Origin of the sequence: Breoghania sp. L-A4 (assembly GCF_003432385.1) — a bacterium.
GTDB lineage: Bacteria > Pseudomonadota > Alphaproteobacteria > Rhizobiales > Stappiaceae > Breoghania.
This window is the reverse complement of the sequence record NZ_CP031841.1, coordinates 4811234-4868904: the sequence shown is the minus strand read 5'-3', so window position 1 is coordinate 4868904 and position 57671 is coordinate 4811234. Positions and strand designations below refer to the sequence as shown.

Here is a 57671-nt window from a genome sequence, read left to right as displayed (position 1 = left end):
TGGGGTTACCCCGAAGATGGTGACAGATTTCACCCCGAAGCCGAGTCCGGCGATATAGGCGCCGCGGCTGAGAAGCGACCCCTCCGACGGCCCAAGGAAGATGTCGCCGACCTGCGCCTTCGGGCGTCTGTGTCCGGCGTCGAGCGCTGCGACGGCGTCGGGCCAGGTCACGAGGGAGGCGGCCTGCTCATGAGTGATCATGCGGGGGTGTTCATCGCGTGCTCCTGAATGGTATCGCGCTTGCTCGTGATTGAGGACACCCGGTCAGGGCAGGTTTTTCATCGCTCATTGTCCCTCACCGCCGCGGCCGTGGCGCGCGAGGAAGCGGTCGAGCTCCCGTCGTTCCGGCGCCGTTCCCGTGAAAATTTCCACATACTCCGGGATGCGTTTCATCCGGATGGAGACGTCTTCCTCCGTCTGCATCGAGATATAGCCGATTTGCGTCAGATAAATCGTGCGCGCGCGGACATCGGCGCGGGCCTCGTCCTGGCCGAACCGCACCAGCATCCGGGTGAGGGCGTCAAGCCGCTCACGGTCAGCCCTTCGCACTTCAGCCAGTGTGCCGGGCGACTGAAGGCCCAGCTTCGCACCGCGAACTCGAACCTTGAATCGAAAAGCGCCGTATCCAGCCAGCAGTCGATGACGTTGAGCATCGCTTCGGCGATGGTCTCGGCATAGGCCTCCGATCGCAGGATCAGATTGCCCGTGTTCTTCTCGCGCCAGCGCGTGAGGAGCGCGCCGAGCAATTCTTCGCGGTCCTTGAAGAACCAATAGAAACTCGTCCGCGACAGTTTGAGCTTTCTCGCCAGCGGCATGATCTTGACGGAATCGACGCCGGATTCCAGCAGGGAGTCATAGGCCGCGCCCAACCAGAGCTCGGGGAACCGCGCCAGCCGCTGTCATTCACAACCTGTTCCATGGGTTTCCCGTGTCACAGTTGTACATCAGTGTCAAGTTTATCGGCTTTTTCGTCCATTAACTTGACACTGATGAACATTTTGTCCAAGGATTCTCCTGCCCCTGACCGGAGTCTGGATAATGACCAAAGATCCCCTTCTCCAGCCCTATCAGCTCAAGCATCTCACGTTCCGCAACCGCGTCATCATGACCGCGCATGAACCGGCTTATCCGGACGACGGCATGCCCAAGGAACGCTATCGCGCCTATCATGTCGAGCGCGCCAGGGGCGGGGTCGCCATGACGATGACGGCCGGTTCCGCGGCCGTCTCAAAGGACAGCCCGCCGGTCTTCAACAATCTTCTCGTTTACAAGGACGAGGTGGTGCCGTGGGTGAAGGATCTGACGGACGCCGTGCATGAGCAGGGCGCCGCGGTGATGATTCAGCTCACCCACCTTGGCCGCCGGACGCGCTGGGACAAGGGGTTCTGGCTGCCGGTCGTCTCCTCGTCCCATCGCAGGGAGGCTGCTCACCGCGCGTTCCCCAAGAAGGTGGAAGACTGGGACATCGAGCGGATCATCAAGGATTACGGCGATGCGGCCGAGCGCATGAAGGCGGGCGGCATGGACGGGATCGAGCTGCAGGCCTATGGCCATCTGATGGACCAGTTCTGGTCGCCGCTGACAAACGAGCTTGACGGGCCTTATGGCGGCTCAATGGACAACAGGCTGCGTTTCACGTTCGATGTCTTGAGGGAAATCCGAAAGCGCGTCGGCGCCGACTTTGTCGTCGGCGTCCGCTATACGGGCGACGAGATGCTGGAAGGGGGGCTGGCCAGGGAGGATGGGCTGGAAATCTCCAGGCGCCTCAAGGACAGCGGCATGGTTGACTTCCTGAATGTCGTCAGGGGCATATCGATACCGACGCCGGCCTGACCGACGTGATCCCGATCCAGGGCATGGCCAGTTCGCCGCATCTTGATTTTGCTGGAGAGATTCGCGCGGCCACCAACTTCCCGACCTTCCATGCGGCGAAGATTCCGGACGTCGCGACAGCACGTCACGCCATCGCTGCGGGCAAGCTCGACATGGTCGGCATGACGCGCGCCCACATGACCGATCCGCATATCGTGCGGAAGATTATCGAGAAACGCGAGGACGATATTCGGCCCTGCGTTGGCGCGAACTACTGCCTCGACCGCATCTATCAAGGTGGGGCCGCCTATTGCATCCACAACGCGGCGACCGGGCGTGAGCTCACGATGCCGCAGACAATCGCGCCGGCGGAGGTTCGCAAGAAGATCGTTGTCGTCGGCGCGGGTCCGGCCGGTCTGGAGGCGGCGCGGGTCGCCGGAGAGCGCGGCCACGAGGTGGTTGTCTTCGAGGCGGCGAACGATCCCGGCGGCCAGATTCGCCTGACCGCCCGCAGCGAGCGCCGCAAGGACATGATCGGCATCATCGACTGGCGCATGGCGCAATGCGCGAAGCGCGGCGTCGTCTTCCACTTCAACACCTGGGCGGACGCCGGCACGGTCAAGGCGCAAGATCCCGACGTCGTCATCATCGCGACGGGCGGCATGCCGCATACCGAGGTCCTGGCGAAGGGCAACGAACTCGTGGTGTCGGCCTGGGACATCATCGCTGGCGATGTGAAGCCCGGTGCCGATGTCCTGGTGTTCGACGACGCGGGCGATCATGCCGGGTTGCAGGCCGCGGAACGCCTCGCCAATGCCGGGGCAAGGGTCGAAATCATGACGCCCGACCGGTCGTTCGCGCCCGAAGTCATGGCGATGAATCTGACCCCTTACATGCGTGCGCTTCAAAGCAAGGACGTCACCTTCACGGTGACCTACCGTCTGGAGACGGTCGAAAGGGACGGCAATCGGCTGATTGCCACCGTCGGCAGCGACTACGGCGGGGTCCGAAAGCAGCGCATGTTCGACCAGATTGTGGTCAATCATGGCACCATCCCCCTCGATGAGCTTTATTTCGGCCTCAAGCCCTTGTCGACAAACCTCGGCGAAATATCGCACGAACAGCTGGTCGCCGGAATTCCGCAGTCGGTCGCGCGCAATGACAAGGGCGCCTTCCAGCTTTTCCGGATCGGCGACGCGGTTTCCGCGCGCAACACACATGCGGCGATCTACGACGCGCTCCGTCTTCTCAAGGACATCTAGGGCGGACCCGGGACAAGGGGAAACCGCGCGGCCGTCACACGTCTTCCGCCGCTGCCATGGCCGCACCGGCCTGGGGCGCGGGCGACGGTTGGCTCAACGACTGTGTGTTGAGCATCTGCCAATAGCGCCCCCGCCGGGCGAGCAGCTCCGCGTGGGTTCCCTGTTCGGCGATCCTGGCCCGGTCAATGACGACAATATGGTCGGCGTCGCGGATGGTGGCCAGCCGATGGGCGATCACCAGGGTCGTGCGGCCGTGCGAGAGTTCCGAAAGGGCTTTCTGGATTTCCCGCTCGGTCTGGGAATCAAGAGCCGATGTCGCCTCGTCGAGAATCAGGATCGGCGGGTTCTTCAGGAAAATCCGGGCGATCGCCAGGCGCTGCTTCTGGCCGCCCGAGAGCTTCACGCCGCGTTCGCCGATCAGCGTGTCCAGACCGTCGGGCAGGGCCGCGAGAACGTCATCGAGATGCGCGCGCCGTGCCGCTTCACGGATCTCCGCGTCGCTCGCTCCCAGGCGTCCGTAGCCGATGTTGTCGCGGATCGTCCCGCCGAAGAGAAAGACGTCCTGCTGCACGATGCCGATCTGGCCCCGAAGCGAGGCCAGCGTCATGTCGCGGATGTCGATTCCGTCGATGGTGATGGAGCCGTCCTGAACGTCGTAGAAGCGTGGAAGCAGCGAGCAGATGGTTGTCTTGCCGCCGCCGGACGGGCCGACGAAGGCCACCGTCTGGCCGGCGGTGATCGACAGATCGACCGCATCGATGACCCGGCGGCCTGTTTCGTAGCCGAAGGTGACGGCGTTGTAGCGGATGTCGCCGCGCAAGGCCGGTGCGGGCACGGCGCCGGGTCGGTCGGCGATGTCCGGTTCGGTATCCAGAAGCTCCACATAGCGGCGAAAGCCCGCGACGCCCTTGGGATAGGTTTCGATCACCGCGTTGATCTTCTCGATGGGCCGGAAGAAGACGGTGACGAGCAGCAGAAAGCCGACAAAGCCGCCGTAGCTCAGATGCTCGGTCAAAACCAGATAGCTGCCGGCCAGCATGACCGCGAGCTGGACCAGCCGCATGCTCATGTAGCTGAGCGAGGTGGAGGCGGCCATGATCTTGTAGGCTTCGAGCTTGGTGCGCCGATAGCCGGCGTTGTCCTTTTCGAACAGGGCGCGTTCGTGCTGTTCGTTGGCAAACGCCTGCACCACGCGCATGCCGCCGACGTTTTCCTCGATCCGCACGTTGAAATCGCCCACGCGCCCGTAGAGCGCGCGCCAATTGCGCGTCATGCGGCCGCCGTAGCGGCTCGTGAACCAGGCCACGACCGGAACGATGACCGCGGTCATCAGGGCCAGCGGCACGTTGACCGTCAGCATCAGGGCGAAGGCGCCGATGAACGTCATGACCGCGATGAACAGGTCCTCGGGGCCGTGATGGGCGACCTCGCCGATCTCCTCCAGGTCCTTGGTGACCCGGCCCACGAGGTAGCCGGTCTTGTTGTTGTCGTAGAAGCGGAAGGACAGCTTTTGCAGATGGTCGAACGCCTTGCGGCGCATGTCCGTCTCGATGTTGATTCCCAGCATATGCCCCCAATAGACGACGACAGCGGTCAGCCCGGTGTTGGCGACATAGAGCAGCAACAGCGCAAGCGCCGCCACCACGACAAGCCACAGGTTCTGGCCGGGCAGCAGGTCGTCAACGAACAGCTTGACCGCCATGGGGAAGGCGAGCTCGAGCACGCCCGCCAGAATGGCGCAGCCGAAGTCCAGCAGGAACAGGCGTTTGTAGGGCGCGTAGTAGGAGAAAAAGCGTGCGAGCATGGCGTCCATCGGCCGCGGCGTGCGGCAAAGCGGGTTCGAAACATTCCTCATCGAGGGCGGCGCGTTGCCAGCTCGCTTCCCTAGCACGATCGCCATTGTAATCGGGCGTCAACTGGCCGTGGCTTGGCGTTTTTCACAATGCATGGCTTTTTCGTCGCGCGCGGGAAGCGGCCCGGGGGACTAGGCTTGCGTGGCCCGGTACCCGGCCATCCTCCGGTTTCAAGCCGCGACTTGGCGAGCCGTATCCGCGAAGACCCTTAGTACGCGTCCGGGACCCGCGTGTGCCGGTCCCGGACGTTCGTGATGCAATGACGCGCCGAAGCCTACCAGGTCAGATGCGCCGTGAGCTTCATGGTCCGCCCTCGCCATAAGCGCACGAGAGAGACGTCTGGCAACTTGCCACATAGACCTTGTCGAGCAGGTTGTTGACGTTGAAGTCCATCCCCCAGTTGTCCCGGGAATAGCCGAGATGGGCGTCGAACAGTGTTGCCTCGGGAACCCTCAAGGTATTCTCGTTGTCGGCCCAGCTTGCGCCGATGTAGCGAACGCCGCCGCCGATCGAGAGGCCCTTGACCGCGGACGCGGCGCCGAAGGTGTAGTCCAGCCATAGCGAGGCCTGTGTTTCCGGCACCACATAAGGCGTCTTTCCGACGATCGCGCCATCCGCGTCCTTGGTGGTCTCGATATCCATCGCGGTGAAGGCCGCGGTGACACGCCAGTTCTTGTTGATGTTGGCCTTTGCCTCCACCTCGATGCCGCGGGAGCGTACTTCGCCGATCTGCGACATGCCGATGACCGAGTTTCCCGTGACGACGTTCTGCTTGGTGAGATCAAACAGGGCGACGGTGAACAGCCCGTCGACGAAGCTCGGCCTGTATTTCAAGCCGACCTCGTATTGCTGGCCGGTCTCCGGCGCGAACAGGTTGCCGGCAGCGTCGGTGTCGAAGACGGGATTGAAAAAGGTGGCGACGCTGGCATAGGGCGTCATGCCATTGGCAAATTTGTAGGCGACACCGGCGCGACCGGAAAACGCACCCTCCTGGCTGTCGGTTGAGTCATCCGGCGTCAGCAGGTTCTCCACGTCCGTCCACACGCGGTCGTAACGGCCGTTCAAGGTGACCAGCCAGCCGTCGCCGAATCGCAGTTGGTCCTGAGCGTAGAATCCGAGCTGATTCTGGGTGAGCTCCTGATTGAGGTAGACTGCCGGGTCGCTTTGCGCCGTACCGTAATCGGGATCGGTGACGTCGATGCGGGTCCCGGCAGAACCTTTCTGCACCTGATCCAGGTAGAACAGCTTGTAGTCGATTCCGAATAGCAACGAGTGATTGATCGGACCCGAATCCACCTTGCCTTCAAGCTGGTTGTCCGCCGTCAGCGTCGACACATTGGTTTCGTGCTCGAAGTTGATGCGTTCCAGACTTTTGTCCGGGGCCACCGGCTCATTCGCGTAGCCGGTGTAGCCGTAAGGATAGAGCAATTGCTCGTGCAGGTCGGAATAGGCGAAACGCACGTTCTGGCGCACCGTCCAATCATTGTCCAAGAGATGCTCGAATTCGTAACCAATCGAATATTGCTCACGCTCATAGGTATCGAGATCGGGCTCGGTGAAGTTCGCATCGCGATCGATGCGGCCGAAGTGTGCTGGCAGCACGGTTCCATGATACGGCAGGAAGGCGCCGCCATTGTGCCGCTCGTCGATCCGCGTGGCGTTCGCCAGGATCGTCAGATCGGTGGCGTCGTTGAGCTTCCAGTGCAGCGCCGGCGAGATCGATCCCCGCCAGCCGTCGGCGAAATCGGAAGCGCCCGATCCTCCACCCAGGCGGCCGCTGAAGCGGTAGTCGAATGCCTCGTTGATCCGGTCGCCGATGTCGAAGCCGAGATAGGCGCTGCCCGATTCCGACAGTTCAAAATCCAGCTCGCGAATGCGCTCGCCGGTCGGTCGCTTGCTCACGTAGTTGACGATGCCGCCGGGATTGGAGCCGCCGTAGAGCACCGAGGCCGCGCCTTTCAGCACCTCGATCCGCTCAAGGTTGTTGCTGTCGACGAAGAAGGCGCCGAAACCGTAGCCGTAGAGCTGCAGGCCGTCCATGTAGGCGCCGAACTGGGTCGCGGAGAAGCCGCGGATGTACATCCAGTTGGTGTCGCTGTCGTAGCCGAAGGGCTGGGCAAAAACGCCGGCGGTGTAGCGCAACGCCTCGTCCGCCTTCTGGGCGCCGCGATCGTCCATCTCGTCGCGTCCGATAACGGAGACGGCTTGTGGAATTTCCTCGATCGGCGTCGCCGTCTTGGCGCCTGTTGCCGTTGCCTCAGTGACATAGCCGTCGACGGGCCCGGTTGCGGCATCGCCTCCGTCCGTCTCGACCACAACGGTGTCCAGTTGAATGGTCTGTCCGGTTTGCTGAGCCGCCGCGTGCTGGGACATCAGCGCGCCTATTGCGACGCCGGCGAGAAGAATGTGTCGTGACGTGACCGAAATACGCATGAACTCAATTACCCCCAAGCCATGGCCGCCGTTCGATCGATGCGGTCCAATAACTTGATTTTTTAACTCATGTTAGAATTTTCGGATTGAACGTTCCTTCGGCGTCTTGAAGGAATTTTCGGCGAGCTTGCGTTCTCCACCGGCAAACCCAGGCTCACGTCCTGCGTTCGCGCAGCCATGCCGCCGGCGTCGTCCCCACCACGCCGCGAAAAACCCGCGTAAGATGCGCCTGATCCGCGAAACCCGTCGCCGCTGCGACTTCCGTGAGCGTGGTGGCCTGGGTGGTTTCCAGCATTCGCTGCGCGTGCTCCACCCGGCGGATGAGCTGCCAGCGATGCGGTGGCAGACCCGTGGACGCCTTGAAGGCTTGCGAGAAGTAGGACGGCGACAGATCCGCCACCGCCGCGAGTTCGCCAAGACTGACGTTGCGGGCGGAGTTTTCTTCCATAAAGTCGGTCACGCGCTTCAGTTGGCGCGCTCCAAGCCCCCGCGCCCCGATTGCGGGGTCGGCGAGACGTTGCCGATCAGCGTGAGGAGGGCGGAAACCAGGCTCTCGCCATACAGTTCGTGGATCGGACTCGGGTTTTGGCATTCAAGTGCGATCAGCCGCGCGAGCGGCAATAGCCGCTCATCGGAGAACATCAGTCGCGGCCTTTCCAGCGCGGCCACATCGAAGCGGTCGACGAAGCGCGCCGCGATCACATCCAGATCCAGATGAAGATCCATGTGCTTGAGCCGCCCCGGTCCCTCCAGCGAGGACCAGATCGGCATGCCCGCCGGAATGAAGCAGAGCGGCGCCTCGACGCGCAGCGATGCCCGTGATCCTGCGACCGGCGACGCCATGACGTCGATGGCGGCCTTTTCGTCGCTTTCCAGCAGCACGAAGAGACGCGGTGCCTGGGAGACATACTCACCGCCCGCATGCCTGTCGCATTCTACGTCCCAAACGTCCGCGATCAGCCCGGGCCACGACCGCGACCGGAGATCGCCCAGGATCGTAACGCCATGGAAGTCGCTCTTCATATGGGGGTGAAACGTCATTGGCGTGACTGTGCTCGGGAGGTGAGGAAGCAGGAACACATACAAAATATGAATATTAAAATCAAGTTTTTGATTTTTACAATTCCGCGGTGCCGCCGCTTGCCGTTCCCGGCATCCGAGGTCGCCGGCGGATGGTCCGTCGCCAGATCACGGTGCCGGGCTCGCGGCAAGCGCGGCGGGCTCATTGGAGCGTGCGGTCGTGGCGCGTACAAGGAGATCGGTGTCCGGCGAGAACCGCGCCTCGAGCGGCAGCATGGCGGCGCCGAGGACGCGGGCCATGGGACCGATGGATCCGGTCGTCACCGTCGCGGGCGTCAGGCCCGAGCGGTTGAAGCGCGGCAGTGCCTCCGCGAGGCGGCTGGTGATCCGCTGCCGCCAGGCCGGCGGCAGAAGACCGTCGACGACGACGCTCTGGAAGTCGATGACGCTCAGGGCGCAGACCACGGCCCGGGAGAGATCGCCGATTGCGGCATCGGCCCATGCGTCAAAGATCGCGTCGCATTCGGGGGACCCTCTCCGGCGAGCGCGCGTGCGTGGTCCATGCCGGCCGCCTCGAGCGCGCGCTCGAGCTGGATCACCGATGCGCTGTGGATCAGTTGTCCGGGGCGGCCGTCGGGGCCGGGCTGATCGATCGGCATGGAGCCGATGGCGCCCGCGTTGAACTGCTCCCCCGGTAGAGCTTTCCGTCGAGCACCACGCCGCCGCCGATGAAGGTGCCCAGATAGATATAAAGCGCGCTGCGGCTGGTGATGGCGTCGCCGGCGATCATTTCCGCGGCGCAGGCAGCGGTCGCGTCATTGTGCAGCGATGTCGGCAGGCCCGTGGCCTTGGCCAGCGCGTCGGCCACATCGGCGTCGCGCCAGCCATCGAGTGCGCCCGGCGCCAGGTCCAGCTCGCTCGCCCATTCCTGCAACTCGCCCGGCATGGCGATGCCGATGCCGACAACGCGGCGGCGCGCGGCCGCATCCAGTTGCGAAAGCAGTTCGCTGGTCTGGGCGATGGCGGTGGCGATGGTGTGAGCCGGAAAGGGGGCGGCGTATCGCTCGCCGCGCGTGTCGACGACGTCACCATGAAGGTTGACCAGGATAGCCTCGATGCTGCGGCGGCCGATTTTGACGCCCAGCGAGAACGCGCCCTGGGAATTGGGTGCGATCGGCGTGGACGGCTGGCCGACCTGTCCGCGCACCTTGTCGAGCTTCACCGCCAGGCCGTCGTCGACCAGCCGGCTGACAATGACCGAGGCCGCCTGGCCGCTCAATCCGGTCTCGCGCGCGATCTCCGCTTTCGACAGAGCGCCCGCACGGCGCAGGGCGCTCATGATCAGGCGTTCGTTGTAGGCGCGCAATCCGGTTGTGTCTCCGCCCCGCATGCTTTGGCTGTTCTCCCGACTGCCGATGCTTATCGTGATCGGAGTCTAGGCAAAAGATAATTGAAAAATCAATATGATTTAATTATTGACAAGCCATATCCATTATGGCCCGCTAGCATGCACGGCCGGGTGGTCTTTCCTAGAGCATATTGCGCGGAAAATGAACCCGATGGCACTGAGGATATTGATTGCAGGGATGTTTGAGCGAATTCCTTCGGGGCGCACGGAAAATCTCTCTTGGGAAGACAGTTCGAGCAGGCAAGCAACCATTGAAGGCCGAAACCATGACGTCTGCCATTCGGGCGCCACCGGAGCTGTCCGTCGTCCGCGTGACCGCGTGCCCGTGGACCGCCCTGTCACGGCGGTGCTGTGATGTTTCTGGTGTGCGGCGAAGCCCTGTGGGATCTGTTTGCTGTCGATGGCGCGGGCGGATTGTCGTTTGACGCGCGCATCGGCGGCTCGCCGTTCAATGTGGCTGTCGGCCTCGCCCGTCTCGGCCAACCCTCGGCATTGTTCACCGGACTTTCGACCGACCGTCTCGGTGAACGGCTGGCCGCCGCGCTGGATGGCGAGGCAGTCGTCACGCGTTTTCTCGTGCGCTCCGGCCGCCCGAGCACATTGAGCGTCGTCGACGTGGCGGCCGACGGGTCGCCGATTTACGTTTTTTACGGTCAGGGCGCGGCGGACCGGTCCATCGAGGTGCCGGATCTGCCTGATCTCGGGCCGGAGGTCTGGGGCCTGCACGCTGGATCCTTCTCGCTGGTCGCCGAGCCCGTCGGCTCGACCCTGCTGGCATTCTTTGAGCGCGAAGCCGGAAAGAGACTCCTGACGCTTGACCCGAATGTGCGGCTCAATGTGGAGCCGGACACCGAGCTCTGGCGTCATCGGATCGATGCGTTCGTGCGTTACAGCGATGTTGTGAAGGTGAGCGTGGAAGATCTCGATCTGTTGTATCCCGGCATCAAACCCTCCGATATCGTGGCGCGGTGGACGGATGCGGGGCGGGACTGGTGGTGGTCACCCATGGCGCCAAGGGCGCCGAGGCCTTCGGTCCGGCCGGACATGTCCGTGTCCCGGGCCGGGCTGTCGATGTCGTTGATACGGTGGGCGCAGGCGACAGCTTTCAGGCGGCGCTCGTGGCCGGTCTCGCCGAGCGCGGCATCTCGAGCCGCGCCCGGCTCAATGCGCTGACCCAGGAAGATGCCGCTTCGATCGTGACGGTTGCGATTCACGCCTCCTCTCTCACCTGTTCGCGCCGCGGCGCCGATCTGCCGCGGCTTGACGAACTTTCCGATTCCGCCACGGAGACCCTTTGATGGCCGCCAGTGTTGTTCCCGTGGATCCGTTCGATCTGGTGGTTGTGGGCGCGACAGGGGATCTCGCGCGCCGCAAGCTCATTCCGGCGCTGTATCACCGCCTGCGTGACGGCCAGATGCCGGACAGCGCCCGTATTGTCGGCGTGGCGCGCGAGGACATGGATGCGGACGGCTTCCGGCGGATGGCCGGGACGGCGCTCGATGAGTTCGCGGGGTCCGATGCCATGGACGCGGCGCTCAAGCACCGGTTTCTGTCCACCATCGATTATGTGCCGATGGATGTGTCCGACGCCAGCGGCTGGACGCGCCTTGGTGAGGCGCTGTCCGATGATGAGGCGCGATTGCGCGCCTTCTATCTCTCCGTCGCGCCGCGGTTTTTTGGCATGATTGCCGAAGGGGTACATGGCGCGGGCCTCTCGCGGCCCAATTCGCGCATCGTGGTGGAAAAGCCGCTGGGTCATGACCTCGCTTCGGCGCGGGCGCTCAACGGCTGTTTCGCCGGTCATTTCGACGAGCACCAGATCTACCGGATCGATCACTATCTCGGCAAGGAGACGGTGCAGAACCTTATGGCGCTACGCTTCGCCAATGCCTTTTTCGAGCCGCTGTGGAACGCGCGCTACATCGACCATGTGCAGATCACCGTTGCCGAGAGCGTCGGCGTCGAGGGGCGGGGGCCCTATTACGACGGGGTCGGCGCGATGCGCGACATGGTGCAGAACCATCTGCTGCAGCTGCTGTGCCTGATCGCCATGGAACCGCCGGCGCGGTTTGAACCCGATGCGGTGCGCGACGAAAAGCTGAAGGTGCTGCGCGCGCTGGCTCCAGTGACCAATGCCGAGGACGTGGTGCGCGGACAATATGCCTCTTCCCCCGGCATAGCGTCCTACGCGCAGGACGCGGCCGCCGCGACGAGCCATACGGAAAGTTTCGTGGCGCTGAAGACCGAAGTCGCCAACTGGCGCTGGTCGGGGGTGCCGTTCTACCTGCGCACGGGTAAACGGCTGCGGGCGCGGGTGTCCGAGGTTGCGATTGTCTTCAAGGCCGCGCCGCATGCCATTTTCCCCTCGGCCAGCGGCCGTTCGACGCAGAACGTTCTGGCAATCCGGCTGCAGCCTGACGAGGGCATCACCATGGGCATGACCATCAAGGAGCCGGGCCCCGGCGGCATGCGGCTGGCGCCGGCGGTCCTCGACATGACCTTCGCCAAGACCCTGGGTACGGCCGACATGCGCATGCCCGATGCCTATGAGCGGCTCGTGATGGACGTGATCCGAGGCGATCAGACCCTGTTCATGCGCGGCGACGAAGTGGAGGCTGCCTGGGAATGGGTCGATCCGATCACCAGGGCCTGGGAAGAGCGCGGCGACAGGCCGGCGCTCTATGATCCCGGCTCGTCGGGGCCCGATGACGCGCTCATGCTGATGCACCGCGACGGGCGCCGCTGGCGGGAGATTTCCGCATGACCCCGAAGATCATCGAATATTCTTCCCGCGTTGCGCTTGCCGCGGGCCTCGCGGATCTCCTGGCCAGGCGGCTCGCTGATCTTGTCGGGACGCGCGGGACCGCGCGGATCGCCGTTCCGGGCGGCACCACGCCGGCCGCGATGCTGACCTTGCTCGGGCAGGCGGATCTCGACTGGTCGCACGTGACGGTGACGCTGACGGACGAGCGGTGGGTGCCGTCGTCCTCGCCGCGGTCCAATCAGCGGCTTCTCGCCGAAACCCTGTTTGCGGGCGGAGCGGCTGCGGCGACCTTCGTGCCCCTGTATTCGGGCGCCGCTGAGCCGACCGGCGCCCTTGCAGCCGTTGCCGAGGGGGTGGAGCAGACCGCGTTGCCTTTGGACATCGCGGTGCTCGGAATGGGCGTGGACATGCATACCGCGTCGCTGTTTCCAGGCGCGGTGGGTCTGGCGGCGGCGCTCGCGCCGGATGCGCCCGCCGTTGTCGCGATCAAGGCCGCCGGCGCGGAGGAGCCTCGGGTCACACTGACCGCGCGGGTCCTCAAGGCGGCGGGTGAGCGACATATCATGATCGCTGGCGCGGACAAGCGCGCCGCCCTGGCCCGGGCGCTCGCGATGGAAGAGACCAGCGACGCGCCGATCCGCGCCGTCTTGAGCGGCGCGACGGTTCACTATTCCCTCTAGTTTCCGTCCGAAAGCGCGGTCCGGCTGCGGAATTGCATGCGTTCGGAGGCCTTGGTCGTTTAATTCAAAATCAGTGTGATTTATTAATAGACAAGACGCCGGCCTTGCGGCATATTCGTACAAACGCCGACAGGTGGCCTTGGGAGGGGCGCGAAGGCGAGGGGTGATCCCTCAGGTGGGCGGGGACCCGGCGCGTGCCCGATATTGCGGGTGCGGGCGACGGCGGTCAGACGCAATCGATAACCGGCTCATTCAGGCCGGAGTTCGTGTTTGCCTGCCACTCGTCCGGCGCTGCGTTCCGATTTCAAAGCTGTCTTAGAAATCGTTCCGCGTTGCGGAGCCTGATTTTTCGAAACCGCGCGGCATCAGACCGCAGACTGGGAGGACACCATGAAACATACACCCTTGAAATATGCGTCGTGGATACTCGGCGCGACCTCGGCGCTCGCCCTGAGCCTGGCGGCGCATGCGGAAACGATCACCATCGCCACCGTCAACAACGGCGACATGATCCGCATGCAGAAGCTCACCGATGATTTCACCAAGGATCACCCCGACATCCAGCTCGAGTGGGTAACGCTCGAGGAAAACGTGCTGCGTCAGCGCGTGACGACGGACATCGCCACCAAGGGCGGCCAGTACGACGTGATGACCATCGGCACCTACGAGGCGCCGATCTGGGGCAAGCAGGGCTGGCTGGTGCCGCTTGAGGGTCTCGGCGACGACTATGACGTTGATGATCTGCTGCCGGCGATCCGTGACGGGCTGACCATCGACGGCAAGCTCTATGCCGCGCCGTTCTACGGCGAAAGCTCGATGGTCATGTACCGCAAGGATCTGTTTGAGGCCGCGGGCCTGGAGATGCCCGACGCGCCGTCGTGGGACTTCATCGCGGACGCCGCGCGCAAGGTGACCGACAAGGAAAAGGAAATCTACGGCATCTGCCTGCGCGGCAAGGCGGGCTGGGGCGAGAACATGGCATTTCTGAGCGCCATGGCGAATTCCTTTGGCGCGCGCTGGTTCGACATGGACTGGAAGCCGCAGTTCGACACCCAGGCGTGGAAGGACACGCTGACCACCTATCTGGACCTGATGAAGGACGCCGGCCCTCCGGGAGCCTCGTCGAACGGCTTCAACGAGAACCTGGCGCTGTTCCAGACCGGCAAGTGCGGCATGTGGATCGACGCGACCGTCGCGGCGTCCTTCGTGACCAATCCCGAGGACAGCCAGGTTGCGGACAAGGTCGGCTTCGCGCTCGCTCCCGACAAGGGGCTCGGCAAGCGCTCCAACTGGCTGTGGGCCTGGACGCTGGCCATCCCGGCCGGAACCCAGAAAGCCGAGGCCGCCAAGGAATTCATCGCCTGGGCAACCTCCAAGGACTACCTCGAGCTGGTGGCGGAGAAGGAAGGCTGGGCCAACGTGCCTCCCGGAACCCGTGTGTCTCTCTATGAGAACCCCAAGTATCAGGAAGCCGCGCCCTTTGCCGAGATGACGCTGCAGTCCATCAAGGCGGCCGACCCGATCCATCCGACGGTTGAGCCTGTGCCCTATACCGGCGTGCAATACGCGGCGATCCCCGAGTTCCAGGGAATCGGCACTGCGGTGGGGCAGATGTTCTCCGCCGCGCTCGCCGGCAGCATGACCGCCGATCAGGCGCTGCAGAGCGCGCAAAGCCTGACAATGCGCGAGATGACCAAGGCCGGCTACATCAAGTAGCTCAGCCGCATCGGGCGCCGTCCGAGGATGGCGCCCGATGCCACCGTCTCCCGTGCGACCGGTTCATCCATCCGCCTCTTCGTGGAGTGTCAGACCATGGCCACCGCTCATTCGCGTATCGCGGCGCGGCTGATGATCTCGCCCGCAGTGCTCCTGCTGCTCGGCTGGATGATCATCCCCCTGTCGATGACGGTCTATTTCTCGTTCCTGCATTACAACCTGCTGATTCCCGGCGACCACCCGTTCATCGGCTTCGCCAACTACAGCTACTTTCTGACCGACCCGGCCTTCTTCGCGGCGCTTGCCAACACGCTGCTGCTGGTGGGCGGGGTCCTGGTGATCACGATTGTCGGCGGCGTGCTGCTGGCAATCCTGCTCGATCAGCCGATGTGGGGGCAGGGCATCGTCCGGGTCCTGGTCATCGCACCGTTCTTCGTGATGCCAACCGTCTCCGCGCTGGTGTGGAAGAACATGTTCATGAACCCGGTCAACGGGCTCTTCGCCAATATGGCGAAGGGGCTGGGGCTGCAGCCGTTCGACTTTCTCGCCCACGCGCCGCTGGCGTCGATCATCCTCATCGTCGCCTGGCAATGGCTGCCTTTCGCGACGCTCATTCTTCTCACCGCGCTGCAATCGCTTGACCGTGAGCAGCTCGAGGCGGCGGAGATGGATGGCGCCGGCGCGATCTCCAGCTTCTTCCACATCATGCTGCCGCACCTGGCCCGCGCGATCACGGTCGTGGTGCTGATTCAGACGATCTTCCTTCTGTCGGTCTTCGCCGAGATCCTGGTTACCACCAACGGCGGCCCGGGTTACGCGACCACCAACATCACCTATCTGGTCTACACCCAGTCGCTGCTGCAGTTCGATGTGGGCGGCGGTTCCGCTGGCGGCATCGTCGCCGTCATTCTCGCCAATATTGTCGCGATCTTCCTGATGCGGATGATCGGCAAGAACCTGGACATCTGAGCCATGGCGCGCGCAGTCACCAACCAACGCAAGACGGTCATGACGGCCCTCGCATGGGCGATCGGCCTCCTGATCTTCTTCCCGATTCTCTGGACCGTTCTGACGAGCTTTAAGACCGAGGCCGAGGCCATCGCCTCGCCGCCGTCCTTCATCGCCTTCGACTGGACGCTGGAGAACTACGTGGAGGTCCAGGAACGCTCCAATTACTTCCGGCATTTCTGGAATTCCGTCGTCATCTCGCTGGGCTCGACCGTGCTGGGGCTGGCTATCGCCATCCCCGCGGCCTGGTCCATGGCCTTTGTTCCGGGCAAGCGGACCAAGGACGTCCTGATGTGGATGCTGTCGACCAAGATGCTGCCGCCGGTCGGCGTGCTGATCCCGATCTACCTGATCTTCCGCGACACGGGTCTGCTCGACAGCCTTCCGGGACTGGTGATCGTGCTGATGCTGATCAATCTGCCGATCATCATCTGGATGCTGTTCACCTACTTCCGCGAGATTCCGGGCGAGATCCTGGAAGCCGCGCGGATGGACGGCGCGGGGCTGAAGGCCGAGATTCTCTACGTGCTGACGCCGATGGCGGTGCCGGGCATCGCCTCGACGATGCTGCTCAACATCATCCTGGCGTGGAACGAGGCGTTCTGGACCCTCAATCTGACCGCGGCGAAGGCGGCGCCCCTGACCGCGTTCATCGCGAGCTACTCAAGCCCCGAAGGGCTGTTTTACGCCAAGCTTTCGGCCGCCTCGACCATGGCGATCGCGCCGATACTCATCCTGGGCTGGTTCAGCCAGAAGCAGCTCGTGCGCGGGCTGACCTTCGGCGCTGTGAAATAGGAGGCGGACATGGGCGACATCGTGCTCAACCAGATCACCAAGAGCTTCGGTCACGTGCAGGTCATCCCGCCGCTCGACCTTACTATCAACGACGGCGAATTCGTCGTCTTCGTCGGCCCGTCGGGCTGCGGCAAGTCCACGCTGCTCAGGCTGATCGCCGGGCTTGAGGACGTCAGTTCCGGGGAGATCCAGATCGACGGCCGCAACGCCACGGAGGTGCCGCCCGCCAGGCGCGGCCTCGCCATGGTGTTCCAGTCCTACGCGCTCTATCCGCACATGTCGGTGCGCAAGAACATCGCCTTTCCGCTGAAGATGGCGGGGATGAGCAAGGCCGATATCGACGCCAAGGTCGAGGGCGCGGCGCAGGTCTTGAACCTTACCGATTATCTCGACAGGCGGCCGGGGCAATTGTCCGGCGGCCAGCGCCAGCGCGTCGCCATTGGCCGCGCCATCGTGCGCGAGCCCTCGGCCTTTTTGTTCGACGAGCCGCTGTCGAACCTCGACGCGGCGCTCAGGGTCAACATGCGGCTGGAAATTTCCGAGCTGCACAACAGCCTCAAGACGACGATGATCTACGTCACCCACGACCAGGTCGAGGCCATGACCATGGCGGACCGGATCGTGGTGCTGCACGCCGGTCGCATCGAGCAGGTCGGTACGCCCCTGGAACTCTACAGCCAGCCGCGCAACGTCTTCGTCGCGGGCTTCATCGGCTCGCCGAAGATGAACCTCATTGAGGGCGCGACAGCCAAGGCGCATGGCGCGGCGACGCTGGGGATTCGCCCCGAGCATCTCGCGGTGTCGACCGAGAGCGGCTCCTGGGAGGGCAAGGTCAGCATCTCCGAGCATCTCGGCTCGGATACCTTCCTGCATGTCCAGACCAGGGATCTCGGCACCTTGACCGCCCGCGTGGACGGCGAGTTTCCGGTTCGCCACGGCGATACGGTCTGGCTGACGCCGCAAGGCGACAAGCTGCACCACTTCGGCGCAGACGGGCTGGCGATGTCCTGACGTCATGTCCTGCGGACGGCCAGCCGCAAGGCGACACGTGAGCGATTGCGGAGCGCGGTGCCGGTGATGATCGGAGCCGCACTCGCGCCCGTTACTGAACATTGGAATGAAATCGCAGCCGAACCCAGGGACCGAACCCGGCTTCGTGCGGCAGTTGACGGCCGACAAGGACCATCATGACGACACGGCTTTCCATGGCAACGCTTCCCGCACTGGCCTCCCGTGTGGACGTGCCGACATACGATCGTGCGGCGCTCACCGCCGGGATTCTGCATTTCGGCGTCGGCAACTTTCATCGCGCGCACCAGGCGGTCTATCTCGACGCGCTGTTCCGCTCCGGTCGGGACCGCGACTGGGCGATCCTCGGCGCCGGCGTGATGCCGGGCGACGCGCGCATGCGCGCGGCGCTCGAGGGCCAGGACTGGCTGACGACGGTGGTCGAACAGTCAGCGGACAACAGTGTGGCGCATGTGACCGGCGCGATGACCGGCATGCTGCCGGTCGGGGACACGGATGCAATTCTCGACGCGCTGAGCGATCCGGCCATCCGCATCGTCAGCCTGAGCGTCACCGAGGGCGGCTATTTCGTCGACGCGGAAGGCCGTTTCGATCCCACCCATCCGGCGATCGTCGCAGATGGCGCGGCGCCGGACGCGCCGAAAACAGTGTTCGGGCTGATCGCGGCGGGGCTTGCGCGCAGGCGGACCGCGGGAGCCGAACCTTTTACCGTCATGTCGTGCGACAACATTCCGCACAACGGCGTCGTCGCGCGCAACGCCGTGGCGGGCACGGCGCGGCTGTCCGATCCCGGTCTCGCAGGCTGGATCACTGAGAGCGTCGCCTTTCCCAACGGCATGGTGGACCGCATCACGCCCGCCACCGGCGAGCGCGAACGCCAGAGCATGCGGGACGATTTCGGCGTCGAGGATGCCTGGCCCGTGTTCTGCGAGGATTTCAAGCAATGGGTGCTTGAGGATCGCTTTCCAGCGGGACGCCCCGCGCTGGAAGAGGTCGGCGTGCAGTTCGTCGACGACGTCACCCCGTTCGAGATCATGAAGATCCGGATTCTCAACGGCGGCCACGCGGTCATCGCCTACCCGGCGGGGCTGCTGGACATTCGCTTCGTGCACGAGGCGATGGAACATCCGCTCATCGCAGGCTTTCTGGAGAAGATCGAGCGCGACGAGATCATGCCCGCCGTGCCACCCGTGCCCGACACGGACCTCGACTGGTATTTCGGCGAGGTGAAGCGGCGCTTCGCCAATCCGAAGATCGGCGACACGATCCGCCGCCTGTGCCTGGACGGCTCCAACCGGCAGCCGAAATTCATCGTGCCGACGATTGCCGACAGGCTGGCCGCGGTGGGCGATGTCACCGGGCTTGCTCTGGAATCCGCCCTGTGGTGCCGCTACTGTTTCGGCGAGAGCGAAAGTGGAGCGGTGATCGAGCCGAACGATCCGAACTGGGACGACCTCGTCGCCACGGCCCGCCGGGCCAAGGACGATCCCGACGCCTGGCTGGCGATGGAGGCGGTCTATGGGGATGTCGCGAAGAACGAGATCTTCCGCGCCGCCTTCGCACACGCGCTGCGCGGCCTTTGGGAGCATGGCACCGAAGCTGTGCTCAAGCGCTACATCGACGGCGCCCTCTGACGTCTGAACGGGCACAGCATGTATCTCGGCCTCGATCTCGGGACATCCGGCCTCAAGGCCCTGCTGATGGACGGCGATCAGCGCGTGATCGGCACGGCCACGGCGCCGCTCGCCGTCTCGCGCCCGCATCCCGGCTGGTCGGAGCAGGACCCGGCCGCATGGATATCGGCGTTGGAACAGACGCTCGACACGCTGGCGCGCGACCATCGTTCTGCCCTCGCCGCGGTGCGCGGCATCGGGCTTTCCGGCCAGATGCATGGTGCAACCCTGCTGGACGCGGCCGACCGGGTGCTGCGGCCGTGCATCCTGTGGAACGACACGCGCAGCGCGGCCCAGGCCGCGCGGCTGGATTCTGATCCGCGCTTTCGCCGCATCTCCGGCAACATCGTGTTCCCCGGATTCACCGCGCCGAAACTCGTCTGGGTCGCGGAACAGGCGCCGGATCTCTTCGCGCGCATTGCCAAGGTGCTGCTGCCGAAGGACTATCTGCGCCTGTGGCTGACGGGCGAGCATGTCTCGGATATGTCGGACGCGGCGGGGACCAGTTGGCTCGACACGGGCGCGCGCGACTGGTCCGATGATCTGCTGGAGGCGACGGGACTGGGCCGCGACCAGATGCCCCGGCTTGTCGAGGGCACAGAGGTCTCGGGCAAGCTGCGCGGCGCGCTCGCCGATCGTTGGGGCATGGGTGGCTCCGTCGTCGTGGCCGGTGGCGGCGGCGACAACGCGGTCTCCGCCGTCGGCGCGGGCACGATCGCTCCGGGCTCCGCCTTCGTCTCGCTGGGCACCTCGGGCGTGCTGTTCGCCGCCATCGAGCGGTATCTGCCCGCGCCCGAAAGCGCTGTGCACGCCTTCTGCCACGCCCTGCCGGGTCTGTGGCACCAGATGGGGGTGATCCTGTCGGCAAGTTCCGCGCTCGACTGGTTCGCGCGCATCTCCCGCAGCACGGCCGCCGAGCTGCTGGCGGAGTTCGGCGAGGGGCCGCAGGCGCCCGGTGGCGTCACGTTCCTGCCCTATCTGTCAGGCGAGCGCACGCCGCACAATGACGCGGATATCCGCGGGGCCTTCGTCGGTCTCGCGCACGAGGACGATCGCGCGGCGCTGACGCGCGCCGTGCTCGACGGCGTGGCGTTTGCCCTGCGTGACAACCTCGAGGCGCTGCGGGCCGCGGGCACGGATATCTCGCGGGTTACGGCGGTGGGCGGCGGCTCGCGCGCGCACCGCTGGATCGAGGCGATCGCGAATGCGCTCGATCTGTCCGTCGACCTGCCGGCCAAGGGCGAGTCCGGGGCCGCGTTCGGCGCGGCGCGGCTGGGTCTGATCGCGGCGACGGGCGCAGATCCGCGCACCGTCTGCACGCCGCCTCCGATCGAGTGCACGATCGAGCCGGCCCGCGCCTTGCGCGGCGCGTATGAAGACGCCTATCGCCGTTACCGGGCGCTCTATCCCGCGCTGGCGGCGGTGCGTTAGCTGTCGAGCCTATCTGTCGGACGCACGCCAGCGCGGGTTGATCCAGGGCTCTGCGTTGTCGGCGGGAAGCGGCGTGCGCCCCAAAATGTGATCCGACGCCTTCTCGCCCACCATGATCGACGGCGCGTTGAGGTTGCCGTTGGTGATCCGCGGGAAGATCGAGCTGTCGGCGACCCGAAGCCCGTCGACGCCGATCACCCGGCATTCGGAATCCACGACAGCATGGGGATCGTCCGCGCGGCCCATGCGGCAGGTGCCGCAGGGGTGGTAGGCGCTTTCCGCGTGCTCGCGGATATGGTCGTCGAGTTCGTCATCCGTTTGCAGGCCGCTTCCGGGCAGGATCTCCGCGCCGCGATAAGGATCGAACGCGGATTGCGCGAAGATCTCGCGGGTGGTGCGGATGCAGTGGCGGAAATCCGCCCAGTCGCTGCCCTCGGACATGTAGTTGAACAAGATGCGCGGATCCTCCTTCGGATCGGCGGAGCGCAGCGAGACCGCGCCGCGCGAGGCGGAGCGCATCGGCCCCACGTGCGCCTGGAACCCGTGCCCCTCGGCCGCCGCCCGGCCGTCGTAGCGCACGGCGATGGGCAGGAAATGGAACTGGATGTCCGGATAGTCGATGCCGGCGCGCGAGCGGATGAAGCCGGCGCTTTCGAACTGGTTCGACGCCCCGAGCCCGTTCTTGAACAGCAGCCATTGCGCGCCCGCGAGCGCCTTTCCGAACAGGTTCCAGTGCTTGTAGAGCGTGATCGGCTGGGTGCAGGCCTGCTGGATGTAGAGCTCGAGGTGATCCTGCAGGTTCTGCCCGACGCCAGGCCGGTCGGCATGCACCGCGATGCCGTGTTCGGCCAGATGCGCGGCCGGGCCGACGCCCGACAGCATGAGGATCTTGGGCGAGTTGATCGACGAGGCGGCGACGATTACCTCGCGGTTGGCTTTGACGACCTCGGTGCGGCCGCGGCGCTCGATCTCCACGCCGGTCGCCCGGCCGTTCTCGATCACCACCTTGCGGGCGAAGCAGCGGATCAACTGCAGGTTCGCGCGCGTCAAGGCCGGCTTGAGATAGGCGTTGGCGGTGGACCAGCGGCGGCCGCGCCACACCGTCTGCTCCATCGGGCCGAAGCCCTCCTGCTTTTCGCCATTGTAGTCGTCGGTCAGTTCGAATCCGGCTTGCGCGCCCGCCTGCACGAAGGTCTTTATCAGCGGATGCTCGCGCGGCCCTCGCGTGACATGCAGCGGACCGTTTTTTCCGCGCCATTCGGGATCGCCGCCGTGGCCGCCGTCGTGCCAGTTCTCCATGCGTTTGAAGTAGGGCAGCACGTCGGCATAGCCCCAGCCTGTGGCGCCGCTCTCTGACCAGTGGTCGTAGTCGTGCGCGTGACCGCGCACATAGACCATGCCGTTGATGGAGGACGAGCCGCCCACCACCTTGCCGCGCGGGCACACGAGCTGCCGCCCGCCGAGGCCCGGTTCCGGCTCGGACAGGAAGCCCCAGTCGTAGCGGCGCATGTTCATCGGGTAGCTGAGCGCCGCCGGCATCTGGATGAAGGGGCCGAAATCGGTGCCGCCGAATTCCAGCACGATGACCGAATGGCGGCCGTCCTCGCTGAGCCGGGCGGCCATGGCCGCGCCGGCCGAGCCGGATCCGATGATGACAAAATCTGCCTGCACGCGCTTGTTCCTCGCCGGCCCGGCACACGGGCCGTGCTGTTGGGCCTTGCTGTCAGATACCGGTGCAGCGTTGCCGGAGGGTCCGGGGCTGCATCCTCTCCTGTGCCGGCGGCCTGACGGCCGCCCGCTCGTCAGTAGGCGGCTTCCACGTCGCCCATGGCGACATAGACGGTCTTGATCTGCGAGTAGTGGTCGAGCGCCGCGCGCGCGTTTTCGCGCCCCACGCCGGAGCCCTTGACGCCGCCGAAGGGAATCTCGACGGGCGTCAGGTTGTAGGTGTTGATCCAGCAGGTGCCGGCCTCGAGCGCGGCGACGACGCGGTGCGCGCGCGTCAGATCGCGGGTGAAGACGCCGGCGGCGAGGCCGAATTCCGTCGCATTGGCGCGGGCGATCACCTCAGCCTCGTCGGAAAACGCAAGCACCGACAGTACAGGGCCGAATATCTCCTCGCGCGCGATGGCCATGTCGTCGGTGACGCCGTCGAAGACCGTCGGCTCGATGTAGAAGCCGGCGTCCTTTTGGGTCTCGGGAATGCCGCCGCCGATCAGCAACGCGGCGCCTTCCGCCTTGCCTTTTTCGACGTAGCCCAGGACCTTGTCGCGCTGGGCCTTGGAGACAAGCGGTCCGACCTGGGTTTCCGGATCCATCGGATCGCCAATGATCGCGGTGCGCGTGCGTGCGACCAGCCGTTCCAGGAACTGTGCCTTGACGCCTTCATGAACGAAGACGCGGGTGCCGTTGGAGCAGATCTGGCCGGTTGAATAGAAGTTGCCGTTGATCGCGGCGCTGACAGCGTTCTCGATGTGGGCGTCGTCGAAGATGATCAGTGGCGACTTGCCGCCAAGTTCCATCGTGACGTGCCGGATGCCTTGGGCCGCCGCGCTGTAGACCTTGCGGCCGGTGGGAACCGAGCCGGTGAGCGAGACCTTGTCCACCCGGCCGTCGTTGATCAGCGCCGCGCCAACATCGCCGTAGCCCTGCACCACGTTGAACAGTCCGGCCGGCGCTCCGGCCTCGATCAGGATCTCGGCCAGCTTCAGGGCGCAAAGCGGCGTCATCTCGGAGGGCTTGAACACCATGGCGTTGCCGCAGGCGAGCGCGGGCGCGGCTTTCCAGCAGGCGATCTGGGTGGGATAGTTCCACGCGCCGATGCCGACGCAGACGCCGAGCGGTTCGCGCAGCGTGTAGGCGAAATCGCTGCCCAGTTGCATGGTCTCGCCGGTGAGCGTCGTCGCAATGCCGCCGAAATACTCCAGCGCATCGGCCCCCGACGTGGCGTCGGCCACAAGCGTTTCCTGGATCGGCTTGCCGGTGTCGAGCGTCTCGAGTTCGCTCAGTTCCTGGTTGCGCGCGCGGATGATGTCGGCGGCGCGGCGCAACACCCGGCCGCGCTCCACCGGCGCCAGCGCCGCCCATTGCTTCTGGGCGCGCTTCGCCGCGGCAAGCGCCTTGTCGATGATCGCCGGCGTCGCGGAATGCAGCATTGCGATCGTCTCGCCGGTCGCGGGATAAATGCAGGCGATTTCAGCGCCTTCGGTGTCCTCGACGTAGGCGCCGTCGATGAAGTGGCTGGCCCGGGGCTGCGCGTCGCGCATGGTCATTCTCCTCGTTATTCCCCTCTGGGGAATCGCTGGTTTTCTTCCAGCACGTTCAGGTCCATGTGGTTGCGCATGTAGCGTTCGGAGGCGCGCTGCAGCGGCTCGAAATCCCACGGGTAGAAGGTGCCGTTGCGCAGCGCCTCATAGACGATGTGCCGCCGGGCCTGGCTCTCGCGCACCTCCGCGTCATAGGCGTCCATGTTCCACAGCGTCGCGACCTCGGCGGCGAACGCTTGCGCGATCTCGGCGCAGGCCGGGTCGGCGGCGCGGTTGGTCAACTCGTCGGGGTCAGCGTCGAGGTCGTAGAGCTGCGGCGGGTCGAGCTCGCAATGGATGTATTTCCATTGATCCCGGCGCAACGCGACGAGCGGGGCGATGGAGCCTTCGGCCGCGTACTCCATGCGCACGGGTGCGGTGCGCGGCGTGCCTTGGGACAGCGGCACGAGGGTTTCTCCGTCCGTCCACGGCGCGATTTCGCCCAGATCGATGCCGGCGATGTCGGCCAGCGTCGGCGTCACGTCCACGGTGCTGACCGGCGCATCGATGCGGCCCGCGGGCATCTGCGGCGCGCAGATCATCAGGGGCACGCGGGCGGATCCATCGAAGAAGCTCATCTTGAACCACAGTCCGCGCGCCCCGAGCATGTCGCCGTGGTCGGAGACGAAGAGAATCACCGTGTCCTCTCTCTGGCGCGTGCCGTCGAGCGCCGTGAGCACCTCGCCGATCTTGTCGTCGAGATAGGAGATATTGGCGAAATAGGCCCTGCGGGAGCGGCGGACATCCTCGTCGGTGATATCGAATTTCTGCCTGTCGCACGCATCGACAAGGCGCTGTGAATGAGGGTCCATTTCCTCACGGGCCAAGGCCGGGGCTTCTGGCAGAAGATGCGCGCAATCCTCATAGAGATCCCAGTATTTGCGCCGCGCCACGTAAGGATCGTGCGGATGGGTGAAGCTGACGGTCATCATCCACGGGCGATCGTCCAGCGCGCGGCCGAAATCGTAGACCTGCCGCGTCGCGCAATGGGCGACGTCGTCGTCGTATTCGAGCTGGTTGGTGATCTCGGCGACGCCCGCGCCCGTCACCGATCCCATGTTGTGGTACCACCAGTCGATCCGCTCGCCGGGCTTGCGGTAATCCGGGGTCCAGCCGAAGTCGGCGGGATAGATGTCGGTGGTCAGACGGTCCTCGAAGCCATGCATCTGGTCGGGGCCGACGAAATGCATCTTGCCCGAGAGCACGGTGCGGTAGCCCGCGCGGCGCAGGTGGTGCGCATAGGTCGGGATGTCGGAGGCGAATTCGGCCGCGTTGTCGTAGACGCGCGTGCGCCGGGGAGCTGGCCGGACATGTAGCTGGCGCGGCCCGGGGCGCACAGCGGCGATCCGGTGTAGGTGTTGGCGAAACGCGTCGAGCGGGCCGCCAGCGCCTTGAGGTTCGGCGCATGCAGCCATTCCGCCGGACCGTCGGGAAACAGGGTGCCGTTGAGCTGGTCCACCATGAAAATGAGAATGTTAGGCCGTCTGGACATGGTGGTTTTTCCTTTCGAGCCAAAGATCGAGATAGTCGTTGACCATCGCGCTGGCCTTGTCCCTGTCGGAGGCGGCCTCCTGCAGCGCGGCGCGGATGTAAAAGCCGTCGATGAGCGACGCGAGGCCTTGTGCGACCTGCCGGGCGGTGGCCGCGTCGAAAATCTGGCGCAGGTCGAAAATCAGGTTCGATTGCAGACGTTTTGCGTAAACGTGCAGCAGCCGCCTCGCCTCGGGCGACTGCAGCGCCTTGACGTAGAACGCCAGCCAGGCGGCGATGACCTCTCGCTCGAACTGGCTGGGCGCGAAACTCACGTCGATGATGGCGCGAATTCGGGCTTCCGGAGTGTTTGCCCGCATCAGTCCCGCGCGGACACTTTCGCCATACATATTAAGGATGTAGCGGATCGCGGAGAGGAAGATCTGTTCCTTTGACCCGAAATAGTGATGCGCGAGCGCTGGCGACATGCCCGCGGATTTGGCAATCTGACTCACCGTCACGTCCAGCGATCCGGCTCTGCCGATCTCTGATATCGTTGCGAGAATCAGTGCCTTGCGGCGCACGGGTTCCATTCCGATCTTGGGCATTCTTTGATCAGGCCTTTTGCGTAGCCGGGCTTTACATTTGCAGCTGCGTCGTTTTTGATTAACCCGTCAGTCAAGAAAAACGCAACCGAAACCCGAAAAAAGGAATCGTGATGATCAAATCCGCGCTAACATTGACGAGCGCGCTGGCGCTCTCCCTGGTCGCCAGCTCTGCACTCGCACAGTGCGAGGAGGTCACCTTTTCGGACGTCGGCTGGACCGATATCACCACCACCACCGCGGCCACCAAGCAGGTCCTCGAGGCCCTCGGCTACGATGTGGATGTGAAGGTTCTGTCCGTCCCGGTGACCTTCGCCTCGCTGAAAAGCGATGATGTCGACGTGTTTCTCGGCAACTGGATGCCCGCGCAGGCGGGCGCCATCAATCCGTATATCGAGAGCGGCGAGATCGAGAGCATCTCGACCAACCTCACGGGCACCAAATACACCCTGGCGGTCCCGACCTACACCTATGAGAAGGGCCTGAAGAGCTACGCGGACATCGCGAAGTTCCGTGAGGAGCTCGACGGCAAGATCTACGGCATCGAGCCGGGCAACGAGGGCAATGCGTATCTGGTCAGCCTGACCGAGAAGAACACGTTTGGTCTTGAAGGCTTCAAGATCGTCGAAAGCTCCGAGCAGGGCATGCTGGCCCAGGTGCGCCGCGCGGTCGACGACAAGAAGGACGTCGTCTTCCTCGGCTGGGAACCGCATCCGATGAACGCCAACTTCTCGCTGAAGTACCTGCCTGGCGGCGAGGATTTCTTCGGCGGCGAAGGCGTCGTGCACACGGTCACGCGCAAGGGCTATGTCGAGGAATGCCCGAACGTCGGCAAGTTCCTCAAGCAGGTCAAATTCACCCTGCCGATGGAAAACATGATCATGGGTCAGATCCTGAACGACGGCGCGGAAGCCGACGACGCGACCATGGCCTGGATGAAGGCCAATCCGGAGGTGGTCATGGGCTGGGTTGACGGCGTGAAAACCGTTGACGGCGCTGACGGCGCAGCAGCTGTAGCGGCCAAATTCGGGTTTTGATATTGACGATCAGCCCGGCCCTGGCGCCGGGCTGATCCTTTTGGGGCGGGCATCATCTTGGATTGGTTGACTGACAACAAGATCCCGGTCGGACATTGGGCGAGTGCCTATGTCGACTGGCTCAGGGACAACTTCTCTGGGTTCTTCGATTCATTGGCGGACGGCGCGGAGGTTCTCATCGAGGGGCTGCTGTGGCTTCTGCAGACGCCGCATCCCCTTGTCATCATCGCGCTCAGCGTCGCGCTGACCTGGTGGCTGCAACGCAGATGGTCGACGTGCCTGCTGGTGCTGGTCGGTTTTCTGTTCATTCTCAATCAGGATTACTGGGAAGAGATGACGGAGAGCCTGACGCTGGTGATGTCCTCGTGCATCGTCTGCATGGCCATCGGCGTTCCCATCGGCATCGCCGCCGCGCATCGGCCCAAGATGTATCAGGTCATGCAACCGGTGCTGGATCTGATGCAGACGCTGCCGACCTTCGTCTATCTCATTCCGGCGATCGTCTTCTTCGGCATCGGCATGGTGCCGGGGTTGATCGCCACGGTCATCTTCGTGGTTCCCGCGCCGATCAGGCTGACATATCTGGGCGTGTCGTCCACGCCGACACCGCTTCTTGAGGCGGTGGACGCGTTTGGCGGCACCGGCACCCAGAAGCTTCGCAAGGTCGAATTGCCCTATGCGCTGCCGCAGATCATGGCGGGTCTGAACCAGACCATCATGCTGTCGCTGTCCATGGTCGTCGTCGCCGCGCTGGTCGGAGCCGACGGACTCGGCGTGCCGGTGGTGCGCGCGCTCAATCAGGTCAACACGGCGCTTGGGTTCGAGAGCGGATTCGTCATCGTGGTGATGGCCATCATTCTCGACCGCATGCTGCGTATCAAGCGGGACTCCAAATGACCGAGGCGATTGAAACGGCGGCCGCCGTCGAGTTCGACAATGTAAGCATTGTCTTTGGCGACAATCCCGAAAGCGCGCTGCCGCTGATGGATGCGGGGCAGAGCCGCGCCGAAATCCAGCAGGAAACCCAGCAGGTTCTCGGCGTGCACAACTGTTCGCTGTCTGTCCAGCCCGGCGAGATCCTTGTGCTCATGGGTCTTTCGGGGTCGGGCAAGTCGACGCTTCTGCGCGCGGTGAACGGGCTCAATCCGGTTGTGCGCGGTTCGGTGCGCGTGCACAGCGAAGGCTGGACCTGCGACCCGACGTCGTGCCCGGCGGATGAACTGTTGCGGCTTCGGCGCGAGTGCGTCGCCATGGTGTTCCAGCAGTTCGGTCTGCTGCCGTGGCGCAACGTGGTCGACAATGTCGCGCTGGGTCTGGAGCTGAGCGGCATGGGCCGCATTCAGCGCGAGGAACGGGTGCGCGAGCAGTTGGACCTCGTCGGTCTGTCCGATTGGGCGGAAAACAAGGTCTCCGAGCTCTCCGGCGGCATGCAGCAGCGTGTCGGTCTGGCGCGGGCGTTCGCCACCCATGCGCCGATCCTGCTGATGGACGAGCCGTTTTCCGCGCTCGATCCGCTGATCCGCGCCCGGCTGCAGGACGAGCTGCTCGAGCTTCAGGAGAAGCTGCAGCGCACGATCATCTTCGTCAGCCACGATCTCGATGAAGCCTTCAAGCTGGGCAACCGCATCGCGATCATGGAAGGCGGGCGGATCGTGCAATGCGGCACGCCGCAGGAAATCATCGCCAACCCGGTGAACGACTATGTCGAGGATTTCGTGGCGCATATGAACCCCCTGAACGTGCTCCAGGCGTCAGATGTGATGTCCGCGGAGCTCGTCGCCTCGACCGCCTTCACGGTGCGCGAGGACGCGCCGATTGCCGATGTCATCGATGCCTTGTCCGCGGGAGCCGCCGTGGTTGCCGTGCTCGACGAGAACGGCGCGCCGGTCGGCTCCATCTCCGGCCAGATGATCATCGAAGCGCTGCAAAAGGCGCCGGCCCGCGAACCGGCGTTGGAGCCGGGGGCGGCGTCGGTCTGATGGTGTGTTTGGCCGGCGCGGCGGACGTGACCGGCCGCGAAGGCGGGCGGGGCGCTGCTTACGGTCGGGCAAGCCTTTGCCGGCGCGTAATTTGTTAATGCGCCGGACAGGCAATCGCGTTACCCTTGCGTTACGACAACAGCCTGCCGCGATCGCTGCAAGACGCTGCGGAGAGGGATGTCGAAGACGAATGCCTGGAGCATCCGGGCAAGGGAGTCGCCGCGGGCGCATGGGTGCTGGAAACGGACCGGTCTAGAACCGCCAGATCCATGTTTCGGTTCAACATGCTCCAATACGCAATTGGAGCGCATTCCGATCCGCCGTTCATGAGGCGGACCGGGGCCCGCTTCTGGGGATCGCCTTGGCATCGAACGAAGACGCTCCGGAAACCATTGGTTTCCTCCTCATTCCTCAACTCTCCATGATCGCCTTCGCGGCGGCGCTTGAGCCGTTGCGTCTGGCCAACCACCTCAGCGGCAAGACGCTCTATCGCTGGGTGCTTGTGTCCCGCGATGGTCGCAGCGAGACGGCCAGCAACGGGATCCCTTTGGCCGTTGACCACAGCCTCGCCGATGCCCCGCCGTTACAGACGGTAATCGTGTGCAGTGGCATCGACGGTCATTGGTACAACGACCGTTCGGTTCGCGCGTGGTTGCGCCGCACCGCCGCCAATGGCGCGGCGTTGGGGTCGCTATGCACCGCCAGTCACATTCTGGCCAGCGCCGGGCTTCTGGACGGGTACCGGTGCACCGTGCACTGGGACAGCCTGGCGAGCTTTGCGGAGAATTTTCCCGAGATAGAAGCGACCGGCGAGCTGTTCACCGTTGACCGGAAACGGTTCACATGCGCGGGCGGCACGGCGGCGGCGGACATGATCCTGCACCGCATCGCCGCGCGGCATGGGGAAGGGCTCGCTGCGCGCATCTCCGAGCAGATGCTGCACGACAAGATCCGTCCGGCGGCGATGCAACAGAACGCGATTATCCAGCAGCCTCTGGGGGTCGAGAGCGAGGAGTTGCAGGCGGCGATCCGGCTGATGCTGGCGACCATCGAACGGCCGCTTGATCTTCTGACTCTGGCGAACCGGCTCGGCCAGTCGCGGCGCAACATCGAGCGCTTGTTCCGCACCTACATGAACTGTTCGCCTGGCAAATACTATCTCGGCTTGCGGCTGACCCGGGCGCGGCAGCTGCTGCATCAGACCAGCATGACGGTGCAGCAGGTCGCCGTGTGTTGCGGTTTTGTCTCCTCGACACATTTCAGCACCTGTTATCGCGACCATTTCGGTGTGCCGCCGCGATCGGACCAGATCAGTCATCGCTATCGCATGAGCGCCTTCGCCTCGGCGATGGCCGCGCCGCACCCTGATGTCGCGCCGGGGATGGCCGATGCGATGGTTCCCCAGGCGGTGTTCGATCCCGCGCGCGACGCCGAGGAAGAGACGCCGTGGTAGCGCGGAGGTCGCCGTCCGGCGGCGCGGCGGCGCCCGCGTTGTCCGTCGGCTTTCTGCTGACCAACAATTTCACCCTGACCGCCCTGTCGAGCTTCGTCGATGCGTTGCGTCTTGCCGCGGACGAGGGCGACGGCAGCCGGCCGATCCGGTGCCGCTGGCGCGTTCTTGGAAATCCCGGCGTCGCGGTGGCCTCCAGCTGCGGCATCAAGATCACGCCGGACAGCGATCACGATATCAGCGGTCTGGATTATCTGGTGATTGTGGGCGGCTTGCTGCATCGCGGGCCCCAGATCGATGCGCGGACGCTGGCCTGCCTGCATGCCGCCGCCGCCGCCGGGGTCCCGCTGGTGGGTGTCTGCACCGGCAGTTTCGTATTGTGCCGCGGCGGTCTGATGCAGCATCGGCGATGCTGCGTGAGCTGGTATCATTACCGCGATTTCGTGGAGGAATTTCCCGATCTCGAGCCGGTGGCCGATCAGCTCTATGTCGAGGACCGGGATCGGATTACCTGTTCGGGCGGCGCCGGCGTCGTCGATCTCGCGGCCTTCCTGATCGAGCGGCATCTGGGGCGCGCCGCGGCGATCAAGGCCATGCATATCCTGCAGGTGGACAAGGCGCGTCCCGCGGGTCAGTCGCAGCCGCCGCCCATGCTGGGCGGCGATGTGCTCGACGAGCGTGTGCGCCGGGCCATGCTCTTGATGGAGCAGCATCTGACCGATCCGCTGGCGGTCGAGGATATTGCCCGGAGGCTCGCCGTCAGCACACGGCAGTTCGAGCGGCTGTTTCACGCCGCCACCGCCATGAGCCCCAACCGTTTCTACAGGCTCTTGCGCCTGCGCTACGGTCTGTGGATGCTGAAGACGACGCAGCGTTCCGTGACCAATGTGGCGCTTGAGGCCGGGTTTTCGGACTGCGCGCATTTTTCGCGTCAGTTTCGCGACGTGTTCGGGATCAATCCGTCGCAAGCGCGCAAGGACGGGGATGCCGCAATGCTGCGTTCGGGCATTCCGCCACGCAGCAGCGCCGCGCCCGATGGCCCGGCGGACCGTCGGTTTTTCGACTGATTTCAGGACGTCTCTGTACTGTCCGGCGACGCCGCGCCCGCTCCTGGCGCCCAGGCGCGCGGCAGCGTTCTTGTCGCGTTTGTTCAATCAGGAAGGCCGCTGCGTTCTATCGCCTGAACGCGCGCTCAGGCAGCTTGGGGATGGAGGCCGGATCTGCGGCGTGCCACAGGAGAGGCTTCATGGCGTCCTATTCCGTCTTCGCACTGGTGCGGAACGCATTGACCCATCATTCCGGCTGGGAACGTGCATGGCGCGATGCGCAGCCCAAGGCCGCCTATGATGTCGTTATCATCGGCGCCGGCGGGCATGGGCTGGCAACCGCCTATTATCTCGCCAAGGAGCACGGCATCACCAATGTCGCGGTGATCGAAAAGGGCTGGCTGGGCGGCGGCAACACCGGGCGCAACACCACCATCATCCGCTCCAACTATCTGTGGGACGAGAGCTCGGCGATCTACGAGAAGTCGCTGCAGCTCTATGAAACCATGAGCCAGGAGCTCAATTACAACATCATGTTCTCGCAGCGCGGCGTGCTCAATCTCGCGCACACGCTCTCCGACGTGCGCGAGGGTCAGCGCCGAACCAACGCGCTGCGACTGAACGGCATCGACAGCGAGTGGCTGACGCCGGAAGAGATCAAGGACTTCTGCCCGATCCTCAACACGGGGCGCGACATGCGCTATCCGATCATGGGCGGCACCCTGCAGCGCCGGGCCGGCACGGCGCGCCACGATGCGGTCGCCTGGGGTCTGGCGCGGGCGGCGAGCGCCATGGGCGTCGACATCATCCAGAATTGCGAGGTCACCGGTCTTCGCCGCGAAGGCGGCAAGGTGGTGGGCGTGGAGACCGCCAAGGGGTTCATCGGAGCCGGTAAGGTCGGCATCGTCACGGCGGGGCATTCCTCGGTGATGGCGCAGATGGCCGACATTCGTCTGCCGATCGAGAGCCATCCCCTGCAGGCGCTGGTCTCCGAGCCGGTCAAGCCGGTGATCGACTGCGTGGTGATGTCCAACGCCGTGCATGTCTACGTCAGCCAGTCCGACAAGGGCGAACTGGTGATGGGCGCCGGGATCGACGCCTACACCGGCTATGGCCAGCGCGGCAGCTTCCATATGATCGAGCATCAGATGGGCGCGCTTCTGGAGCTGTTTCCGATCTTCTCGCGTCTGCGGATGATGCGGCAATGGGGCGGCATCGTCGATGTCTCGCCCGACGCCAGCCCGATCATCTCCAAGACGCCGGTCGGCAACCTCTACATCAACTGCGGCTGGGGAACCGGCGGCTTCAAGGCAACGCCGGGCTCGGGTTGGGCGTTCGCGCACACTATTGCGCGGGATGAACCGCATCCGCTCAACGCGGCCTTTGCGCTCGACCGTTTCACCTCCGGCTATCTGATCGACGAGCACGGCGCCGCCGCCGTTGCTCACTGAACCCTTGGGAGATCCGACATGCTCTTGATCGAATGTCCCTGGTGCGGACCGCGCGACGAGTTCGAATTCGGCTATGGCGGCGAGGCGCATCGCACCCGGCCGGCCGACCCGAGCGCGCTGAGTGACGCCGAATGGGCGGAGTTCCTGTTCATGCGCGCCAACACCAAGGGCGCGCACAAGGAACGCTGGGTGCACAGCCACGGCTGCCGGCGCTGGTTCAATGTCGAGCGCGACACGGTGAGCTACGAGATTCTGAACGTCTACACCGGCAGCGCGCCCGGCGCGGGAGAGCAGGAATGAGCGGATCGTCCCAGTCATCTGCTTCCGGCATGCGCGCGGCTTCGGGCGGCCTCATCGATCGTGAGCGCACGCTGAGCTTCACCTTCAACGGCAAAGGCTACCAGGGGCACCCGGGCGACACGCTGGCCTCGGCATTGCTTGCCAACGGCGTGCATCTGGTTGGCCGCAGTTTCAAGTATCATCGCCCACGGGGTATCCTTTCGGCCGGCGCCGAAGAGCCCAATGCGCTGATCCAGCTCGAGACGGGCTCGTGGACCGAGCCGAACCTGCGGGCGACCCAGATCGAGCTTTACGACGGCCTGATCGCCGCGAGCCAGAACGCCTGGCCGAGCGTCGCCTTCGATGTCGGCGCGGTCAACAACATCTTCTCCAAGCTCTTCGTCGCCGGCTTCTACTACAAGACCTTCATGCATCCGCGCAGCTTCTGGATGCGGGTCTACGAGCCCTTGATCCGCCGCGCGGCCGGCCTTGGCCGGGCGCCGAAACAGCGCGATCCGGACGTTTACGACAAGGCGCACGCCCATTGCGATGTGCTGGTTGCCGGCGCGGGCCCGGCGGGTCTCATGGCGGCGCTCGCCGCCGGTCGCTCGGGCGCGCGCGTGATCCTGGCGGACGAGCAGCCGATGCTTGGCGGTTCCCTGTTGGGTTCCGACGACACCATCGAAGGCCTGCCGGCACGCGACTGGGTGGCCAGGGCGCATTCCGAACTCGCCGCCATGCCCGAGGTGCGGATCATGCCGCGCACGACGGTCAGCGGCTACTACGATCACAATTATCTGGTGCTCGCCGAGCGCAAGGGCGACCACCTGCCGCGTGGCTCGGCGTCCGGCCGGGTGCGCCAGCGGCTGTGGAAGGTGCGTGCGAAACGCGTGGTGCTGGCGACCGGCGCGCACGAGCGCCCGCTGGTGTTCGCCGACAACGATCGTCCCGGCGTGATGCTGGCAGGTTCCGCGCGCACCTATGCCAACCGCTATGGCGTGCTTCCCGGCCGCACGGTGGTGGTCTTCACCAACAACGACAGCGCCTATGACGCGGCCTTTGACCTGGCGCGCGGCGGTGCGGCGGTCGCGGCCATCGTCGATGTGCGGCGCGACATTCCGGACGCGTTCAAGCAGCGCGCCGCGGCTGCGAGCATTCGTCTGATTCTCGGATCCGCCGTGGTGGCGACGAAGGGCTATCGCAAGGTCACAGGTGTCGATGTCGCGCCGCTGGCAGCCGACGGCGAGACGCTGGCGGGGTCGCCCGAAGCGATCGCGTGCGATCTCGTCGCCATGTCCGGTGGCTGGACACCGGCCGTGCATCTGATGTCGCAGTCCGGCGGCAAGCTGCGCTATGACGAGGACCTCAGCTGTTTCGTTCCGCGTCTGTCGGTGCAGGCGGAAGCCTCCGCCGGATCGTGCAATGGCGCCTTCGCGCTGGGCGACTGCCTGGCGGAAGGAGCCAGGGCGGGCAATGACGCGGCGCAAGCCGCAAGCTTTGAGCCGGGTGACGCGACCACCGCGCCGCAGCCCGAGACACCCGCCGGAGCGCCGGTCCATCCTGTCTGGATCGTGCCGGGCAAGCAGACGGTCGGTCATGGGAAGGCGAAGCATTTCGTCGATTTCCAGAACGATGTGACGGCGGCCGATCTGATGCTCGCCTCACGCGAGGGCTATCAGTCGGTCGAGCATCTCAAGCGCTACACGACCACGGGCATGGGCACGGATCAGGGCAAGACGTCCAACGTCAACGCGCTGGCGATCCTGTCGCGCACGCTGGCATCCCCGATCCCCGCCGTCGGTACGACGACGTTCCGCCCACCCTATACGCCGGTCACCTACGGCACGCTGGCGGGCCGCGATATCGGAGAGCTGTCCGACGTTGCCCGCGTCACGCCGATGCACGGCTGGCACGTGGCGCAAGGAGCCGAGTTCGAGGACGTCGGTCAGTGGAAGCGTCCGTGGTACTATCCCAGGCACGGCGAGAGTATGCGGGACGCGGTCAACCGCGAATGCCGCGCGGTGCGCAACGACGTCGGCGCGCTGGACGCGTCCACGCTCGGCAAGATCGACATCCAGGGACCGGATGCGGCCGAATTCCTCAACCGCATCTATACCAATGCATGGCTGAAGCTCGGCGTCGGGCGTTGCCGCTATGGCCTGATGTGCAAGGAAGACGGCATGGTCATGGACGATGGCGTGACCACGCGTCTGGCCGAAAACCACTTCCTGATGACCACGACCACGGGCAATGCGGCCCAGGTGCTCGACTGGCTGGAGGAATACCTCCAGACGGAATGGCCGGACCTCAAGGTCTACCTGAGCTCGGTCACCGAGCATTGGGCCACGGCGTCGTTCGCCGGCCCCAAGGCGCGCGCGCTTTTGGCCGAGCTCGCCCCGGATCTCGATCTCTCCAACGACGCTTTTCCCTTCATGTCGATGCGGGAGGCGACAGTCGCGGGCCTGCCGGCGCGCATCTTCCGCATCAGCTTTACCGGGGAACTCTCGTACGAGATCAACGTGCCGGCGTATCAGGGAATGGCGCTGTGGGACGCCCTGTTCGCGGCGGGCGAGAAACATGGTCTGACGCCTTACGGCACCGAGACCATGCATGTGCTGCGTGCGGAAAAGGGGTTCATCATCGTCGGCCAGGAGACTGACGGCACCGTGACGCCGTTCGATCTCAGCATGGGCTGGATCGTTTCCAAGGCCAAGCCGGATTTCGTCGGCAAGCGGTCCTACGACCGCCCCGACACGGCGCGCGGCGACCGCAAGCAACTCGTCGGACTTCTGACCGAGGATCCGGATTTCGTTCTTCCGGAAGGTGCGCAGATCACCCTGCGGGCAGGCGGCGAAACCCCCATCCCGATGATCGGACACGTTACGTCGAGCTACCACAGCGACACATTGGGCCGCTCGATCGCGCTGGCGTTGATCGCCGATGGTCCCAATCGCCTCGATACCACGGTGCACGCGCCGCTGCCGGGGCGCTCGGAGCCGTGCAAGGTGGTCAAACCCGTGTTCTACGATCCCGAAGGAGTGCGGTTGAATGGCTGAGCGAGACACGCTGTGGCGCGCCGGCGCCCTTTCGCGCCTGTTTCCCGGCGCAATGGCCAATGCCGCGTCGGATTCCCTGAGCCTGCGCGAAATGCCGGTTCCGGGGCAGATCAATCTGCGCGGAAACCCGGCAGATCCGGCCTTCTTCAAGGCGGCGATGACCGCCTTGGGCAGCGGCCTGCCGCTTGAAGCCAACACAGTGGCGGAAGCCGCTGGCGTCACCGTCTATTGGCTCGGGCCGGACGAATGGTTGATCTTGACACCACCGGGCGCCGAGCACGCGTTGATCGCAACGCTGCGCGAAGCGCTTTCCGGGGTGCATTGCGCCGTCGTCGACGTGTCGGGTAATCGGGCGCTGATCCGCATGTCGGGCGCGGAGGCACGCGAAATTCTGGCCAAGGGTTGCAGCCTCGATCTGCATCCACGCAGCTTCAAGGCTGGCGATTGTGCGCAGACATTGATCGCGCGCTGTGGCGTGATCCTGCATCAGCGCGATGATGCGCCCTCCTATGATCTGCTGCCGCGGCGATCGTTCTCGGAGTATCTGTGGCTGTGGCTGGTTGACGCCTCGGCGGAATACGGGGTTGCCGGGTCGTCGGGAGCAGGCGTCACGGGATCGGATCCAGATCATGGCTGATCGTCCCGCGCAAATCCGGCGCCCGGATTGTCACCCTTTTAAGGGATTTCGCAATCTTCCGTAGACAGAGACCCTTGGACAGCGCACGATTTTCGCGCGTTCCCATTTTTCTGTCGGAGCCAGCAACGAAACTGTCGCAATCGGAAAAGCGGACCGCCTTTTGCGAGCCGACAATTGTCGGCGCTTGGACGCACTGCGAAGGGTCAATCGACTCAGTCGGACACCCTCGCCCCTTGGTATCTTGTATAGCGCCTTGCGCCGATGGTTGCGGTACGCAAGGCGGATTGACCCGGAGGATGGGTTCGCCATGACGCTTTCGATTCCGGTTGAGGATCTCGTTCGGCGCCGGCTGGCTGGTGCCAGCCTTGAGGCGCCGTTTTACATCAGCCGCGCCATCTACGATCTGGATGTGGATCTGATTTTCCATCGCCACTGGATCTTTGTCGCCACGGGACCGGACGTGCCGGAGCCGGGCGACTGCATGACGGTGGAGGTCGGCAAGGCTTCGGTGCTGCTGCTGCGCGGCGAGGACATGCAGGTTCGCGCCTTCCATAACGTCTGCCGTCATCGCGGCGCGCGTCTCATCCAGGATCACAAGTCGACGGTGGGCAACGTCGTCTGCCGCTACCACCAGTGGACCTACGGCGAGACCGGCGATCTGCTGTTCGCCGAGCATATGGGGGCGGACTTCGACAAGAGCTGCCACGGACTGAAGCCCGTGCATCTGCGCTCGGTGGGGGGGCTGCTGTTCATCTGCCTCGCGGACGAGCCGCCCGCCGACATCGACCGGATGGAAGCCCAGCTCACGCCCTATCTGGCGCCGCACGATCTCGACAACTGCAAGATCGCCTATAGCTACGATCTGATCGAGCCGGGCAACTGGAAGCTGACGATGGAGAACAACCGCGAGTGCTATCACTGCGTGGGCAACCATCCGGAGCTGACCATTCCGTTGCAGGAGTACGGCTTCGGCTTTGCGCCGGACGAACTGGACGATTTCCGCAAGGCGGATGTCGAGACCTATCGCGAGGTGCTGGCGGATTCCTATGCCCGCTGGGCCGGCATGGGCCTGCCCTCGGAGGAACTGGATGAACTGACCACCGCCGTCACCGGGTTTCGCACCCAGCGGCTGGCGCTGATGGGCGCGGGCGAATCCCACACGATGGACACCCGCGTCGCTTCTCAGAAGCTGCTTGGCAACCTCACGGATGCCCGTCTCGGCGGTCTGTCGGTCTGGACCCATCCCAATTCGTGGCATCATTTCATGAGCGACCACGTGGTGACCTTCTCGGTGCTGCCGATTGGCCCCGACCGGACCTTGCTGCGCACCAACTGGCTGGTGCACAAGGACGCGGTTGCCGGCCGCGATTATGATCTGGAGAATCTCACCAAGGTCTGGCTGATGACCAATCAGCAGGATAATGATCTGGTGGCGATGGCGCATGCCGGTGTGGAACAGCCGGGATATGAACCCGGTCCCTATTCGCGTTTCACCGAAGGCTTTGTCGAGAAGTTCTGCGAATGGTACATCGACCGCCTGTCCGCCCATCTGCTCGCGACGCCGAGCCAGGTTGCCGCCGAATGACGCCGGTCGCACCCGTCATGCGCGCCGCGCCGTCGCGGGACCGGGCCGGAAAAGGATAGTTACAATGCTCTGGAAGCCCGACCTGACCGTCACCGACGGCAATGAAGCGGCGGTGCCGGAATGGGATCCCGACGTCGACGACGTGCTCGTCTGCCGTCAGGTGCGGGACGAGACGCACGACGTGAAGACTTTCGTCTTCTCGGCGCGACAGCCGTGCCTGTTTCGGTTCCGGCCCGGACAATTCCTCACGCTTGACCTGCGGATCAACGGCAAGACCTTCAACCGGTGCTACACGATTTCGGCGTCCGCCGCGCAGCCGTTCCGGGTGGCGATCACGGTGAAACGCGTGCCCGGCGGCGAGGTGTCGAACTGGCTGCACGACAATCTGGTTCCCGGGACGGAGATTCACGCGGTCGGGCCGATGGGCGACTTCACGCCCAAGCCCGCGTTGCGGGCGAAATGGCTGCTTTTGTCGGGCGGCAGCGGCATCACGCCACTGATGTCGATGGCCCGGACCTCCGCCGATCTTGCCGAGGATCGCGACCTGATCTTCGTGCACGCGGCGCGCAGCCCGCACGACATCATTTTCCGTCAGGAACTCGACATGATGGCGCGCCAGTCGCCGGGCATGCGTCTCGCGCACATTTGCGAGACGGTCGCGGGCGAGAAAAGCTGGTCCGGGCTTACGGGCCGCGTCTCGCGCACCATGCTTCAGCTCATCGCGCCGGATTTGATGGAGCGGGAGATTTACTGCTGCGGCCCTGCGCCGTTCATGGCGGCTGTGCGCGCCATGCTGGTGGAAACCGGTTACGACATGACCGGCTACCATCAGGAAAGCTTCGATTTCAACGAGCTGGATGCGATGGACGTGGAGGTTGCGGCGCCCGAGGTGACGGAAGCCGCCAGCGATGCCTTCCGCGTTGAGTTCGCCGTCAGCGGACGTGTCCTGGAATGCGGTCCGGATACGACGATCCTCAACGCGGCGCGCGCCGCGGGACTGCGCCTGCCGTCGTCCTGCACGCGCGGGATGTGCGGAAGCTGCAAGAGCCGCTTGGTGTCGGGCACCGTCGACATGAAGCACGGCGGCGGCATCCGCCAGCGCGAGATCGACCAGGGCCAGGTCCTGCTGTGCTGTTCCAAACCCACCAGCGACGTCGTCATCGAGCGTTGACGCGAGTCCCCTGGCTCAGGGCGTCATCGCCTCGATGCGGTGGGCCTGAAACGTATCCGCCAGCCGGGTGATCGTGATGTCCGAGACCAGCCCTGCCCGGGCGAAGGGATCGGTTTCGGCAAAGGCGCGCGCGTCGGCCTCGCTTGCGGCTTCCAGAATGCCGAAGTTGCCCAGGGAGGTGACGCCGTCGTCCGGCGTCACCGCGCTGCCCACCAGCACCCGGGCAAGACCGTTGCCGCCGCTTGCGACATGGGCCCGGTGTGCCGGGCGCAGGGCGTCACGCTGGTCGGCGACGCCATCATGGTGTTTGCAGACCATCAGGAAATACATCCGTTTGTCTCCCGCGGTCCGCTTCAGGCGTGGTTTTCCAGAACCACCATGCCGGCGCCGGTCATCGAGGCGGGCGCATGGTAGTGCTTCATGATCAGCTCGACGTCGGCGTCCATGGCGCCGCGCATCACCAGCCACATGATCAGTTCCGCGCCTTCGGAGCCGAACTGCTCGACATAGTCCTCGCGCGTCATGTCGCGGTATTTTTGCGGATCGGTGGCGATGCCCTCGAGCCAGGCGAGGTCCGCCTCGCGGTTGAGGAAACCCGCACGCGCGCCCTGCAACTGGTGCGACAGGCCGCCGGTGCCCAGAATCACCACGCGCTCGTCCGTGGGCCAGGTCTCGATGGCCTCGCGCAGCACCACGCCCATGTCCCAGCAGCGCTGCGGCGTCGGGATCGGGTACTGGATGGTGTTGACCCAGATCGGAACGACCTTCACCGGCCAGCGCTCGGGGCGGCCCCAGAACAGCTCCATGGGAACCTGCAGGCCGTGGTCGACCTCGATTTCCTGGCAGATCAGCGGATCGAAATGCCGTTCCACCAGCTTGTCGATGAAGTGCCAGGAGAAGTCGACGGCGCCTTCAAACGGCGCGATGTCGCGTTTGCCCCAGGCCTCGTCGATGGGATTGTAGGTCGCCGCCGCGCCCACGGCGAAGGTCGGTATCCGGTCGAGAAAGAAGGAATTGCCGTGGTCGTTGAAGATCACCACGGCGATGTCGGGCTTCTTGTCCTGCACCCACTTCTGGCCGGGAATGTAGCCGTCAAAAAATGGCTTCCAGTCCGGTGTGTCGCGCAACCCCCGGTCCAGCGCCACGCCGATGGAGGGGACGTGCGAGGTTCCCAGTCCGCCGATCAGTTCAGCCATTTACTTCTTCCCCAGTCTGTCGCGCAGGAAGGCGCCGTGTTCCATGCTCGCCTGAGCCGCGCCAATGGCAGTGATCGGCACCGGATCCACCGCCGAGATCTTCAGAATGAAAAACAGGTTGCCGCCGAGGCGGACCATTTCCTGCCAGTCGCGGGCCAGCACGGCGGCTTTTTCCTCGGGCGCAAGCCCGTAGCTGTCGAGAAACGCTTCCTCGTCGGCGGCGAAGGCTTCGCGCTTGGCCGGATCGACCAGCGACATGGCCATCTTGTTGATCTTGTAGCCCTTCAGGCCGCGGGCGCGATCAAACAGCGGCGTATCGGGAATGCGGTCCGCGCGGGTGTCGTCTGTCTCCGTGCTCATGCGGTGTCCTTTGCTGCCAGTATGTCCAGGACCCACGATTCGAGCGCGGCGGTCACCGCCTCGGGCCGCTCGATCGGGGCGAAGTGTCCGGCGTCGTCGATGATCTCGAGGCGGGCGCGTTCAAGCCTGTTCAACATGTCCTCGTGCTGGGCGGGCGGGCTCCAGATGTCCTGGCGGCCGACCACAAGCAGTACGGGGCAGGTGACGTCGGACAGCGCGGCCTCCGCATCGGGGCGGTTCAGAAGCGCGCCGATCTGCCGGTCGTGCTGGGCAACGTCGGCGCGCAGCACCATGGCGGTCAGCGTCTCCAAGAGCTCGGTGTCGCCGAGCCGGGTCTGATCGAGCATGGGCGGCAGCCAGGCCGCGGCGAGCGCCGCCATGCCTTCGTTGCGCGCGAGATCGAGCACCTTCTGCCGCTTGGCTTCCTCGCCTTCCTGGCGCGGATGAATGCCGGTGTCGGCCAGCGCCAGCGCGCGGACACGCTGTGGCGCCAGCCTGTACATCTCGAGCGCCACGCGGGCACCCATGGAATGGCCGGCGACCAGCAACGGCCCGGCGTGCTCGCCGAGGATCGTCTCGGCCATTCCCGTGATCGAGTCCCCGGCGCTGACATCGGCGATCGCGACGGGCAGGTGGCGGGACAGTCGATCCGCCGCGTGCTGCCAGACGACGGCGTCCGACAGCAGGCCGGGAATGAACACAAGAGTCATGTCGTCGCTCATGCCTCGATCTCTCCCCAGATTTCCCGCGCGGTGGCCACCGTCAGGGCGAGCTTCGCCCATTGGTCGGCTTCGGTGAGCAGGTTGCCGTCCTCGGTGGAGGCGAAGCCGCACTGCGGGCTGAGCCCGAGGCGGTTGATCGGGACGACCCGCGCGGCTTCCTCGACGCGGGCGAGCAGCTTGGCGCGCGGTTCCAGCGCCGGCTTCTTGGACGTCAGCAGGCCGAGCACGACCTTCTGGCCGCCGAGATGCTCGAGCGGGCCGAAATCGCCGGAACGGTCGTCGTCGTATTCCAGGAACAGCGCGTCGACGTTCAGGTTTGGAAACACGATGGGCGCGATGCTCTCGTAGCCGCCGCTTGCCGCCCAGCTCGAGCGCGCGTTGCCGCGGCAGATGTGCACGGTGAGATAGGTGCCCGGCGCTCGCTCGCTGATGCAGGCGTTGATCACCTCCACGTAGAGGCGAAGCGTCGCGTCGGGATCCAGGCCGCGCTGAACGATACGGGCGCGGTGGTCGGGATCGACGAAATAGCTCATGACGGGATCGTCGATCTGGATGTAGCGGCAGCCGGCCTGTTCCAGCGCGCGGATTTCTGCCCGATAGAACGCGGCCACATCATCCCAGAACTGGCCGATGTCGGGATAGACGGCCGGATCGGCAACCGCGTCTCCGGCGTGGAAATGGATGCGGCTCGGGCCGGGTATGGTGACCTTGGCCATCGTGCGCGAGCAGGCGGCCAGCGCCTTGAAATCGTCGACGAGCACCGGTACGCGCCATTGGATGCGGTCGCGCACGGCGACGTTCAGCGGCACGTGGCCGGCGCCCGAGCCGATGGTGAAGCTGTTCGCGACCACCGGGCTTTCGATGCTCACGCCGGGAATGGCGCGGATGAAGTCGAGCCACCAGTTCTCGCGCCGCACTTCGCCGTCGGTCACCGCCCTCAGCCCGGCCGCTTCCTGATGCCGCACGAGCTCGGCGACCGCCGTGTCCTCGATGCAGCGCTGGTCAGGGGCGGACAGGGTGCCGGCGCGTAGCGCCGCGCGGGCATCCTGCACCGAGCGGGGACGCAGCAGGCTGCCGACATGGTCGGCGCGGAAAAACGGCTTTGAAGCGGGCATGAGTTCTCGACTATCCGATCATCGTGTTGGGCAGGTAGAGGGCGATTTGCGGGAAGATCACCAGCAGCAGCAGGGCGACGATCATCATCAGCCAGAACGGCATGACGCCGATGAAGATGTCGCGCAGCGGCACCGCCTTGGCGACAGACTTGACGATGAAGACATTGACGCCGATGGGCGGGCTGATGAGACCCATCTCCAGTGTCAGCACCACGATCACGCCGAACCAGATGGGATCGAAGCCAAGCGCTGTGATGACGGGGAAGAACACCGGCATGGTCAGCACCAGCATGGCGAAGCCCTCGAGGAAGCAGCCCAGCACCAGATAGCAGGCCAGGATCAGCAGCAGCACGCCGTAGGGGCCGATGTCGAGCTGGCCGAGAAACTCGCCGATCGCCTGCGGAATGTGGCTGAGCGCCAGAAACGGGTTGAGCATATGGGCGGCAATCAGGATCAGCATGACGGTGGCGGTCGTCGTCACGGATTCCTTGATGGCCCGCCAGAACGCATCGAGCGTGAGATCGCGCGTGACGACGCCGAAGGTGATCACAAGCCCGGTGCCGACGGCGGCCGCCTCGACGGGCGAGAAGATGCCGCCGTAGATGCCGCCGATGGTCAGCAGCACGATGCCGAGAATCGGCACCGCGCCGATGAGCGCGGTCGATTTCTCGCGCAGGCTGGTGCGCGGGCCGGACGGGCCGTAGCCGGGAATGGCGAAGGACAGGATGGTGATCATTACGATGAAGAGCGCGGCGAGCAGCAGGCCGGGGATGACGCCCGCGAGAAACAGCCGGCCGATCGATTGCTGGGTGAGAATGGCGTAGACCACGAAGCCGGTGGAGGGCGGAATCAGGATGCCAAGCGTTCCGCCCGCGGCGACCGCGCCCGTGGAGAGCTTCGGATCGTAGCCGTAGCGGTCCATCTCGGCCAACGAGACCCGGCCCATGGTCAGCGCGGAGGCGACCGAGGAACCGCACAGTGCCGCGAAGCCCCCGCAGCCGATGATCGTGGCCGAGGCCAGCCCACCGCGCACCGAGCCGATGATCGCATAGGCGGCGTCATACAGCCTCCGGCTCATGCCGGTCTCGGTCGCGACGTTGCCCATCAGGATGAACAGCGGCACGACGATCAGTTCGGGATTGGAGGACAGCGTGAAGGTCTCGCTGGCCAGCAAGCTGAGCGCCGAACTGAAGCTGCCGAGTACGGTGACGCCGATGAAGCCGACCGTGAACATCGCGAAGGCGACCGGCATGCGCAACACCAGCAGCACCAGCAGGGCGAGCATGCCCAGGCCGCCGACAATACCTGTACTCACAGCACTTCCTCTTGATGGTCGATGCGGCCGGTCGTCGGCGTCAGTACGGTTTGGATGGCGCGCAGCAGCATGCCGAGCGAGGTCAGTGCGGCGAAAGCGGCCAGGGTCCACTGAAAGTAGACCTTCGGCAAGCCGATGATGTTGGTGGATAGATGCAGCATCTGGGACAGCTTGGCGGATTCCCAGACCGTCCAGGCAATGCCGGCGAAGATCACCGCCCCGGTGAGTTGCGCGAAGACATCGAGCCAGCGGTTCTGCCGGTTGGAGAAGGCGTTTGCGAAAATATCGACGGCGACATGGCCGCCAAGGCGGTCGCACAGGGCCATGCCGGCGAAGACGATGATCACCAGGGTCATCTGGGAAATGTCCTGGGCGCCGGTCAGCGGCGTGCCGAAGAAGCGGCCGACGACATCGACGAGGATGACGAGTGTGACAAAGACGAGTGCCACACCGCCCAGCGCGGCGGACAGGTCGATCAACCTGTCCACCGCGCGCGTGAGAACCGTGCGTATCAAGGGATGTTCCCTGGGCTTGGGGTTTATTGTCCCTGCATGGTGGCGAGAATCTCGGCGCCATCCATCGCCGCGATGAGATCGGTGCGAACCTGGTCGGCGATCACGCGGAACGCGGTGATTTCCTCGGCGGTTAGGTCGACCACGGTGTTGGACTCGTCTTCGCGCAACCTGGCGATGGTCTCGGCCGCAAGCGCGTTCCAGCCTTCCTCGCCCAGCTTCGAGAGCTCGATGCCGCTGTTCTTGTCGATGGCCGCCTTCTGGACGTCGTCGAGGCTGTTGTACTTCGCCTCGTTCATGACGAGGTAGAACATGATGTGGCCCAGCGATGCGCCGATCGAATAGGAGTTGGCGACCTCGTCGAGCTTGAAGTCGTTGACCGCGCTGGCGCCGGTGACGACGCCGTCGATCAGCCCGGTCTGCAGGGCGTTGTAGATCTGGCCTGCGGGCATCTGCACGGGCGTTGCGCCCAGTGCGGTCATCATCGCGCCGGAAACCGAGCCGGAGACCCGCATCTTGAGACCCTTGAGGTCTTCCGGCGTGTGGATGACGCGGTCCTTCATGATGAAGATGTTGGGCTCGGACGCCCACATGGCCAGCGGAATCGTGCCGGGAAACTCGTCCGTAAGATGCTTCTCATAGGCGTTCCACAGCATCTGGTAACCGGTCATTCCGGCCGGCATCGCGCCGGGCATCTCGACGATCATCGACTTGGGGAACTGCGAGGATGTGTAGCCGGACAGGCCCCAGGCGATGTCGGCGACGCCCTGCAGCGTGCGCACATATTGTTCCAGCGGCCCCGCGCCGAGCTCGCCGCCCGGGTAGACCTTGATTTCCAGCGTCCCGTTGCTGTCGGCGGCAACGCCCTTGACCAGCGGATCGACCACGGAGGCGGTGACAACGTGCGCGGGCGAAACGAAGTGGGCGAGCTTCAGCGTCTCGGCGGAAGCCGTGGTGGCGGTCAGCAGCATCAGGGCCGCCGTGGGCAGCGCGAGGCGCCCGGCAATCATGTTCATATCCGTGTTTCCTCCCAGAAACGCCGCCGCGCAGAGCGCGGGCCGGCGTGGACCGCATGGGTGCGGAGCCGTGCGCGGACGCTATCGCGGCGGGAGCAGGCGCACCAATCCGAAAAGAGCGCCTTATGATAAGTTTTTGCTATTCATGGCCCGATTGGCGCAGCGTCATCGAGAGTCGCGCCAGTCAGGCCGTGTAGCGCTTCGGGCGGCAAAGAGAGCCACCTCTGCACGCAAAGCCTATCAGAAAATTTTCCTTTTTGGGATGGTTGGGATACAAATACCGGTTCAGTTGTACTCAGATGTATGCAATTAGGCGTTAAACGGGCCGGCCTTATGGCCTGTCTCTGGAATTCCTTGAAATTTGCATCCCAAAATTGTTTTCTTTTTTCAAAACGCGAATGCGGTCAATGGTCCGGTGCATCGGCGGACGTCGCATGGAAACAGACGGGGCGGAAATGGTCGGGCAAGAAGCTCATGCTATAGAGATGGTGCCTGTTGGTTTTGTGCGGGGCGGCCGGACCGAAGCGACGAAGGATGGCTGGGCCGGCACCCGCGCGCGGATCGTCCTGCGCGACGACCTCTTTGGAGCGGAGTCCGTCGCGGGTCTGGACGCGGTGTCGCATATCGAGGTGGTGTTTCATTTTCACGCCCATGCGGACGAGTCGCTGGAACTTGGCGCCCGCCACCCGCGCGGCAATCGCGACTGGCCGCGGGTCGGCATCTTCGCGCAGCGCGGCCGGATGCGGGTCAATCGCATTGGCGTCTCCGTCTGTCGCTTGCTGAACACCGACGGTCTGTCGCTCGAGGTCGAGGGACTGGACGCCATCGACGGAACGCCGGTGCTGGACGTCAAACCGGTGTGGTCGGGATATGATCCGCGCGGAGAGCGGTGCGAGCCGGAGTGGGCACGGGAGATCATGGCCCGCTACTGGTAGGCACAGTCCCGCCGCCCGTGCCCCATTCACGCCAACAAGAAGATCCGTTCATGAGACGCGCCAAAGCCGGAACACGTCAGAGTCAGGTCATCACCGAGCTGAGATCGCGGGTGATGCACGGCACCTTCAAGGCCGGCGAAAAATACTCCGAAGCCGCGCTCGCGGACGAGTTGGGCGTCTCGCGCACCCCTGTACGCCACGCGCTGACCGTGCTCGTCGAGGAAGGCTTGCTGACGCGAGTGGGCGCGCGCGGCTATGCGGTGCGGGTCTATCGGGTCAAGGATGTGCTGGAGGCCATCGACCTGCGCGGACTGCTTGAGGGATATGCCGCGCGGCGCATCGCGGCCGCCGGCCCCAGTGCGGAGCTTGTGGCGGCTTTCGAGGAGTGTCTTGCCGAGGGCGACGCGATTTTCGCCAAGCGCGCGTTCGAGGATTCCGATGAGGCGCGCTATGCCGACATGAACCGGCGCTTTCATGGGCTCATCATCGAGGCCGGGGACGGCGCCCTGTCGCTGCAGATGGAGACGCTGATCGACCGGGTTCCCTTCGGCGCGCCTGACGCGATCGCCTTCGACCACATGGCGGAGCAGCAGAAGTTCGACATGCTGCACTATGCCCATCGTCAGCATCACGGCATCGTCGAGGCGATCTGCCAGCGCGACAGCGCGCGCGCCGAAGCGCTTCTGCGCGAGCACACCACGCCGGTGAAGCAGAGCCTCGGGCTCAGCGCCCCGGTTGGCGGACGCGCGGGGGATGGCCCGGCGGCCGGGCGCAGCCTGCCGTTCGTCGACATGGATATGCCGGCCGACGCGCTGACCGCGCCGGACGGTGCGCTCGTCGATGCGGCGGGGCCGGACAAACCAACAGCGCGCAAGAAGGCCATGATCTAGTTTCCATGCGGTCGGCCGGGCGCCGCAATCTTTGCCATCTGGCGATGGCCGAAGGCGGCGCGAAGATGCCGGCGGGACTCTGAGATTTCACTCGGGCCGGCGGACCAGCGGCTCCAGCCAGCCGATTTTCTCCCACAGCGCCGGGAGTTTCTTGTGCGGAAGAATCTCGCGTGACGTCCGGGTGATCGTGCTGGGAAGGTCTCCCAGCGCCCTCGCGCGACCTGCGAAATGTCGCGCGAGAAGCTGCCGCGCCGGATGGGATGGAGGCGCAGGCCGGGCAGTCGCGCGTTTTCCTGCGGGATGTCTGGATCTCAAAACCCACCCCGAAATCTCCGTGAATAATTTCCTCCTGGTTGAGAAATTTTCACTGCCGGTGTAAGTGGCACAGGGAGGCAAGGGGGCTGCGGAAAACCTCCATCCAGGGAGAAAACGAGCATGGCGACGGCATCGGGACCCAACCAGTCCGGCGGTGAGAAGCAGGGAGCCGCGGAACGTCACGGCGCCGGCGCGCCGTCGGTCGCGCGTGCGGAAGCCGCCACAAAGGCGCCGGCGGGCACAGCCAAGCCGCAGACCGGTTCCGCCGAGACCTTGCCTGCTCTGGCGCAGGACCCGCATGCCTTGCGCGAGCCGCGCGAGAACAATCTGGAAATCGCCATCGGTCACGAGGTGCGGGCGTTTCGCAAGAAGCTCGGCATCACGGTTGCCGATCTCGCGTCCGCGACCGGCATTTCCGTCGGCATGCTGTCGAAGATCGAAAACGGCATCACGTCGGCCTCGCTGACGACGTTGCAGGCGCTGTCGCGCGCCCTCGGCGTACCGCTGACCGATCTGTTCAAGCGCTACGAGGAGGCGCGCAACGCGGTCTTCGTGAAGGCGGGCGAGGGGGTCGAGATCGAACGCCGCGGCACCCGCGCCGGTCACCAGTACAATCTGCTCGGTCACATCGAGAACAACACCTCCGGCGTGGTGGTGGAACCCTATCTGATCACGCTGACGGCCGAATCGGACATCTTTCCCGCCTTCCAGCACGCGGGCACTGAGTTTCTCTACATGCTCGAGGGCGAGGTCGTGTACCGCCACGCCGACCAGCTCTTCACCATGCAGCCCGGCGACAGCCTGTTCTTCGATGCCGACGCGCGGCACGGGCCGGAAGAGCTTGTGAAATTTCCCATCCGCTATCTGTCGATCATCTCCTATCCGCAGCGCGGTTAGACGCGCCTGCGTGTTTCCATGAAAAGCGGACGCGGCTCCCATCAGCCGGGCATGTCGCCCAAATGGGTCAGCCTCCCGAGATGTTGCAGATCTTTCGAGACTTCCCTTCGGGCACCCATTTCTTGGTTTTGGAGATCTTGCGCGGTTGCCTGGGAAAATGATTCCGTGAAGAACAGACGTGCTCCGGCGTTCCGTTCATGGATTTGAATGAAGCCCCTGTGCGGCGTGGTCGGGATGAGGCGCGGGCGCTGCGACCCGGCACGCGCATGTCCACAACCGGGTGTTTCTCAACGGTCAGCGCACAATTGTTTTTCCGCCCGGCCCGGGTAGCTATGTCTCCGAGCGCATGGGATAGATTTGGGCAAAGCATCGGGGAGATCGGGAATGGCGACTGTACTGGACGGGAAAGCGATCGCGGCGGGTGTCATCGACACCGTCGGCAAGGCGACGGCGGAACTCAAGGCGAAGCGAGGGGTGACGCCCGGCCTCGCGGTGGTCATCGTCGGTGAGGATCCGGCAAGCCAGGTCTACGTCGGATCGAAGACGCGGATGGCCAAGTCCTGCGGCTTCCATTCCGTGCAGCATGCGCTGCCGGCGGAGACCACCCAGGAGCAACTCCTCAAGCTCGTCGATGAACTCAACGCCGATCCGGCGGTGCACGGCATTCTGGTGCAGCTGCCGCTGCCCAAGCACCTTGACGAGCTGTCCGTCACCCAGTCCATCGCCCCGCACAAGGATGTCGATGGGCTGCATGTGAACAACGTCGGCAAGCTGTTCTCCGGCGACAGCGACACGGGTCTGGTGTCCTGCACCCCGGCGGGCGCGATGCTGTTCGTCACCCGCGTGCATGGTCCCGATCTTTCGGGTCTCAATGCGGTCGTCGTCGGCCGTTCGAACCTATTCGGAAAACCGATGGCGGGATTGCTGCTGGCAGCGAACGCCACCGTCACCATCGCGCACAGCCGCACCAAGGATTTGCCGGGCGTCTGCCGTGATGCGGATATTCTGGTCGTCGCGGTGGGGCGGCCGGAGATGGTCAAGGCGGACTGGGTCAAGCCCGGCGCGACCGTGATCGATGTCGGCATCAACCGGTTGGCGGCGCCCGAGCGCGGCGAGGGAAAGACCCGGCTGGTCGGCGACGTGGCGTTTGCGGAATGCGCCGAGGTGGCGGGCACCATCACGCCGGTGCCCGGCGGCGTCGGCCCGATGACCATCGCCATGCTGATGGCCAATACCGTGATCGCCGCCTGCCGCAGTGTCGGCGAGCCCGAGCCGCGTTTCTGAATGGCCGCCGGCATGCCGCGCGTCGCCCTGCTCAATCCCAACACCAATGCCGGGACCACGGCGATGATGGTTGGGATCGCGCGATCTCAGGCGCCTGCGGGGCTGACGATTGAGGGACTGACCGCGCCCTATGGCGCGGCGCTGATCACCGATGAGGCGGCCTTGCGGATATCCGCCGAGGCCGTCGTCGGGCAAGCCGGAGGACTTGCCGCCTTCGACGGCGTGATCGTCTCCGCCTATGGCGATCCGGGCGTCGAGGAGCTGCGCGCGCTGCTTTCGGTGCCCGTCGTGGGCATCGCGGAAGCCTCGTTCGAGGCAGCCTTCGCGCACGGCCGGTTCGCCGTCATCACCACGACACCGGATCTGGCCGACGCCATTAGGCGCCGTGTGGCCGGCCTTGGTTATGGTCGGGATTTCTCGGGCGTCTTTCTGACCGATGGCGATGTGCATGCGGTCATGCGCGATCCGGACGGGCTCACCCGTGCGCTGGCGCTGGCGGGCGATGCCGCGATCCGCGCGGGCGCCCAGGCGCTCATCGTCGGCGGCGGGCCGCTGGGCGAGGCCGCTGAGGCGCTCGCCGGACGGTTGGGCGTGCCGGTGATCGCGCCCATCCGCGCCGCGGTCGACAAGGTCTCCGCGAAACTTGCGCGAATCCAACTCGCATAAGCGCGAAAACCACACAACAGCCCGATCGAAATTCGCGCGATTTGCGGTGTGATCCTACCGCTTTTGCGAGATTTTGCGCGCCTATGCCGGCGCCATTTCCCTCACGCAGGCCACCAGATGCCCGCCGCCGATATCCACCTTCGGCGGCACGCCGGCCAGGCAGGCGCCTTGCGCAAAGGCGCAGCGCGGCGCGAACGAGCACGCCGTGGGCACGCTCTCCAGCGCCGGCGGCGAACCCGGAATGGCATCCAGCCGCGCACCCTTCACCGCGCCGTGCAGATTGGCCGCCAGAAGCCCCTTGGTATAGGGGTGGCGCGGGTTCTTGATGACCTCGCGGGTGGTGCCGGTTTCCACGATGTCGCCGGCATACATCACCGCGATGCGGTCGGAAATCTCCACCGCGACGCCGATGTCGTGGGTCACGAAGATCACCGCCATGCCGAATTCCTTCTGCAGCTCGCGCAGCAAGAGCAGGATCTGGATCTGCACCGTGGCGTCCAGCGCCGTGGTCGGCTCGTCGGCCAGCAGCAGGCGCGGCCGGCAGGCCAATGCGAGAGCGATCATGGCGCGCTGGCGCATGCCGCCGGACATCTCGTGCGGGTAGGTCTTCAGCCGCCGCTCGGGCGAAGGGATGCGCACCCGGGTCAGCATGTCGAGCGCCACATCCATGGCCGCGACCTTGCTCAAGCCCTTGTGACGCCGCACGGTTTCCGCGATCTGGTCGCCGATCGTATAGACCGGATCGAGCGCCAATGCGGGTTCCTGAAACACCATCGACACGTCGCCGCCGCGATAGCGCGACAGGCGCTTGCCCGAGAGCGTCATGATGTCGGTCTCGTCGACGGAGATGGTGCCCTCGACTGTCGAGCGCTTGGGCGGCAGCAATCGCAGCAGCGTCTTCAGCGTTACGCTCTTGCCGGAGCCGGATTCGCCCAGCAGCCCGAGCATCTCGCCCTGCCGCATGGCGAGGTTTAGTCCGTTGATGGCGTGGACGGTCCGTTCGCCGTGAAAGGTCACATGCAGGTCGTCGATCCGAAGCAGTTGGTTGCTCGTCATTCGGCGGCCTCCCGGGTGGCGAGCGAGTGGCCGGAGCCGGCGTCCTGGATGTGGCATGCCGCGAGATGGTCGGCGTTGCCGCCGATCTTGGCAAGCTTCGGCTTGGCGGCCGAACAGATGCTTTCCGCGAACCGGCAGCGTGTGTGGAAACGGCAGCCGGCGGGCGGGTCAATCGGGTTGGGCGGATCACCGGCCAGCGGCGGTTCTTCCGTGCGGTTGTCGGGATCCATCGACGGCATCGCGGCGAACAGCGATGCCGTATAGGGATGAGCCTGTGTTTCGTAGATGGCGTCTACCGGCCCGACTTCGACGACCTCGCCCAGATACATCACCAGCACCCGGTCGGAGATGAAACGCACGACGTTGAGATCGTGCGAGATGAACACATAGGTGAGGCCCAGTTCCTTGCGCAGATCGGAGAGCAGGTTGAGCACCTGCGCCTCGACCGACTTGTCGAGCGCGGAAACCGCCTCGTCGAGGATCACCAGCCGTGGCGACATGGCGAGCGCGCGGGCGATGTTGACGCGCTGGCGCTGGCCGCCCGAGAGTTCATGCGGATAGCGCGCGGCGAAGCGGTCGGGATCCAGCCCCACGCGGGTCATCAGGTCGCGGGCGCGGGCCTTGGGGTCGTCGAGTTTCTGCACCATCGGGCCGAAGGCGATGGACTGCTCGATGGTCAGCCGCGGGTTGAGCGAGGCGTAGCTGTCCTGGAACACCATCTGCACGCCGCGGCGCAGCTCCTTGAGCTGGATGTCGGCGCCAAGCGGGTCGCCGTCGAAGATGATCTCGCCCTGGTCAAGCTCGATAAGGCCGATCAGCAGGCGCGCGGTGGTCGACTTGCCGCAGCCGCTCTCGCCGACGATGCCCAGCGTCTCGCCCTTGCGCACCTCGAAGGACACGCCGTCGACGGCGTGCACGGTGGCGGTCTGGCGGTTGAACAGGCCCGAGCGCACCGGAAAGTGCTTCTTGAGATCCCTGGCGATGATCAGCGGCTGCCTGGGGCCGCCGCGATCCACTGTGCCGCTCGCGGCCCGGGTGTCAGTCCTTGACATTCATGGCACTCCGAAGTCCGTCGCTGAGAAGGTTGAGGCACAGGGAGGTGACGAAAATCATCAGTCCCGGCAGCGCCGCGACCCACGGATTGACGTAGATCGCTGTGCGCAGCGTGTTGAGCATCAGGCCCCATTCCGGCTCCGGCGGGCGCACGCCGATGCCCAGGAAGGACAGGCCGGCGGCCAGGATCATGCACACGCTGGTGAGGCTGGTGGCGTAGACGAAGATCGGTCCCAGCACGTTGCCGATGATGTGCACCCGGATGATCGTCAGCGCGTCGCCGCCCGACGCCCGCGCCGCGTCGATGTAGTCGAGCGAGCGCACGCTGGAGGTGACGCTTTCCGCCACGCGGGCGATCGGCGGGATGAAGACGATGGTCAGGGACACAAGGCTGTTAAAGATACCCGCGCCCAGCGCTCCCGAGATGGCGATCGCCAGCAGCACGGAAGGAAAGGCGAAGAACACGTCGATCGTGCGCATGATCAGCGTGTTGACGAGACCGCCGGCGTAGCCCGCGACCAGCCCCAGGCAACTGCCGATGATGAAGGCGAAGACCACTGGCATCAGGCCGATGAACAGCGTCAGCCGTCCGCCGTAGATCAGGCGGGCGAACATGTCGCGGCCCTGCTCGTCGGTTCCGAGCAGAAAACCATCGGTGCCGATGGGCTTGAGCCGCTTGATCATCGAGCTCTTGTAGGGATCGGCGAGATCGAGATAGGGCGCGAAGATGGCGGCAAGGATCAGCAGCAGCACGATCGCGGCGCAGGTGACGGCGACGGGATCCTTGCGGAAACGGCGAAACACGCCGCTCCAATAGCCCTGCGTCCTGACGACCGGCTCGATGAGCTCGGTCACATCGGTTGCGGCCATGCTCATGTCCTCTTGATGCGCGGGTCGATCGCGGCCTGGGCGACGTCGACAATGAGATTGGCGGTGACGAAGAACAGCGCCAGCACGAGGATCGTGCCCTGCAGAAGCGGCAGGTCGCGCTGGAAGATGGCGTTGGACAGCAGGAAGCCGGAGCCAGGCCAGTTGAACACCGTCTCGATCAGAATCGAGCCGCCGAGCAGGTAGCCGAGCTGCAGGCCGATCACCGACAATGCGGTGGGGGCCGCGTTGCGGATCACATGGCGCAGCACGTCGGGGTGGCGCATGCCCTTTGCGTAGAGCGCCTGGACGAAATCCATCGAGAAGATATCTCCGACCAGGGCGCGGATGGTCCGTGCGACGATGCCGATGGGCACCACGGCGAGCGTCACGGCGGGCAGGATCAGGTGGCGCATGTGGGCGTAATCCCAGGCCCATTCGCCCGAGCCGCCGGGTCCGGCGCCCATCGAGGGCAGCCAGCCGAGCTGCACGGAGAACACGATGACCAGCACGATGCCGAGCCAGTAATTGGGCACGGAGACGCCGGTGATCGCCACGGCGGTGATGGCGCGGTCGAAGATCGTGTCGCGGAAATAACCGGCGAGGAAACCGAGAAAGATGCCGATGGGAAAGGCGATGACGCTGGCGGCCGCGGCCAGAAGCAGCGAATTGGCGACCGCGCGCATCACCTCGCCGGAAACGGGCCTGCCGGTAGCGATGGACTTGCCGAGATCACCCTGCACGGCCTTGGAAATCCAGATCGCGTATTGCACGGGAAGCGGCTTGTCGAGGCCATAGGCCGAGCGCATGGCCGCCTGCTCCTCCTGGGTCGCATCCACCGGCATGATCGCAGTCAGCGGATCGCCGGGCGCGATATGCACCAGCAGAAAACAGAACATGCTGACGCCGATGGCGACGGGCAGCACATAGATCAGACGGCGGACGAGATAGGTGAACATGAAAGGTCTCGCTGGGCCGGTGCCGGTGAAAGGGTGCGCCGAACTCTATGCATCAGCGGTGCCAGACGCGGGCAGGCCGTGGCATCGGAAAAAAGGAGGCCCGCGGCACGCAACGCGCCGCGGGCCCGAGGTGCTTACTCAGCCATCGAGATGGAGGAGAAGTTCTGGTACCAGTTCTGCGCCTGCACGAAGCCTTCGACCTTGGGGCTCATGGCGCGCGGCGCGACGTCATGGGTAACCATCAGAAACAGGGCTTCGTTGACGAACTTCTCGTGCGTCTTGCGCAGGACCTCGTCCTGTTCCGCCGCGTCGAAGGTAGTGCGGATCTGCTTGAACAGCTCCTGCATCTCCGGATCGCAGTAGTGGCCCCAGTTGGTGCCGTTGGGCGCGATCAGGTCACACGACAGGTGCCGGATCAGGCCGGTGAACGGGTCCTGGATGAAGTAGGTGAAGTTGATCGACTCGGATCCCTCGACGGCCGGATCGGCGGCGCCGGCGCGCCACAGATTGATCATCTGGTTCCATTCGACGACCATGAACTCGACCTCGATGCCGACGTCGGCCAGGTTCTGCTGGACGTATTCGTTCATCGGCAGCGGAAGCATCTGGCCTGAGCCCGACGGCGAGATCAGCGCCTTCACCTTGAGCGGCTTGTCCGGGCCGTAGCCGGCTTCGGCGAGCAGGGCCTTGGCGGCTTCCGGATCGAATTTCACATCAAATGTGGGCTTGCCGAACCACTGCGAGGAGGGCGGCAGGAAGCCCTTGGCCGGAACCATCAGGCCGCCGAGCAGGGCGCCCAGGCCTTCACGGTCAATCGCCAGGTTGGCCGCCTTGCGCACGCGGATATCGTTCCACGGCGAGCCTTCCAGACGCGAGAGGTGCCAGGTCCAGTTGTGCGGATAGGCGTTGGAGACGATGTTGAAGCCGTTGCCGGTCAGCGCGGGGATGGTGTCGGGCGCCGGAGCCTCGATCCAGTCGACCTGACCCGACAGAAGCGCCGCGGTGCGGGCGTTGGGCTCGGGCAGCGGCATCAAGACCATCTTGTCGAGCTTCGGGATGCGGGTTTCGTCCCAATAGGTCTCGTTGGGGACGAGTTCGGCGCGTTCGCGCGGCACGAAGCTCTCGAGCTTCCACGGGCCGGTTCCTGACGGCTCCTTGGCCACTTCTTCCCAGCTCTTGCCGTGGGCTTCCCAGTTTGCCTTCGACGACATCAGGATCCAGGCGAGCTGGTAGGGCAGCGTCGCATCGGGCGTCTTGGTGGTGATTTCCAGGGTGAGATCGTCGATCGCCGTGTAGGAGGCGACGGCGGGGATGCGGGACTTGCCCTGCGCGGACTGGCGCGGGTCGTACTGCTCGCTGTCGGCGTCGAGCAGCTTGTCGAGGTTCCACACGACGTTCTGCGCGGTGAAGTCGCTGCCGTCATGGAACTTCACGCCTTCGCGCAGCTTGAAGGTCCATTTGGTCTGGTCGTCGGGATCGACGCTCCATTCCGTCGCCAGACCCGGGATCAGCACCGACGGCTTGTCAGCGCTGGTCAGGTCCCATTCGATCAGGGAATCATAGACCGTGTAGCCCATGAACCGCATGCCTTCGCCGCCCTGGTCGGTCTGGCCGGTGGTCAGCGGGATGTCCGAGGCGGTCATGCCGACGCGCAGGGTGCCTGCGGCCCATGCGCTGAAGGGAGTTGCTGCCAGGGCCGTCAGTGCGACGGCGGCCAGGGCGGCAACTCTCAAGGATTTGAGAGCCATCTGCGAGATCCTTTCTGGAAGTATTGCAACCGCGCGCCCGTTTCGGATTACGCGCAGCCCCCGAATGAGTGTTGAATGCGACCTGAATTCCCCCTAGGCGATGCGACCGCTGTGCGCGGTTCTGTGAACAGGTTCAGACGCATGAGGCTTGACCTTCGATGCGGACGGGCCTGTCGAGTTTGTGGGTGACACAGTCCTCGGCGGTGCCGGTCCATTGCGTCGCGAAATAGGTTGCCGGAGCCTCCAGGCTGGTCAGCGCGGCATGCCAGATGCCGGGGCGATAGGCGAAGCCCTGCCCCTCGGAGGAGATGAAGGCCTGGAGCGTGGCTTCGTTGACGCTGCCGTCTTCATGCGGCGCGGCCACAACGATCAGCGCGCGGGCATTGCCATGCGGGAAGAATGCTTGCGGCGAGTGCGGGTGGCGCTCCAGTATGGCGATGCTGACCGGCGTGGTGCGTGGTGCGAGCTCGAAGGTCGAGAGACACAGACGAAGATCTGGCCATGCCGGGCCGCCGGGCGTTCCGGCTTTCGGCGTTGTTGCCGCGACGCTGAACAGGCCGTCTTCGCGGGTGGCGTAGCCTTCGTTGGTCGGGACCGGCGCGGAGCGCACCGCGATGTCGCCATAGGGTTCAAACGCAGAATCCTCGAGCCTTCGCGGCATCAGCGTTCGCGCGTCCGACGTGTTCTTTGTGTTGCTCGACTCTGGCATCATGCGCCGTATTCGCCCTGTTTTTTACTGCTTGCCGGGGGGCGCAAAATCGCGTTACCACTTGTGTGGCCTGACCGGTCTGACCAGTTGAGCCTATGAAG

48 protein-coding genes and 5 pseudogenes are annotated in these 57671 nt (G+C 64.9%); 28 read left to right on the top strand and 25 right to left on the bottom strand.

Annotated elements, in window-relative coordinates; all coding sequences use genetic code 11:
- Positions 1–285 precede the first annotated feature (285 nt).
- Positions 286–919, bottom strand: a pseudogene (locus D1F64_RS22210) (TetR/AcrR family transcriptional regulator).
- Between the two features lie 119 nt (positions 920–1038).
- On the opposite strand from D1F64_RS22210, the pseudogene D1F64_RS22205 reads away from it, so the two are divergent.
- Positions 1039–3074 (top strand): annotated as a pseudogene (locus D1F64_RS22205) (NADH:flavin oxidoreductase).
- A 34-nt stretch (positions 3075–3108) separates the two neighbouring features.
- On the opposite strand, the gene D1F64_RS22200 reads toward D1F64_RS22205, so the two are convergent.
- The 6 genes from D1F64_RS22200 to D1F64_RS22180 form a co-directional block, all read right to left on the bottom strand.
- Positions 3109–4878: an ABC transporter ATP-binding protein gene (locus tag D1F64_RS22200; RefSeq protein WP_117414795.1), complete on the bottom strand. Its 1770-nt coding sequence runs from the start codon at positions 4876–4878 to the stop codon at positions 3109–3111.
- 349 nt (positions 4879–5227) lie between these two features.
- Positions 5228–7300 (bottom strand): TonB-dependent siderophore receptor, encoded by a 2073-nt coding sequence (locus D1F64_RS22195; protein WP_248304551.1) that lies wholly within the window; start codon positions 7298–7300, stop codon positions 5228–5230.
- 214 nt (positions 7301–7514) lie between these two features.
- Positions 7515–7820: an AraC family transcriptional regulator gene (locus tag D1F64_RS24965; RefSeq protein WP_248304550.1), complete on the bottom strand. Its 306-nt coding sequence runs from the start codon at positions 7818–7820 to the stop codon at positions 7515–7517.
- A 5-nt stretch (positions 7821–7825) separates the two neighbouring features.
- Positions 7826–8401 (bottom strand): hypothetical protein, encoded by a 576-nt coding sequence (locus D1F64_RS24960; protein WP_248304549.1) that lies wholly within the window; start codon positions 8399–8401, stop codon positions 7826–7828.
- Between the two features lie 147 nt (positions 8402–8548).
- Entirely contained in the window at positions 8549–8845 is a 297-nt protein-coding gene (locus D1F64_RS22185) for a hypothetical protein (RefSeq protein WP_117414200.1), read from the bottom strand.
- Positions 8846–8993: 148 nt separating this feature from the next.
- Entirely contained in the window at positions 8994–9770 is a 777-nt protein-coding gene (locus D1F64_RS22180; RefSeq protein ID WP_117414199.1) for an ROK family transcriptional regulator, read from the bottom strand.
- A 372-nt stretch (positions 9771–10142) separates the two neighbouring features.
- Between D1F64_RS22180 and D1F64_RS25240 the strand changes: the two are divergent.
- From D1F64_RS25240 to xylB, 10 genes and pseudogenes are all read left to right on the top strand, one after another.
- A pseudogene (locus D1F64_RS25240) lies at positions 10143–10661 on the top strand (PfkB family carbohydrate kinase); the annotation flags it as partial.
- Positions 10662–10756: 95 nt separating this feature from the next.
- The gene (locus tag D1F64_RS25235) at positions 10757–11086 is read left to right on the top strand and encodes a PfkB family carbohydrate kinase (RefSeq protein ID WP_346432277.1); all 330 of its coding nucleotides are present in this window, start codon (positions 10757–10759) and stop codon (positions 11084–11086) included.
- Positions 11086–12552, top strand: coding sequence for a glucose-6-phosphate dehydrogenase (gene zwf, locus D1F64_RS22170; RefSeq protein WP_117414198.1), 1467 nt, complete (start codon positions 11086–11088; stop codon positions 12550–12552). Before D1F64_RS25235 ends, zwf begins: the two co-directional genes overlap by 1 nt.
- Positions 12549–13232: a 6-phosphogluconolactonase gene (gene pgl / locus D1F64_RS22165; protein ID WP_117414197.1), complete on the top strand. Its 684-nt coding sequence runs from the start codon at positions 12549–12551 to the stop codon at positions 13230–13232. The genes zwf and pgl overlap by 4 nt, the downstream gene beginning before the upstream one ends.
- A gap of 405 nt (positions 13233–13637) precedes the next feature.
- Positions 13638–14948, top strand: a complete 1311-nt coding sequence (locus D1F64_RS22160) for a sugar ABC transporter substrate-binding protein (protein WP_117414794.1) — start codon at positions 13638–13640, stop codon at positions 14946–14948.
- Positions 14949–15044: 96 nt separating this feature from the next.
- The gene (locus tag D1F64_RS22155; protein WP_117414793.1) at positions 15045–15917 is read left to right on the top strand and encodes a sugar ABC transporter permease; all 873 of its coding nucleotides are present in this window, start codon (positions 15045–15047) and stop codon (positions 15915–15917) included.
- Between the two features lie 3 nt (positions 15918–15920).
- Positions 15921–16751 carry a carbohydrate ABC transporter permease gene (locus tag D1F64_RS22150; protein ID WP_117414196.1) on the top strand — a complete coding sequence of 277 codons (831 nt, stop codon included), beginning with the start codon at positions 15921–15923 and terminating at the stop codon, positions 16749–16751.
- Positions 16752–16760: 9 nt separating this feature from the next.
- Positions 16761–17762: an ABC transporter ATP-binding protein gene (locus tag D1F64_RS22145; RefSeq protein WP_117414195.1), complete on the top strand. Its 1002-nt coding sequence runs from the start codon at positions 16761–16763 to the stop codon at positions 17760–17762.
- Between the two features lie 176 nt (positions 17763–17938).
- A complete protein-coding gene (locus D1F64_RS22140; protein WP_117414194.1) occupies positions 17939–19414 on the top strand; it encodes a mannitol dehydrogenase family protein in 1476 nt (491 codons plus the stop codon).
- A gap of 18 nt (positions 19415–19432) precedes the next feature.
- Positions 19433–20884, top strand: coding sequence for a xylulokinase (xylB, locus tag D1F64_RS22135; RefSeq protein WP_117414193.1), 1452 nt, complete (start codon positions 19433–19435; stop codon positions 20882–20884).
- Positions 20885–20893: 9 nt separating this feature from the next.
- Here xylB and betA read toward each other — a convergent pair whose 3' ends face one another.
- From betA to betI, 4 genes and pseudogenes are all read right to left on the bottom strand, one after another.
- On the bottom strand, positions 20894–22507 hold the full coding sequence (gene betA, locus D1F64_RS22130; protein ID WP_248304820.1) for a choline dehydrogenase: 1614 nt from the start codon (positions 22505–22507) through the stop codon (positions 20894–20896).
- Between the two features lie 179 nt (positions 22508–22686).
- Positions 22687–24150, bottom strand: a complete 1464-nt coding sequence (betB, locus tag D1F64_RS22125; RefSeq protein ID WP_117414792.1) for a betaine-aldehyde dehydrogenase — start codon at positions 24148–24150, stop codon at positions 22687–22689.
- 14 nt (positions 24151–24164) lie between these two features.
- A pseudogene (gene betC / locus D1F64_RS22120) lies at positions 24165–25681 on the bottom strand (choline-sulfatase).
- On the bottom strand, positions 25665–26267 hold the full coding sequence (betI, locus tag D1F64_RS22115) for a transcriptional regulator BetI (RefSeq protein ID WP_117414191.1): 603 nt from the start codon (positions 26265–26267) through the stop codon (positions 25665–25667). Before betI ends, betC begins: the two are co-directional and overlap by 17 nt.
- A 110-nt stretch (positions 26268–26377) precedes the next feature.
- Between betI and choX the strand changes: the two genes are divergently transcribed.
- The 11 genes from choX (at position 26378) to D1F64_RS22060 (ending at position 39955) form a co-directional block, all read left to right on the top strand.
- On the top strand, positions 26378–27301 hold the full coding sequence (choX, locus tag D1F64_RS22110; protein ID WP_117414190.1) for a choline ABC transporter substrate-binding protein: 924 nt from the start codon (positions 26378–26380) through the stop codon (positions 27299–27301).
- A gap of 57 nt (positions 27302–27358) precedes the next feature.
- Positions 27359–28198 carry a choline ABC transporter permease subunit gene (choW, locus tag D1F64_RS22105; RefSeq protein WP_117414189.1) on the top strand — a complete coding sequence of 280 codons (840 nt, stop codon included), beginning with the start codon at positions 27359–27361 and terminating at the stop codon, positions 28196–28198.
- Positions 28195–29280: a choline ABC transporter ATP-binding protein gene (choV, locus tag D1F64_RS22100; RefSeq protein ID WP_117414188.1), complete on the top strand. Its 1086-nt coding sequence runs from the start codon at positions 28195–28197 to the stop codon at positions 29278–29280. Before choW ends, choV begins: the two co-directional genes overlap by 4 nt.
- 361 nt (positions 29281–29641) lie before the next feature.
- Complete coding sequence (locus D1F64_RS22095; RefSeq protein ID WP_248304548.1) at positions 29642–30733, top strand: GlxA family transcriptional regulator; 1092 nt, start codon at positions 29642–29644, stop codon at positions 30731–30733.
- A complete protein-coding gene (locus D1F64_RS22090) occupies positions 30727–31797 on the top strand; it encodes a GlxA family transcriptional regulator (protein WP_117414186.1) in 1071 nt (356 codons plus the stop codon). Before D1F64_RS22095 ends, D1F64_RS22090 begins: the two co-directional genes overlap by 7 nt.
- Positions 31798–31976: 179 nt before the next feature.
- Positions 31977–33227 carry a sarcosine oxidase subunit beta family protein gene (locus tag D1F64_RS22085; RefSeq protein ID WP_117414185.1) on the top strand — a complete coding sequence of 417 codons (1251 nt, stop codon included), beginning with the start codon at positions 31977–31979 and terminating at the stop codon, positions 33225–33227.
- Positions 33228–33245: 18 nt separating this feature from the next.
- Complete coding sequence (locus tag D1F64_RS22080; protein WP_117414184.1) at positions 33246–33527, top strand: sarcosine oxidase subunit delta; 282 nt, start codon at positions 33246–33248, stop codon at positions 33525–33527.
- On the top strand, positions 33524–36562 hold the full coding sequence (locus tag D1F64_RS22075; RefSeq protein WP_248304547.1) for a sarcosine oxidase subunit alpha: 3039 nt from the start codon (positions 33524–33526) through the stop codon (positions 36560–36562). The genes D1F64_RS22080 and D1F64_RS22075 overlap by 4 nt, the downstream gene beginning before the upstream one ends.
- Positions 36555–37199 carry a sarcosine oxidase subunit gamma family protein gene (locus tag D1F64_RS22070; protein WP_117414182.1) on the top strand — a complete coding sequence of 215 codons (645 nt, stop codon included), beginning with the start codon at positions 36555–36557 and terminating at the stop codon, positions 37197–37199. The genes D1F64_RS22075 and D1F64_RS22070 overlap by 8 nt, the downstream gene beginning before the upstream one ends.
- 307 nt (positions 37200–37506) lie before the next feature.
- Positions 37507–38784: an aromatic ring-hydroxylating dioxygenase subunit alpha gene (locus tag D1F64_RS22065; RefSeq protein ID WP_117414181.1), complete on the top strand. Its 1278-nt coding sequence runs from the start codon at positions 37507–37509 to the stop codon at positions 38782–38784.
- A gap of 64 nt (positions 38785–38848) precedes the next feature.
- Positions 38849–39955, top strand: a complete 1107-nt coding sequence (locus D1F64_RS22060; protein WP_117414180.1) for a 2Fe-2S iron-sulfur cluster-binding protein — start codon at positions 38849–38851, stop codon at positions 39953–39955.
- 15 nt (positions 39956–39970) lie between these two features.
- Here the strand turns inward: D1F64_RS22060 and D1F64_RS22055 are convergent, their stop codons facing one another.
- From D1F64_RS22055 to D1F64_RS22020, 8 genes are read right to left on the bottom strand one after another with little or no spacing between them, the layout of a single operon-like run.
- Positions 39971–40285 (bottom strand): YciI family protein, encoded by a 315-nt coding sequence (locus D1F64_RS22055; RefSeq protein ID WP_117414179.1) that lies wholly within the window; start codon positions 40283–40285, stop codon positions 39971–39973.
- A gap of 23 nt (positions 40286–40308) precedes the next feature.
- Positions 40309–41151, bottom strand: coding sequence for a class III extradiol dioxygenase family protein (locus tag D1F64_RS22050; protein WP_117414178.1), 843 nt, complete (start codon positions 41149–41151; stop codon positions 40309–40311).
- Positions 41152–41511 carry an extradiol ring-cleavage dioxygenase gene (locus tag D1F64_RS22045; protein ID WP_117414177.1) on the bottom strand — a complete coding sequence of 120 codons (360 nt, stop codon included), beginning with the start codon at positions 41509–41511 and terminating at the stop codon, positions 41152–41154.
- The gene (locus D1F64_RS22040; RefSeq protein ID WP_248304546.1) at positions 41508–42233 is read right to left on the bottom strand and encodes an alpha/beta hydrolase; all 726 of its coding nucleotides are present in this window, start codon (positions 42231–42233) and stop codon (positions 41508–41510) included. The genes D1F64_RS22045 and D1F64_RS22040 overlap by 4 nt, the downstream gene beginning before the upstream one ends.
- Complete coding sequence (locus D1F64_RS22035) at positions 42230–43348, bottom strand: 5-methyltetrahydropteroyltriglutamate--homocysteine S-methyltransferase (protein ID WP_117414176.1); 1119 nt, start codon at positions 43346–43348, stop codon at positions 42230–42232. The genes D1F64_RS22040 and D1F64_RS22035 overlap by 4 nt, the downstream gene beginning before the upstream one ends.
- 10 nt (positions 43349–43358) lie before the next feature.
- On the bottom strand, positions 43359–44663 hold the full coding sequence (locus D1F64_RS22030; protein ID WP_117414175.1) for a TRAP transporter large permease: 1305 nt from the start codon (positions 44661–44663) through the stop codon (positions 43359–43361).
- A complete protein-coding gene (locus tag D1F64_RS22025; RefSeq protein WP_205470581.1) occupies positions 44660–45178 on the bottom strand; it encodes a TRAP transporter small permease in 519 nt (172 codons plus the stop codon). The genes D1F64_RS22030 and D1F64_RS22025 overlap by 4 nt, the downstream gene beginning before the upstream one ends.
- Positions 45179–45201: 23 nt before the next feature.
- On the bottom strand, positions 45202–46191 hold the full coding sequence (locus D1F64_RS22020; protein WP_162901714.1) for a TRAP transporter substrate-binding protein: 990 nt from the start codon (positions 46189–46191) through the stop codon (positions 45202–45204).
- A 485-nt stretch (positions 46192–46676) separates the two neighbouring features.
- On the opposite strand from D1F64_RS22020, the gene D1F64_RS22015 reads away from it, so the two are divergent.
- From D1F64_RS22015 to D1F64_RS21990, 6 genes and pseudogenes are all read left to right on the top strand, one after another.
- Positions 46677–47126, top strand: a complete 450-nt coding sequence (locus D1F64_RS22015) for an SAM-dependent methyltransferase (protein ID WP_205470580.1) — start codon at positions 46677–46679, stop codon at positions 47124–47126.
- 50 nt (positions 47127–47176) lie between these two features.
- On the top strand, positions 47177–48016 hold the full coding sequence (locus D1F64_RS22010) for a GntR family transcriptional regulator (protein WP_117414174.1): 840 nt from the start codon (positions 47177–47179) through the stop codon (positions 48014–48016).
- 435 nt (positions 48017–48451) lie between these two features.
- A complete protein-coding gene (locus D1F64_RS22005; protein WP_117414173.1) occupies positions 48452–49228 on the top strand; it encodes a helix-turn-helix domain-containing protein in 777 nt (258 codons plus the stop codon).
- Positions 49229–49487: 259 nt separating this feature from the next.
- Positions 49488–49583 (top strand): annotated as a pseudogene (purU, locus tag D1F64_RS22000) (formyltetrahydrofolate deformylase); the annotation flags it as partial.
- Between the two features lie 29 nt (positions 49584–49612).
- Positions 49613–50512 carry a bifunctional methylenetetrahydrofolate dehydrogenase/methenyltetrahydrofolate cyclohydrolase FolD gene (gene folD, locus D1F64_RS21995; protein ID WP_117414172.1) on the top strand — a complete coding sequence of 300 codons (900 nt, stop codon included), beginning with the start codon at positions 49613–49615 and terminating at the stop codon, positions 50510–50512.
- Between the two features lie 12 nt (positions 50513–50524).
- Positions 50525–51178 (top strand): aspartate/glutamate racemase family protein, encoded by a 654-nt coding sequence (locus D1F64_RS21990; RefSeq protein ID WP_117414787.1) that lies wholly within the window; start codon positions 50525–50527, stop codon positions 51176–51178.
- An 81-nt stretch (positions 51179–51259) separates the two neighbouring features.
- Here the strand turns inward: D1F64_RS21990 and D1F64_RS21985 are convergent, their stop codons facing one another.
- The 6 genes from D1F64_RS21985 to D1F64_RS21960 form a co-directional block, all read right to left on the bottom strand.
- The gene (locus D1F64_RS21985; protein WP_117414171.1) at positions 51260–52234 is read right to left on the bottom strand and encodes an ABC transporter ATP-binding protein; all 975 of its coding nucleotides are present in this window, start codon (positions 52232–52234) and stop codon (positions 51260–51262) included.
- On the bottom strand, positions 52231–53286 hold the full coding sequence (locus D1F64_RS21980) for an oligopeptide/dipeptide ABC transporter ATP-binding protein (protein WP_117414170.1): 1056 nt from the start codon (positions 53284–53286) through the stop codon (positions 52231–52233). The genes D1F64_RS21985 and D1F64_RS21980 overlap by 4 nt, the downstream gene beginning before the upstream one ends.
- Positions 53273–54157: an ABC transporter permease gene (locus D1F64_RS21975; protein WP_117414169.1), complete on the bottom strand. Its 885-nt coding sequence runs from the start codon at positions 54155–54157 to the stop codon at positions 53273–53275. The genes D1F64_RS21980 and D1F64_RS21975 overlap by 14 nt, the downstream gene beginning before the upstream one ends.
- A gap of 2 nt (positions 54158–54159) precedes the next feature.
- Entirely contained in the window at positions 54160–55113 is a 954-nt protein-coding gene (locus tag D1F64_RS21970) for an ABC transporter permease (RefSeq protein WP_117414168.1), read from the bottom strand.
- 134 nt (positions 55114–55247) lie between these two features.
- Positions 55248–56861: an ABC transporter substrate-binding protein gene (locus tag D1F64_RS21965; RefSeq protein ID WP_117414167.1), complete on the bottom strand. Its 1614-nt coding sequence runs from the start codon at positions 56859–56861 to the stop codon at positions 55248–55250.
- A gap of 133 nt (positions 56862–56994) precedes the next feature.
- The gene (locus D1F64_RS21960; RefSeq protein WP_117414166.1) at positions 56995–57573 is read right to left on the bottom strand and encodes an ureidoglycolate lyase; all 579 of its coding nucleotides are present in this window, start codon (positions 57571–57573) and stop codon (positions 56995–56997) included.
- Between the last annotated feature and the right edge of the window lie 98 nt (positions 57574–57671).

Bases quoted from the DNA above. Each gene is read 5' to 3' on its own strand.
- D1F64_RS22040 (WP_248304546.1), bottom strand. From the start codon at position 42,233: ATGAGCGACGACATGACTCTTGTGTTCATTCCCGGCCTGCTGTCGGAC.
- D1F64_RS22015 (WP_205470580.1), top strand. From the start codon at position 46,677: ATGGTGCCTGTTGGTTTTGTGCGGGGCGGCCGGACCGAAGCGACGAAG.
- D1F64_RS21980 (WP_117414170.1), bottom strand. From the start codon at position 53,286: ATGTCAAGGACTGACACCCGGGCCGCGAGCGGCACAGTGGATCGCGGC.
- zwf (WP_117414198.1), top strand. From the start codon at position 11,086: ATGGCCGCCAGTGTTGTTCCCGTGGATCCGTTCGATCTGGTGGTTGTG.
- D1F64_RS21970 (WP_117414168.1), bottom strand. From the start codon at position 55,113: ATGTTCACCTATCTCGTCCGCCGTCTGATCTATGTGCTGCCCGTCGCC.
- D1F64_RS22065 (WP_117414181.1), top strand. From the start codon at position 37,507: ATGACGCTTTCGATTCCGGTTGAGGATCTCGTTCGGCGCCGGCTGGCT.
- D1F64_RS22035 (WP_117414176.1), bottom strand. From the start codon at position 43,348: ATGCCCGCTTCAAAGCCGTTTTTCCGCGCCGACCATGTCGGCAGCCTG.
- D1F64_RS22010 (WP_117414174.1), top strand. From the start codon at position 47,177: ATGAGACGCGCCAAAGCCGGAACACGTCAGAGTCAGGTCATCACCGAG.
- D1F64_RS22080 (WP_117414184.1), top strand. From the start codon at position 33,246: ATGCTCTTGATCGAATGTCCCTGGTGCGGACCGCGCGACGAGTTCGAA.
- D1F64_RS22070 (WP_117414182.1), top strand. From the start codon at position 36,555: ATGGCTGAGCGAGACACGCTGTGGCGCGCCGGCGCCCTTTCGCGCCTG.
- D1F64_RS21960 (WP_117414166.1), bottom strand. From the start codon at position 57,573: ATGATGCCAGAGTCGAGCAACACAAAGAACACGTCGGACGCGCGAACG.
- betA (WP_248304820.1), bottom strand. From the start codon at position 22,507: ATGGCCGCCCGGCTCAGCGAGGACGGCCGCCATTCGGTCATCGTGCTG.
- xylB (WP_117414193.1), top strand. From the start codon at position 19,433: ATGTATCTCGGCCTCGATCTCGGGACATCCGGCCTCAAGGCCCTGCTG.
- D1F64_RS22050 (WP_117414178.1), bottom strand. From the start codon at position 41,151: ATGGCTGAACTGATCGGCGGACTGGGAACCTCGCACGTCCCCTCCATC.
- D1F64_RS22145 (WP_117414195.1), top strand. From the start codon at position 16,761: ATGGGCGACATCGTGCTCAACCAGATCACCAAGAGCTTCGGTCACGTG.
- D1F64_RS21990 (WP_117414787.1), top strand. From the start codon at position 50,525: ATGCCGCGCGTCGCCCTGCTCAATCCCAACACCAATGCCGGGACCACG.
- choV (WP_117414188.1), top strand. From the start codon at position 28,195: ATGACCGAGGCGATTGAAACGGCGGCCGCCGTCGAGTTCGACAATGTA.
- betB (WP_117414792.1), bottom strand. From the start codon at position 24,150: ATGCGCGACGCGCAGCCCCGGGCCAGCCACTTCATCGACGGCGCCTAC.
- D1F64_RS22045 (WP_117414177.1), bottom strand. From the start codon at position 41,511: ATGAGCACGGAGACAGACGACACCCGCGCGGACCGCATTCCCGATACG.
- D1F64_RS22060 (WP_117414180.1), top strand. From the start codon at position 38,849: ATGCTCTGGAAGCCCGACCTGACCGTCACCGACGGCAATGAAGCGGCG.
- D1F64_RS22140 (WP_117414194.1), top strand. From the start codon at position 17,939: ATGACGACACGGCTTTCCATGGCAACGCTTCCCGCACTGGCCTCCCGT.
- D1F64_RS22180 (WP_117414199.1), bottom strand. From the start codon at position 9,770: ATGCGGGGCGGAGACACAACCGGATTGCGCGCCTACAACGAACGCCTG.
- pgl (WP_117414197.1), top strand. From the start codon at position 12,549: ATGACCCCGAAGATCATCGAATATTCTTCCCGCGTTGCGCTTGCCGCG.
- D1F64_RS21975 (WP_117414169.1), bottom strand. From the start codon at position 54,157: ATGGCCGCAACCGATGTGACCGAGCTCATCGAGCCGGTCGTCAGGACG.
- D1F64_RS22150 (WP_117414196.1), top strand. From the start codon at position 15,921: ATGGCGCGCGCAGTCACCAACCAACGCAAGACGGTCATGACGGCCCTC.
- folD (WP_117414172.1), top strand. From the start codon at position 49,613: ATGGCGACTGTACTGGACGGGAAAGCGATCGCGGCGGGTGTCATCGAC.
- D1F64_RS22020 (WP_162901714.1), bottom strand. From the start codon at position 46,191: ATGAACATGATTGCCGGGCGCCTCGCGCTGCCCACGGCGGCCCTGATG.
- D1F64_RS22055 (WP_117414179.1), bottom strand. From the start codon at position 40,285: ATGTATTTCCTGATGGTCTGCAAACACCATGATGGCGTCGCCGACCAG.
- D1F64_RS21965 (WP_117414167.1), bottom strand. From the start codon at position 56,861: ATGGCTCTCAAATCCTTGAGAGTTGCCGCCCTGGCCGCCGTCGCACTG.
- D1F64_RS22195 (WP_248304551.1), bottom strand. From the start codon at position 7,300: ATGTCCCAGCACGCGGCGGCTCAGCAAACCGGACAGACCATTCAACTG.
- D1F64_RS21985 (WP_117414171.1), bottom strand. From the start codon at position 52,234: ATGACGAGCAACCAACTGCTTCGGATCGACGACCTGCATGTGACCTTT.
- D1F64_RS22155 (WP_117414793.1), top strand. From the start codon at position 15,045: ATGGCCACCGCTCATTCGCGTATCGCGGCGCGGCTGATGATCTCGCCC.
- D1F64_RS22075 (WP_248304547.1), top strand. From the start codon at position 33,524: ATGAGCGGATCGTCCCAGTCATCTGCTTCCGGCATGCGCGCGGCTTCG.
- D1F64_RS22085 (WP_117414185.1), top strand. From the start codon at position 31,977: ATGGCGTCCTATTCCGTCTTCGCACTGGTGCGGAACGCATTGACCCAT.
- D1F64_RS22200 (WP_117414795.1), bottom strand. From the start codon at position 4,878: ATGCTCGCACGCTTTTTCTCCTACTACGCGCCCTACAAACGCCTGTTC.
- choX (WP_117414190.1), top strand. From the start codon at position 26,378: ATGATCAAATCCGCGCTAACATTGACGAGCGCGCTGGCGCTCTCCCTG.
- D1F64_RS22005 (WP_117414173.1), top strand. From the start codon at position 48,452: ATGGCGACGGCATCGGGACCCAACCAGTCCGGCGGTGAGAAGCAGGGA.
- betI (WP_117414191.1), bottom strand. From the start codon at position 26,267: ATGCCCAAGATCGGAATGGAACCCGTGCGCCGCAAGGCACTGATTCTC.
- D1F64_RS24960 (WP_248304549.1), bottom strand. From the start codon at position 8,401: ATGACGTTTCACCCCCATATGAAGAGCGACTTCCATGGCGTTACGATC.